The sequence below is a fragment of the Pseudomonas carassii genome, from assembly GCF_036324045.1.
Classification (GTDB): Bacteria; Pseudomonadota; Gammaproteobacteria; order Pseudomonadales; family Pseudomonadaceae; genus Aquipseudomonas; species Aquipseudomonas peradeniyensis.
In genome coordinates this window covers 1-56007 of the sequence record NZ_JAZDCT010000031.1, presented here as the reverse complement: position 1 = coordinate 56007, position 56007 = coordinate 1, and the positions used below count along the sequence as shown (strand labels likewise).

51 protein-coding genes (1 of these 51 only partly in view) are annotated in these 56007 nt (G+C 64.5%); 23 read left to right on the top strand and 28 right to left on the bottom strand.

All coding sequences use genetic code 11. From position 1 onward, the window contains the following. The 4 genes from V0R62_RS20670 to rpsU form a co-directional block, all read right to left on the bottom strand. Nucleotides 1–2153: the 5' portion of an EAL domain-containing protein gene (locus V0R62_RS20670; RefSeq protein ID WP_330105015.1), read on the bottom strand. Its footprint begins 1591 nt before the window's first position; only the first 2153 of its 3744 coding nucleotides appear in the window; its start codon is at nucleotides 2151–2153; the stop codon falls past the left edge of the window. A gap of 120 nt (nucleotides 2154–2273) precedes the next feature. Then, entirely contained in the window at nucleotides 2274–4124 is a 1851-nt protein-coding gene (gene rpoD, locus V0R62_RS20665; RefSeq protein WP_186712676.1) for an RNA polymerase sigma factor RpoD, read from the bottom strand. A gap of 67 nt (nucleotides 4125–4191) precedes the next feature. Continuing rightward, nucleotides 4192–6180 carry a DNA primase gene (gene dnaG / locus V0R62_RS20660; RefSeq protein ID WP_330105014.1) on the bottom strand — a complete coding sequence of 663 codons (1989 nt, stop codon included), beginning with the start codon at nucleotides 6178–6180 and terminating at the stop codon, nucleotides 4192–4194. 279 nt (nucleotides 6181–6459) lie between these two features. Continuing rightward, on the bottom strand, nucleotides 6460–6675 hold the full coding sequence (gene rpsU / locus V0R62_RS20655; RefSeq protein WP_003255575.1) for a 30S ribosomal protein S21: 216 nt from the start codon (nucleotides 6673–6675) through the stop codon (nucleotides 6460–6462). Between the two features lie 205 nt (nucleotides 6676–6880). On the opposite strand from rpsU, the gene tsaD reads away from it, so the two are divergent. After that, a complete protein-coding gene (tsaD, locus tag V0R62_RS20650; RefSeq protein ID WP_330105013.1) occupies nucleotides 6881–7906 on the top strand; it encodes a tRNA (adenosine(37)-N6)-threonylcarbamoyltransferase complex transferase subunit TsaD in 1026 nt (341 codons plus the stop codon). A 25-nt stretch (nucleotides 7907–7931) separates the two neighbouring features. Here the strand turns inward: tsaD and plsY are convergent, their stop codons facing one another. Further along, complete coding sequence (gene plsY, locus V0R62_RS20645; protein WP_050703505.1) at nucleotides 7932–8501, bottom strand: glycerol-3-phosphate 1-O-acyltransferase PlsY; 570 nt, start codon at nucleotides 8499–8501, stop codon at nucleotides 7932–7934. Between the two features lie 74 nt (nucleotides 8502–8575). Here plsY and folB point away from each other — a divergent pair, with 74 nt between their 5' ends. After that, nucleotides 8576–8932, top strand: coding sequence for a dihydroneopterin aldolase (gene folB / locus V0R62_RS20640; RefSeq protein ID WP_110734561.1), 357 nt, complete (start codon nucleotides 8576–8578; stop codon nucleotides 8930–8932). Further along, nucleotides 8923–9432 carry a 2-amino-4-hydroxy-6-hydroxymethyldihydropteridine diphosphokinase gene (gene folK / locus V0R62_RS20635; protein ID WP_330105012.1) on the top strand — a complete coding sequence of 170 codons (510 nt, stop codon included), beginning with the start codon at nucleotides 8923–8925 and terminating at the stop codon, nucleotides 9430–9432. Before folB ends, folK begins: the two co-directional genes overlap by 10 nt. Before the next feature lie 61 nt (nucleotides 9433–9493). On the opposite strand, the gene V0R62_RS20630 is transcribed toward folK, so the two are convergent. The 11 genes from V0R62_RS20630 to V0R62_RS20580 all read right to left on the bottom strand — a co-directional run bounded on the left by V0R62_RS20630 (nucleotide 9494) and on the right by V0R62_RS20580 (nucleotide 23432). Continuing rightward, entirely contained in the window at nucleotides 9494–10591 is a 1098-nt protein-coding gene (locus tag V0R62_RS20630) for a multifunctional CCA addition/repair protein (RefSeq protein ID WP_330105011.1), read from the bottom strand. A 60-nt stretch (nucleotides 10592–10651) separates the two neighbouring features. Further along, the gene (locus tag V0R62_RS20625; protein WP_186712681.1) at nucleotides 10652–12220 is read right to left on the bottom strand and encodes a SpoVR family protein; all 1569 of its coding nucleotides are present in this window, start codon (nucleotides 12218–12220) and stop codon (nucleotides 10652–10654) included. Then, complete coding sequence (locus tag V0R62_RS20620) at nucleotides 12217–13488, bottom strand: YeaH/YhbH family protein (RefSeq protein ID WP_050703510.1); 1272 nt, start codon at nucleotides 13486–13488, stop codon at nucleotides 12217–12219. Before V0R62_RS20620 ends, V0R62_RS20625 begins: the two co-directional genes overlap by 4 nt. A gap of 119 nt (nucleotides 13489–13607) precedes the next feature. Then, entirely contained in the window at nucleotides 13608–15530 is a 1923-nt protein-coding gene (locus V0R62_RS20615) for a PrkA family serine protein kinase (RefSeq protein ID WP_330105010.1), read from the bottom strand. Nucleotides 15531–15812: 282 nt separating this feature from the next. Further along, nucleotides 15813–16142 carry a thiosulfate sulfurtransferase GlpE gene (glpE, locus tag V0R62_RS20610; protein ID WP_330105009.1) on the bottom strand — a complete coding sequence of 110 codons (330 nt, stop codon included), beginning with the start codon at nucleotides 16140–16142 and terminating at the stop codon, nucleotides 15813–15815. Between the two features lie 13 nt (nucleotides 16143–16155). After that, nucleotides 16156–17013: a symmetrical bis(5'-nucleosyl)-tetraphosphatase gene (locus tag V0R62_RS20605; RefSeq protein WP_330105008.1), complete on the bottom strand. Its 858-nt coding sequence runs from the start codon at nucleotides 17011–17013 to the stop codon at nucleotides 16156–16158. Continuing rightward, complete coding sequence (gene apaG, locus V0R62_RS20600; RefSeq protein WP_186712684.1) at nucleotides 17013–17393, bottom strand: Co2+/Mg2+ efflux protein ApaG; 381 nt, start codon at nucleotides 17391–17393, stop codon at nucleotides 17013–17015. Before apaG ends, V0R62_RS20605 begins: the two co-directional genes overlap by 1 nt. Nucleotides 17394–17538: 145 nt before the next feature. Further along, nucleotides 17539–18339: a 16S rRNA (adenine(1518)-N(6)/adenine(1519)-N(6))-dimethyltransferase RsmA gene (rsmA, locus tag V0R62_RS20595; RefSeq protein WP_330105007.1), complete on the bottom strand. Its 801-nt coding sequence runs from the start codon at nucleotides 18337–18339 to the stop codon at nucleotides 17539–17541. Continuing rightward, the gene (pdxA, locus tag V0R62_RS20590) at nucleotides 18336–19325 is read right to left on the bottom strand and encodes a 4-hydroxythreonine-4-phosphate dehydrogenase PdxA (protein ID WP_330105006.1); all 990 of its coding nucleotides are present in this window, start codon (nucleotides 19323–19325) and stop codon (nucleotides 18336–18338) included. The genes rsmA and pdxA overlap by 4 nt, the downstream gene beginning before the upstream one ends. Beyond that, nucleotides 19322–20641 carry a peptidylprolyl isomerase gene (locus tag V0R62_RS20585; protein WP_330105005.1) on the bottom strand — a complete coding sequence of 440 codons (1320 nt, stop codon included), beginning with the start codon at nucleotides 20639–20641 and terminating at the stop codon, nucleotides 19322–19324. Before V0R62_RS20585 ends, pdxA begins: the two co-directional genes overlap by 4 nt. Then, entirely contained in the window at nucleotides 20622–23432 is a 2811-nt protein-coding gene (locus V0R62_RS20580; RefSeq protein ID WP_330105004.1) for an LPS-assembly protein LptD, read from the bottom strand. Before V0R62_RS20580 ends, V0R62_RS20585 begins: the two co-directional genes overlap by 20 nt. A gap of 132 nt (nucleotides 23433–23564) precedes the next feature. On the opposite strand from V0R62_RS20580, the gene V0R62_RS20575 reads away from it, so the two are divergent. Genes V0R62_RS20575 through V0R62_RS20565 form a run of 3 tightly spaced genes read left to right on the top strand, consistent with a single transcriptional unit; the run spans nucleotide 23565 to nucleotide 26018 of the window. Next, entirely contained in the window at nucleotides 23565–24584 is a 1020-nt protein-coding gene (locus V0R62_RS20575; RefSeq protein WP_330105003.1) for an aminoglycoside phosphotransferase family protein, read from the top strand. Then, a complete protein-coding gene (murU, locus tag V0R62_RS20570; protein ID WP_330105002.1) occupies nucleotides 24581–25252 on the top strand; it encodes an N-acetylmuramate alpha-1-phosphate uridylyltransferase MurU in 672 nt (223 codons plus the stop codon). Before V0R62_RS20575 ends, murU begins: the two co-directional genes overlap by 4 nt. A gap of 1 nt (nucleotide 25253) precedes the next feature. After that, nucleotides 25254–26018, top strand: coding sequence for a TerB family tellurite resistance protein (locus V0R62_RS20565; protein WP_050703521.1), 765 nt, complete (start codon nucleotides 25254–25256; stop codon nucleotides 26016–26018). A gap of 63 nt (nucleotides 26019–26081) precedes the next feature. Here the strand turns inward: V0R62_RS20565 and V0R62_RS20560 are convergent, their stop codons facing one another. Continuing rightward, the gene (locus V0R62_RS20560) at nucleotides 26082–27080 is read right to left on the bottom strand and encodes an alpha/beta hydrolase family protein (protein ID WP_330105001.1); all 999 of its coding nucleotides are present in this window, start codon (nucleotides 27078–27080) and stop codon (nucleotides 26082–26084) included. A 95-nt stretch (nucleotides 27081–27175) separates the two neighbouring features. Here V0R62_RS20560 and V0R62_RS20555 point away from each other — a divergent pair, with 95 nt between their 5' ends. The 9 genes from V0R62_RS20555 to trpE all read left to right on the top strand — a co-directional run bounded on the left by V0R62_RS20555 (nucleotide 27176) and on the right by trpE (nucleotide 38220). Next, the gene (locus V0R62_RS20555; protein ID WP_330105000.1) at nucleotides 27176–29563 is read left to right on the top strand and encodes a PAS domain-containing sensor histidine kinase; all 2388 of its coding nucleotides are present in this window, start codon (nucleotides 27176–27178) and stop codon (nucleotides 29561–29563) included. Nucleotides 29564–29572: 9 nt separating this feature from the next. Then, nucleotides 29573–30205: a response regulator gene (locus V0R62_RS20550; RefSeq protein WP_175406173.1), complete on the top strand. Its 633-nt coding sequence runs from the start codon at nucleotides 29573–29575 to the stop codon at nucleotides 30203–30205. A 309-nt stretch (nucleotides 30206–30514) separates the two neighbouring features. Beyond that, complete coding sequence (locus V0R62_RS20545) at nucleotides 30515–31627, top strand: ABC transporter ATP-binding protein (protein WP_186712693.1); 1113 nt, start codon at nucleotides 30515–30517, stop codon at nucleotides 31625–31627. Nucleotides 31628–31667: 40 nt separating this feature from the next. Next, on the top strand, nucleotides 31668–32702 hold the full coding sequence (locus V0R62_RS20540) for an ABC transporter substrate-binding protein (protein ID WP_330104999.1): 1035 nt from the start codon (nucleotides 31668–31670) through the stop codon (nucleotides 32700–32702). A gap of 212 nt (nucleotides 32703–32914) precedes the next feature. Then, on the top strand, nucleotides 32915–34162 hold the full coding sequence (locus V0R62_RS20535; protein WP_186731676.1) for an ABC transporter permease: 1248 nt from the start codon (nucleotides 32915–32917) through the stop codon (nucleotides 34160–34162). An 11-nt stretch (nucleotides 34163–34173) separates the two neighbouring features. Continuing rightward, nucleotides 34174–35001, top strand: coding sequence for an ABC transporter permease (locus tag V0R62_RS20530; RefSeq protein WP_028689019.1), 828 nt, complete (start codon nucleotides 34174–34176; stop codon nucleotides 34999–35001). 176 nt (nucleotides 35002–35177) lie between these two features. Beyond that, nucleotides 35178–35852, top strand: coding sequence for a ribulose-phosphate 3-epimerase (gene rpe / locus V0R62_RS20525; RefSeq protein WP_110734670.1), 675 nt, complete (start codon nucleotides 35178–35180; stop codon nucleotides 35850–35852). Further along, the gene (locus V0R62_RS20520; RefSeq protein ID WP_050703527.1) at nucleotides 35849–36667 is read left to right on the top strand and encodes a phosphoglycolate phosphatase; all 819 of its coding nucleotides are present in this window, start codon (nucleotides 35849–35851) and stop codon (nucleotides 36665–36667) included. Before rpe ends, V0R62_RS20520 begins: the two co-directional genes overlap by 4 nt. 71 nt (nucleotides 36668–36738) lie before the next feature. After that, nucleotides 36739–38220, top strand: coding sequence for an anthranilate synthase component I (trpE, locus tag V0R62_RS20515; protein ID WP_330104998.1), 1482 nt, complete (start codon nucleotides 36739–36741; stop codon nucleotides 38218–38220). Between the two features lie 111 nt (nucleotides 38221–38331). On the opposite strand, the gene estP is transcribed toward trpE, so the two are convergent. Next, nucleotides 38332–40236: an esterase EstP gene (gene estP / locus V0R62_RS20510; protein WP_330104997.1), complete on the bottom strand. Its 1905-nt coding sequence runs from the start codon at nucleotides 40234–40236 to the stop codon at nucleotides 38332–38334. Nucleotides 40237–40612: 376 nt separating this feature from the next. Here estP and V0R62_RS20505 point away from each other — a divergent pair, with 376 nt between their 5' ends. The 4 genes from V0R62_RS20505 (at nucleotide 40613) to V0R62_RS20490 (ending at nucleotide 43929) form a co-directional block, all read left to right on the top strand. After that, nucleotides 40613–41206, top strand: a complete 594-nt coding sequence (locus tag V0R62_RS20505; RefSeq protein WP_330104996.1) for an aminodeoxychorismate/anthranilate synthase component II — start codon at nucleotides 40613–40615, stop codon at nucleotides 41204–41206. A 9-nt stretch (nucleotides 41207–41215) separates the two neighbouring features. Then, the gene (trpD, locus tag V0R62_RS20500) at nucleotides 41216–42265 is read left to right on the top strand and encodes an anthranilate phosphoribosyltransferase (RefSeq protein WP_186731674.1); all 1050 of its coding nucleotides are present in this window, start codon (nucleotides 41216–41218) and stop codon (nucleotides 42263–42265) included. Continuing rightward, nucleotides 42262–43095 carry an indole-3-glycerol phosphate synthase TrpC gene (gene trpC / locus V0R62_RS20495; RefSeq protein ID WP_330104995.1) on the top strand — a complete coding sequence of 278 codons (834 nt, stop codon included), beginning with the start codon at nucleotides 42262–42264 and terminating at the stop codon, nucleotides 43093–43095. The genes trpD and trpC overlap by 4 nt, the downstream gene beginning before the upstream one ends. Before the next feature lie 129 nt (nucleotides 43096–43224). Next, nucleotides 43225–43929 (top strand): lipoate--protein ligase family protein, encoded by a 705-nt coding sequence (locus tag V0R62_RS20490; RefSeq protein WP_330104994.1) that lies wholly within the window; start codon nucleotides 43225–43227, stop codon nucleotides 43927–43929. Between the two features lie 152 nt (nucleotides 43930–44081). Here the strand turns inward: V0R62_RS20490 and crp are convergent, their stop codons facing one another. After that, nucleotides 44082–44726 (bottom strand): cAMP-activated global transcriptional regulator CRP, encoded by a 645-nt coding sequence (crp, locus tag V0R62_RS20485; RefSeq protein ID WP_050703538.1) that lies wholly within the window; start codon nucleotides 44724–44726, stop codon nucleotides 44082–44084. A gap of 189 nt (nucleotides 44727–44915) precedes the next feature. Here crp and V0R62_RS20480 point away from each other — a divergent pair, with 189 nt between their 5' ends. Beyond that, nucleotides 44916–45338: an OsmC family protein gene (locus tag V0R62_RS20480; protein WP_028689009.1), complete on the top strand. Its 423-nt coding sequence runs from the start codon at nucleotides 44916–44918 to the stop codon at nucleotides 45336–45338. 20 nt (nucleotides 45339–45358) lie between these two features. Here V0R62_RS20480 and V0R62_RS20475 read toward each other — a convergent pair whose 3' ends face one another. The 7 genes from V0R62_RS20475 to hemJ form a co-directional block, all read right to left on the bottom strand. Next, nucleotides 45359–45784: a hypothetical protein gene (locus V0R62_RS20475; RefSeq protein ID WP_330104993.1), complete on the bottom strand. Its 426-nt coding sequence runs from the start codon at nucleotides 45782–45784 to the stop codon at nucleotides 45359–45361. Between the two features lie 2 nt (nucleotides 45785–45786). Further along, a complete protein-coding gene (locus tag V0R62_RS20470) occupies nucleotides 45787–46824 on the bottom strand; it encodes a DUF2157 domain-containing protein (protein WP_094011453.1) in 1038 nt (345 codons plus the stop codon). A 10-nt stretch (nucleotides 46825–46834) separates the two neighbouring features. Next, nucleotides 46835–47482: a 2-polyprenyl-3-methyl-6-methoxy-1,4-benzoquinone monooxygenase gene (gene coq7, locus V0R62_RS20465; protein ID WP_330104992.1), complete on the bottom strand. Its 648-nt coding sequence runs from the start codon at nucleotides 47480–47482 to the stop codon at nucleotides 46835–46837. A 66-nt stretch (nucleotides 47483–47548) separates the two neighbouring features. Beyond that, nucleotides 47549–47887 carry a histidine triad nucleotide-binding protein gene (locus V0R62_RS20460; RefSeq protein WP_110734636.1) on the bottom strand — a complete coding sequence of 113 codons (339 nt, stop codon included), beginning with the start codon at nucleotides 47885–47887 and terminating at the stop codon, nucleotides 47549–47551. Nucleotides 47888–47951: 64 nt separating this feature from the next. After that, nucleotides 47952–48734 carry an SDR family NAD(P)-dependent oxidoreductase gene (locus V0R62_RS20455; protein WP_330104991.1) on the bottom strand — a complete coding sequence of 261 codons (783 nt, stop codon included), beginning with the start codon at nucleotides 48732–48734 and terminating at the stop codon, nucleotides 47952–47954. Nucleotides 48735–48785: 51 nt separating this feature from the next. Next, complete coding sequence (locus V0R62_RS20450; RefSeq protein WP_330104990.1) at nucleotides 48786–49742, bottom strand: NAD(P)H-dependent flavin oxidoreductase; 957 nt, start codon at nucleotides 49740–49742, stop codon at nucleotides 48786–48788. A gap of 30 nt (nucleotides 49743–49772) precedes the next feature. Further along, nucleotides 49773–50198 carry a protoporphyrinogen oxidase HemJ gene (gene hemJ, locus V0R62_RS20445; protein ID WP_050703542.1) on the bottom strand — a complete coding sequence of 142 codons (426 nt, stop codon included), beginning with the start codon at nucleotides 50196–50198 and terminating at the stop codon, nucleotides 49773–49775. Nucleotides 50199–50338: 140 nt separating this feature from the next. Here hemJ and argC point away from each other — a divergent pair, with 140 nt between their 5' ends. Further along, the gene (gene argC / locus V0R62_RS20440) at nucleotides 50339–51373 is read left to right on the top strand and encodes an N-acetyl-gamma-glutamyl-phosphate reductase (protein WP_186731668.1); all 1035 of its coding nucleotides are present in this window, start codon (nucleotides 50339–50341) and stop codon (nucleotides 51371–51373) included. 146 nt (nucleotides 51374–51519) lie between these two features. Beyond that, nucleotides 51520–51870 carry an iron-sulfur cluster insertion protein ErpA gene (gene erpA / locus V0R62_RS20435; protein ID WP_050703544.1) on the top strand — a complete coding sequence of 117 codons (351 nt, stop codon included), beginning with the start codon at nucleotides 51520–51522 and terminating at the stop codon, nucleotides 51868–51870. A gap of 60 nt (nucleotides 51871–51930) precedes the next feature. Here the strand turns inward: erpA and V0R62_RS20430 are convergent, their stop codons facing one another. Then, nucleotides 51931–53022 carry an anhydro-N-acetylmuramic acid kinase gene (locus V0R62_RS20430; RefSeq protein ID WP_330104989.1) on the bottom strand — a complete coding sequence of 364 codons (1092 nt, stop codon included), beginning with the start codon at nucleotides 53020–53022 and terminating at the stop codon, nucleotides 51931–51933. Nucleotide 53023: 1 nt separating this feature from the next. Then, nucleotides 53024–54439: a peptidoglycan DD-metalloendopeptidase family protein gene (locus V0R62_RS20425; RefSeq protein ID WP_330104988.1), complete on the bottom strand. Its 1416-nt coding sequence runs from the start codon at nucleotides 54437–54439 to the stop codon at nucleotides 53024–53026. 213 nt (nucleotides 54440–54652) lie between these two features. Here V0R62_RS20425 and tyrS point away from each other — a divergent pair, with 213 nt between their 5' ends. After that, nucleotides 54653–55852 (top strand): tyrosine--tRNA ligase, encoded by a 1200-nt coding sequence (tyrS, locus tag V0R62_RS20420; protein ID WP_050703547.1) that lies wholly within the window; start codon nucleotides 54653–54655, stop codon nucleotides 55850–55852. The last annotated feature ends 155 nt before the right edge of the window (nucleotides 55853–56007 follow it).

Here is a 56007-nt window from a genome sequence, read left to right as displayed (position 1 = left end):
CTGTAGCCGGTGATCTCGCTGAAGGCGCGGTTGACCGCGCTGATGCGCTGGTCGGTGTCGGTGATCAGCACGCCCTCGGCGGTGTTCTCGAACACCGTGGCGGCCAGCTGCAGCTTTTCCTGCATCAGGTGGCGCTCGGTGATGTCGCGGGCGATGGTCAGCATGCAGTCGACGCCGCCGATCGGCAGTGGCCGGGCGGACAGCTCGCAGAGACGGATCTGCCCGTCGCTGCGGCGGATATGGCAGCTGAAATCGCGCACGAAACCGTCGCGCTGCAGTTGATCGACCAGGCGCTGGCGCTCATTGAGGTCGACCCAGATGCCCAGGTCCAGCGAGGTCTGGTCGACCGTGGTGCTGATGTCGTAGCCGGTCAGGCGGCAGAAGCCTTCGTTGACTTCCAGCAGCAGGCCGTCGCTCTGGCGCGACAGCAGCAGGCCGTCGGGGGAGGCGTGGAAGGCCTTGGCGAACTTCTCCTCGGAGGTTTGCAGCTGCTGTTGGGTTTCCTTGAGTTGGCTGATGTCGCGGATCGCCACCACCAGTGCCGGCATGTTGTCCAGTTCGAAGGTTTCGGCCGAGGTCAGGCCGGTGAACAGTTCGCCGTTGCTACGGCGGAAGGTCATTTCCAGGTTGCGGATGCCGCCCCGGTGCAGGCGTTCGAGCAGCGCCGGGCCGGTGCCGGCCACACCCCATAGGCCGAGTTCGGTAGCGGTGCGGCCGATGACTTGCGCAGGATTGAGGCCGATCAGTTCTTCAAAGGCTTCGTTGACCTCCAGCAGGCAGCCGTCGCTGTGCCGGGCAATGACCAGGATGTCCGGGCATTGCTGGAACACCGAGGCGAACTTCTGCTCCGACAGGCGCAGGGCATCCTCGGTGTGCTTGGTTTCGCTGATGTCGATCATCAGCCCACGCATCAGCGGCTTGTGGCCGTGCTCGATCATGCTGACGATGTTGCGCACCCACAGGGTATGGCCGTCGGCGCGGATCACCCGGTAGTCGAGGCTGTGGTCGCGCCCGGCCGCTGTCTCGCTGTCGCAGTAAGCCTGCGCCCAGAGGGCGTCCTCCGGGTGCAGGATGCTGCGCCAGAAGCCGGGCTTGAGCCATTCCCCCGTGGGGTAGCCGAGCAGGTCTTCGGCATGGGGCGAGACATAGCTGTAGCTGAAGTCGTTGGCATCGGCTTCCCAGGCCACCGCCGACAGGCTCTCGATCAGGCCGCGATAGTGGTACTCGCTGCTGCGCAGTTCCTGCTCCAGGGCGATGCGCCGGGAAATCTCCGAGCTCAGGCGCCGGTTGATGCGGATCACCACCGCCAGGATGGCCATCAGCACCAGCACCGCCGGCAGGCCATAGAGCAGGACATCGTGCCAGAAGGTCCGCTGGTCGACGACGTTGCCCACCCAGCGTTGCTGGATGCGGCTGACTTCGCTGCTGCTCATGTCGGCCATTACCTTGTCGAGGATGCCGACCAGTACCTTCTGCTGCCGGGGCACGGCCATGGCCAGCTGGTAGCGGTAGGGCGTTTCGCCGCTGACGTACAGGCCGTCCAGCTTGAGCTGGCGCAGGCTCCAGATACTCGAGGCGAGGTCGCCGACCACCGCGTCCACCTCGTCGGTGGCCAGGGCCTGCAGGGTCGAGCTGACGTTGGGCATGGCCACCAGGTTGAGGTCGGGGTGGTGGGTACGCAGCAGTTCGTGGGGCGCGTAGTTTTCCACCACGGCGATCTTCAGGCCGTAGAGGTCCTTGAGATTGCGCGGTTGCGCGCCGCCGGAGTGGGCAAGGATGACGATCGGGAAGTCCAGGTAGGGACGGGTGAAGGCTAGGTAGTTCTGGCGCTCCGGGGTGGACATGATCCCGGGGAGCAGGTCGAGGCGGTTGCTGCGTGCCTGTGCGAGCACTTCGGTCCAGCTGCTGGGCTCGATCGGCTTGAGGGTGATCCCCAGGCGTTCCTGGATCAGGGCGATGTAATCGGCGGCCAATCCCTGGTAGCGACCTTCCTGGTCGCGAAATTCGAACGGCGGCCATGAAGCATCGACGCCCAGGCGCAGCTGCGGGTGGGCGCTGAGCCAGGCTTGTTCCTCGTCGGTCAGGGTCAGGGCGCCGGCCGTTGTGTTCCAGGCGAGCAGGAGCAGCAACAGGAAGGCCGGCATTATGGGCATAGCGGCCTCTCGATCAGGGGGACTGATTCGAGTGTAGACGGCCATCTCGCCCGCTGGGTAGACAGTGGCAACGACCTTCTGTCACATAAGAAAAACCCCGGCCTGGGCCGGGGTTCGTCTTTACTCGTCGAGGAAGGAGCGCAGGTGCTCGCTTCGCGTCGGGTGGCGCAGCTTGCGCAGCGCCTTGGCTTCGATCTGACGGATCCGCTCGCGGGTCACGTCGAACTGCTTGCCTACCTCTTCGAGGGTGTGGTCGGTGTTCATGTCGATGCCGAAACGCATGCGCAGCACCTTGGCTTCGCGCGCGGTCAGGCCAGAGAGCACGTCACGGGTCGCTTCCTTGAGGCTTTCGACCGTGGCCACGTCGATCGGGGACTGCATGGTCGAGTCCTCGATGAAGTCGCCCAGGTGCGAATCTTCGTCGTCACCGATCGGGGTCTCCATGGAGATCGGCTCCTTGGCGATCTTCAACACCTTGCGGATCTTGTCCTCAGGCATCTCCATGCGTTCGCCCAGCTCTTCCGGGGTCGGTTCGCGACCCATTTCCTGCAGCATCTGCCGGGAAATACGGTTGAGCTTGTTGATCGTCTCGATCATGTGCACCGGGATACGGATGGTGCGCGCCTGGTCGGCGATCGAGCGGGTGATCGCCTGGCGGATCCACCAGGTGGCGTAGGTCGAGAACTTGTAGCCGCGACGGTATTCGAACTTATCCACCGCCTTCATCAGGCCGATGTTGCCTTCCTGGATCAGGTCGAGGAACTGCAGGCCGCGGTTGGTGTACTTCTTGGCGATCGAGATCACCAGACGCAGGTTCGCCTCGACCATTTCCTTCTTGGCGCGGCGGGCCTTGGCTTCGCCGATGGACATGCGACGGTTGATGTCCTTGATCTCGGCGACGGTCAGGCCGGTCTCGGTCTCGAGGTCGATCAGTTTCTGCTGGCAAGCGACGATGGCGGCGTCCTTTTCACCCAGGGCGGCGGCCCACTTGGTGTTGCGCTTGGCCAGGTCACCGGACCAGGTCTGGTCGGTCTCGTTGCTCGGGAACAGGCGCAGGAAGTCGGCGCGCGGCATGCGGGCGTCACGCACGCACAGCTGCATGATGGCGCGTTCTTGCTGGCGCAGACGGTCAAGGGCGCCGCGTACACGCTCGACCAGTACGTCGAACTGTTTCGGTACCAGCTTGATCGGCATGAACAGGTCAGCCAGGGCCTGCATGGCGCCAATGCTTTCGGCGTGAGCGCGGCCGTGCTTCTTCAGCACCTTGAGGGTGATGACCAGCTGATCGTTGACGGCGCCGAAACGCTGGGCGGCGACGACCGGGTCCGGACCGCTTTCGGCCTCTTCCTCGTCATCGCTGCTTTCGGCGTTTTCGTCGTCTTCGTCTTCCTCTTCCTTCGCGGCAGCGGCCTTGGCACCTGGAATCGGTACTTCTTCGGTCGGCGCGGCGATGTTGTCGTCAGGGTCGATATAACCGCTGAGGACGTCGGACAGGCGGCCGCCTTCGGCGGTGACGCGATCGTATTCGCTGATGATGTAGTCGACGGTGCCCGGGAAGTGAGCGATGGCGCCCATGACTTCACGGATGCCTTCCTCGATACGCTTGGCGATTTCGATCTCGCCTTCGCGGGTCAGCAGCTCGACGGTACCCATTTCGCGCATGTACATGCGCACCGGGTCGGTCGTGCGGCCGATATCGGTCTCTACTGCCGCCAACGCTGCGGCGGCTTCTTCGGCTGCGGCTTCGTCGGTGTCGGCTTCCGCCAACAACAGGGCATCCGCATCCGGAGCACTCTCGAATACGTTGATCCCCATGTCGTTGATCATGCGGATGATGTCTTCCACCTGTTCCGGATCTGAAATATCCTCAGGCAGGTGGTCGTTGACCTCCGCGTAAGTCAGGTAGCCCTGCTCACGACCGCGGGTGATCAACTCTTTGATACGAGATTGCTGTTGCGCTTTTCCGGACATAACACCCTATCCACTGAAGGTCTTGGCGGGCAAAAAACAAGCCGAGGATTATACCCGAACCTGGACCTCACGCGCCAGATGAGGTCGGGTTTTGTGCGGGAACATTGCGGCTCAGCAGGGCGAGCAGCTGAGATTTCTCCTCTGTGCTCAGTTCACTTAGACGCGCTTTCCTGAGCAGATGTTCCAGGCTGCGCTCGCGTTGGCGAGCGGACAAACTAGTTATAGTGTCGAAAAACTGTTGTTCAAGGTTGTCGGCATCGATCAGCCATTCCTTTTCCGCCAGGGCGCGCAGCAGGCGGCCCTGTTCGGTGCCGTGCCAGCGTGCGATCAGCTGCATAGAGCTTAGCTTAGGATTCTTCTGCGCGGCCTCGATCAGCGCCACCAGCAGTTGGCTGTACAGTTGTTCTTCGTCGGCGAAGTGGCTGGCGTCCTCGACCTTGCCGGCCAGCAAGGGGTGATGCAGCAGGGTGCGCAGGGCCGACAGCGTCGGCGGTTCGACCGGTGCCGGCACCCGTGGCGGGGCTTCGCCGCGCTGGCCGTCGCGCTGCCAGGGTTTGCCGCCTTTCTTGTCCCACGGCTTGCCGTCCCATTGTTTCTTGCCGCCGCCCTTGTTCGGCGTCCAGGGGCGTTGCTCCTGGTGCTGCGGGGCATAGTCGGGCTGGTAGTGCATATCGCCGTGGTCCGGCGTGTAGCTGGCCATGGCGTCGTAGTCGTAGCCGGGGTCGTAATCCGGCACGCTGGGCGTCGGCGCGCTCTGCGCCAACTGCTCCATCTGCTGCGGGTCGAGCCCGGTGATGTCCTTCAGGCGGTTGCGCATCAGCTGGCGCAGGTTGGCGCCCGGCACTTTTTCGATCAGCGGCGCGGCCAGGGTGACCATGTGCGCCTTGCCTTCCAGCGAGCGCGGGTCGGCCTCGTTGCTCAACTGCTCGAAGAAGTAGTCGGCCAAAGGCTGGGCGTGCTGGTTGATGCGTGCCTGGAAGGCGTCGGTACCTTCGGCGCGCACCAGGCTGTCCGGGTCTTCACCCTCGGGCAGGAACAGGAAGCGAGCGCGGCGACCATCCTGCAGGCTCGACAGGGTCGCCTCCAGGGCGCGCCAGGCGGCCTTGCGCCCGGCCTGGTCGCCGTCGAAGCAGAACAGCACGCTGGGCACCACGCGGAACAGGCGCTTGAGGTGCTCCTCGCTGGTGGAGGTGCCGAGGGTGGCCACCGCGTTGCGCAGGCCCTGCTGGGCCAGGGCGATGACGTCCATGTAGCCCTCGACCACGATGATCTCGTCGAGGTTGCGGTTGTGCTTGCGCGCCTCGTACAGGCCGTACAGCTCCTGGCCCTTGTGGAACACCGGGGTTTCCGGAGAGTTCAGGTACTTGGGCTTGTCGTCGCCCAGCACCCGGCCACCGAAGGCGATGACCCGGCCACGGCTGTCGCGGATCGGGAACATCACCCGGTCGCGGAAGCGGTCGTAGCGCTTGCCGCTCTCGGCGTTCTCGATCAGCAGGCCTGCGTCGATCATCACCTTCTGCTGCAGCGAGTCGGCGCCCAGGTGCTTGAGCAGGTTGTCCCAGCCCGGCGGGGCGAAGCCCAGGCCGAAGTCGCGGGCGATCTCGCCGGACAGGCCGCGACCCTTGAGGTAGTCCACCGCCGCCTTGCGGGTGGCGTGGCCGCGCAGGGCCTGGCGGTAGAACTCGCTGGCCGCTTCCAGCAGCGGATACAGCGGTGAATCGGTTGGCTGGCGTGGCTTCTGTCCGCGACGGCCTTCTTCCCGGGGTACTTCCATGCCGGCCGCGCGGGCCAGTTCCTCGACCGCCTGGGGGAAGTCCAGGTTGTCGTGGTCCATGATGAAGCCAAGCGCGTTGCCGCCGGCGCCGCAGCCGAAGCAGTAGTAGAACTGCTTGTCGGGGCTGACAGTGAAGGAGGGGCTTTTCTCCTTGTGGAACGGGCAGCAGGCGGACAGGTTCTTGCCGGTCTTCTTCAGCTGGACGCGCGAACTCACCACGTCGACGATGTCGGTGCGGTTGAGAAGGTCATCGATGAAGCTCTGGGGAATCAGCCCGGCCATGGCAGTCTCGTCATCTGGCAACTGGCAAGTCTAAACGCTTGTGCGCGGGTTTGGCGTGGGGTATCGCAGGAAGAGGTGTGTGCTCGTCACCAGCCCGTGAAGGGCTCGTCAGAAAGGACGTGCACGCCTGGTCGAGGACCAGTTCTGACGCGTTGAGGCAGGTTGCCCATGGCTTTTGCCGGGGCACCCAAGGCGCATGGCCAAGGGTTTGAATCGACCGCTGCCATCAGCCCGGCACGAGGCCGGGCATGGCAGAAGCTTTGCGTAGAACGGCTGTACTTAGTACAGACGAACGGCGCGGCGCTGTTCGCGCTGAACCTTCTTGGCGTGACGCTTTACAGCGGCAGCGGCTTTGCGCTTGCGCTCGGCAGTCGGCTTCTCGTAAAACTCGCGGCTACGAACTTCAGCCAGTACACCGGCTTTTTCGCAGGAGCGCTTGAAACGACGCAGAGCTACGTCGAAGGGTTCGTTCTCTTTAACTTTGACGGCTGGCATCCAGGGCTACCTTAATTCATTACCGGGGTAGACGTGCTCCTGGCAAAACATAAGGTGTGCTGGAGAACGTCGGTTTTCAAGGGTTGCGGATGTTAACCCTTAGCTGGCCGGAATGCAAAGCCTCTGATCGAAAACCGCTGGTCGGCACCGGACACGGGGACTATCATGCGCGCCTTCGAATTCAGCCTCAACAAGGCACGGACCCATGCTAGTACTGGGATTGGAAACATCCTGCGACGAAACTGGCGTCGCATTATACGACAGTGAGCGCGGCCTGCTGGCCGATGCGCTGTTCAGCCAGATCGACCTGCACCGCGTCTATGGTGGCGTGGTGCCCGAGCTCGCTTCGCGCGACCACGTCAAGCGCATGCTGCCGCTGATTCGCCAGGTGCTGCAGGAAGCCGACTGCGTCGCCACCGAGATCGACGCCATCGCCTACACCGCGGGTCCTGGCCTGGTGGGCGCACTGCTGGTGGGTGCTTCCTGCGCCCAGGCGCTGGCGTTCGCCTGGGATATTCCGGCGATCGGCGTGCACCATATGGAAGGCCACCTGCTGGCGCCGATGCTCGAGGAGCAGCCGCCGGGGTTTCCGTTCGTCGCTTTGTTGGTGTCGGGCGGCCACACCCAACTGGTGCGGGTCGATGGTATCGGCCAGTACGCGCTGCTGGGCGAGAGCCTGGACGACGCCGCTGGCGAAGCTTTCGACAAGACCGCCAAGCTGATCGGCCTCAATTATCCGGGCGGCCCCGAGATCGCCCGTCTGGCCGAGCAAGGCACGCCCGGGCGTTTCGTGTTCCCGCGGCCGATGTGCGATCGGCCAGGCCTGCAGTTCAGTTTCAGCGGCCTCAAGACCTTCGCCCTGAACACCTGGCAGCAATGCCGCGACGCCGGGGACGACAACGAGCAAACCCGTTGCGACGTGTCACTGGCGTTCCAGCAGGCGGTGGTGGAGACTCTGACCATCAAGTGCAAGCGCGCGCTCAAGCAGACCGGCCTCAAGCGCCTGGTCATCGCCGGTGGCGTGAGCGCCAACAAAGCCTTGCGCGTTTCGCTGGAAGAGATGCTGGCCAGCATCAAGGGCAACGTCTATTACGCACGTCCACGGTTCTGCACCGACAACGGCGCGATGATCGCCTACGCCGGTTGCCAGCGCCTGTTGGCCGGGCAGCAGCAGGACCTGGCCATCAGCGTGCAGGCGCGCTGGCCGATGGAGCAGTTGCCGGCGGTGTGAGAGGCGCCGGGCTTATGCGCACGCCTCAGAAATGGCGTTCGCGCCCGGCGAACAGGTCGCGCAGGTTATTGCGGTGACGCCAGACGATCAGGATCGTCAACACCGTCATCGGCAGCAGCGCTTCGGGCTCGCGCCAGGCCAGCAATGGTAGCGTCAATGGCGTGGCGATCAGGGCCGCCAGCGAGCTGGTGCGGGTGAGGTAGAAGGTCAGCAGCCAGGCGCCGATCGCCAGTAGCGCGGCGGGAAAGTACAGCGCCATGAGCATGCCGGCGGCAGTGGCCACGCCCTTGCCGCCCTGGAAGCGGAAGTACACCGGGAACAGGTGGCCGAGCACCGCGCAGATGCCGACCCAGGCCTGTTCCTGCTGGTCGAGCCCGGCCAGGCGGGCCAGCAGTACTGGCAACATGCCCTTGCACAGGTCGCCCAGCAGCGTCAGGATCGCCAGTTTGCGGCCGGCCAGGCGTAGCATGTTGGTCGCGCCGGCATTGCCCGAGCCGCTGGAGCGCGGGTCGGGGCTGCCGCTGAGGCGGCTCAGGACGATGGCGAAGGACAGAGAGCCGAGCAGGTAGGCAAGCAGCGCCAGTGACCAAAACATGCTAACTATTCCGGGCGAGGACGCCCTGATTCTAACGGCGCCCGTCGCCCTTGTCGTGCTGTGGAGAGAAGTGCTTGGACAGAGTGTTCATCGAAGGCCTGGAAGTCGATACCGTCATCGGTGCCTATGACTGGGAGCGGGATATTCGCCAGTGCCTGCGCCTGGACCTGAGTTTCGCTTGGGACAACCGCCCGGCGGCGGCCGGTGACGACCTGTCGCTGGCACTGGACTATGCCAGTGTCTCGGCGCGGGTCCAGGCTTTTGCCGAGCAGGCGCGCTTCGAGCTGGTGGAGACCTTCGCCGAGCGTCTGGTGGCGGTGCTGATGGACGAGTTCAAGATCCCATGGGTGCGGCTGAAACTGACCAAGCCGGGTGCGGTGCCTGCGGCCCGTGGCGGCGTTGGCGTGGAGATCGAGCGCGGATGTCTCTGAGTACCGTATATCTCGGGCTGGGCAGCAACATTGACCGCGAGCGGCACCTGTGCGCCGGGCTCGATGCCCTGGCTGCGATACTCATCGACATGCGTTGCTCGCCGGCGTTCGAAAGCCAGGCAGTGGGTATCAAGAGCGGGCCATTCATCAACTTCGTGGTGACCGGCAAGACCGACCTGCCGCTGCTGGAGCTGGACCGCCGGCTGAAGTTCATCGAAGCCGACAATGGTCGCTACGCACCCGACCGCAAGGGCCTGCCGCTGGATATCGACGTGCTGCTGTACGACGACCTGCATGGCACCTTCAACGGTCTGGTGCTGCCGCGGGCGGAGATCCTGAAGAACGCGTTCGTGCTCTGGCCCTTGTCTTTGCTGGCGCCGCAGCGGGTGCACCCTGAGGTCGGCAAGCCCATGGCGCAGTTGTGGGAAGAGGCGAGCATCGATCAGGTACTGGCGCCGGTGTCGTTCGAGTGGCGTGGGTTGCAGCTCACGCAGTTCTGAGCCGCTGTTGCGATCGCGGGGCAAGCCCGCTCCCACCATCGGACTTGCTTCCCGCGTGGGTTCACTGCTGCGTGTAGGCCTTCAGCGCCTCAAGCCTTTGCGCCTTCAGCGCTTCCCCCAGGGCTTGGCCGGTCAGGCCCTGTTGCACAAGCGGCTTCACATCCACGGCCCGAGCCGCCGCAGCTGCATCGCGCAGATACCTGCCTTGTGGATAACTCGAGTCCACTGCCGCCATTTCACACGCGGCAATGAAGTCTTCGAAGCGCTGCGGCCGACGGTACACATCGAACTTCTGCAGCATTTCCAGCAGGCTTGTCGGCTCTAGTGCCAGAGCTTGATCGGCCTGTTCGGCGAACTCCCCCACCAGCACCGCCAGTTCCTGGCATTCGCGTGGGACCTTGAAGCGCTGGTTGAGTGCTTTGATCGCCGTTGGTTCCAATCCGCGTAGCAGGCACGCCCAGCGCACCGGCAGTGATTGCTGGTGCCTGGCCGCCTGGTGCAGCGCAGCCAGTGTATCGGCGCCGTGCTCCAGCTCTGGCATCAGCTCGTTCAGCGCGCCGCATCTGCGCAGCACCTCGATGAACACCTGGGGCTCGCTTTCCATCAATGCCCGTTCGATCTCCTTCCAGCTACGCTCGGCCGTCAGTGCCTGCAGCTCCCCCGACTCGGCGATCTGGCGCATGAGAGCCAGGGTTTCATCGGCAACCTTGAAACCCAGAGGTGCATAGCGCGCCGCAAAGCGGGCAACACGCAGCACTCGCAACGGATCTTCGGCGAACGCCGGGGAAACATGGCGCAGGAGCCGTTGTTCGAGATCGACCTTGCCGTGATAGGGATCGTGCAGCGCGCCGTGTTCGTCCTCGGCCATGGCATTGATGGTCAGGTCGCGACGCACCAGGTCTTCTTCGAGGGTGACCTCGGGGCTGGCGTGAAAGGTGAAACCGCCATAACCACGACCGCTCTTGCGCTCGGTACGGGCCAGGGCATATTCCTCACCGGTCTTTGGGTGCAGGAACACCGGGAAATCGGCCCCGACCGGACGGAATCCCTGGGCTTGCATCTGTTCGACGGTGGCGCCAACCACCAGCCAGTCGACGTCGCTGACCGGACGACCGAGCAGGCGGTCGCGCACGGCGCCGCCAACCTTGTAGATCTGCATGTGAAACCTCCATTTCTGCCGACAGGATACCTTGTCGGCAGCCATGGAGGTGGGTGATGGCTAGAGGTGGTGCACCACGGCCAGGTCCATGCGCCCGTAGTCGCCGGCCTCGCTGTGCTCGCTGCGCGGTGGCATGTGGTGGGTCTTCATCACCTGGTCGCCCTGCACGGTCTCCAGGTGGATGTCGAAGCCCCACAGGCGGTGCAGGTGCTTGAGCACCTCCTCGGTGGAATCGCCCAGGGGTTTGCGGTTGTGCTGCTGGTGGCGCAAGGTCAGCGAGCGGTCGCCACGCCGGTCGATGCTCCAGATCTGCACGTTGGGCTCGCGGTTGCCCAGGTTGTACTGCGCGGCCAGTTGCTCGCGGATGGTACGGTAGCCGTCCTCGTCATGAATCGCCGGCACCAGCAGGTCGTCGCGCTGGTCGTCGTCGAGGATGCTGAATAGCTTGAGATCACGCATCACCTTGGGTGACAGGTACTGCAGGATGAAGCTTTCATCCTTGAAGCTGCTCATGGCGAACTTGATCGTCGACAGCCAGTCGCTGCCAGCGATATCCGGGAACCAGCGGCGATCCTCCTCGGTAGGGTGTTCGCACATGCGGCGGATGTCGGTGTACATGGCAAAGCCCAGGGCATAGGGGTTGATGCCGCTGTAATACGGGCTGTCGAAGCCTGGCTGGAACACCACGCTGGTGTGCGACTGCAGGAACTCCATCATGAAGCCTTCGGTGATCAGCCCCTCGTCGTAGAGGTCGTTCATCAGGGTGTAGTGCCAGAACGTCGCCCAGCCTTCGTTCATCACCTGGGTCTGGCGCTGCGGGTAGAAATACTGAGCGATCTTGCGCACGATGCGCACCACTTCGCGCTGCCAGGGCTCCAGTAGCGGGGCGTGCTTCTCGATGAAGTAGAGGATGTTCTCCTGGGGTTCGGCCGGGAAGCGCGCGTCGTCTCTCTCGCCGCCTTTTTCGGCGCCCTTGGGGATGGTGCGCCAGAGGTCGTTGATCTGCCGTTGCAGGTGTTCCTCACGCTCCTTCTGCCGGCGCCGCTCTTCCTCGGCGGAGATGGGGTAGGGGCGCTTGTAGCGGTCCACGCCGTAGTTCATCAGGGCGTGGCAGGAGTCGATCAGGTCCTCGACGGCATCGATGCCGTGGCGCTCCTCGCATTGGGCGATGTACTGCTTGGCGAACACCAGGTAGTCGATGATCGAGCTGGCATCGGTCCAGGTGCGGAACAGGTAGTTGCCCTTGAAGAAGCTGTTGTGGCCGTAACAGGCGTGGGCGATCACCAGTGCCTGCATGCACATGGTGTTCTCTTCCATCAGGTAGGCGATGCACGGATCGGAGTTGATCACGATCTCGTAGGCCAGGCCCATCTGGCCACGGCTATAGGACTTCTCGGTACTGAGGAACTGCTTGCCGTAGGACCAGTGGTGATAGCCCAGCGGCATGCCCACCGAGGCGTAGGCGTCCATCATCTGCTCGGCGGTGATCACTTCGATCTGGTTGGGGTAGGTGTCCAGGGCGTAGCGGGCGGCTAGGCGACTGATCTCGCGGTCGTAGGTCTGGATCAGCTCGAACGTCCATTCGGAGCCGGTGGAAATGGGCTGGCGTCTCTGCTCTCTGGCGGTCATGTGGCTAACCTGCGCTGGAAGAGTTCACGAAAGACCGGGTAGATGTCGCCGGCCGATACCAACTGCTGCTGGGCGAAGGTGTCGGGGAACGCCTCGCCGATGCGCTCGTACTCGTACCACAGCGCCTGGTGTTCGCGTGGTGTGATCTCGACGTAAGTGTAGTACTGCACGTGCTGCATGATCTGGTTGGCGAGGATGTCGCGGCAGATCGGCGAGTCGTCGTTCCAGTTGTCGCCGTCCGAGGCCTGGGCGGCGTAGATGTTCCAGTCGCTGGCCGGGTAGCGCTCGGCCATGATCTCCTGCATCAGCTTGAGCGCGCTGGAGACGATGGTGCCGCCGGTCTCGCGGGAGTAGAAGAACTCTTCCTCGTCCACTTCGCGGGCGCTGGTGTGGTGGCGGATGAACACCACCTCGATGCGGTCGTAGTTCCGCTTGAGGAACAGGTACAGCAGGATGAAGAAGCGCTTGGCGATGTCCTTGGTAGCCTGGGTCATGGAGCCGGACACGTCCATCAGGCAGAACATCACCGCCTTGGAGCTGGGGTTGGGCTGCTTGACCAGCAGGTTGTACTTGAGGTCGAAGGTGTCGAGGAACGGCAGGCGGTTGATGCGCGCCTTGAGGCGTTCGATCTCGGTCTCGGTGTCCTGGATGTCGGTGAAGTTGTCCGGCTCCTCGACCTTGAGCCGGTCCAGTTCCTTTTGCGCCTCGCGCAACAGGGCGCGGCTGCTTCCGGTCAGGGCGATGCGCCGGGCATGGGCCGAGCGCAGGGTGCGGACGATGTTGATGCGCGACGGGTTGCCCTCGTTGGCAATGCCTGCGCGCACGGTCTTGAAGGTGTCGGCCCCGGTCAGGTGACGCTTGACCAGGTTGGGCAGCTCCAAGTCCTCGAACATGAATTCGAGGAATTCTTCCTGGGTGATCTGGAACACGAAGTCGTCCATGCCCTCGCCGGAGTTGCCGGCCTTGCCGCGGCCACCGCCACCGCCACCACCTTGTGGCCGGGCGATGTGTTCGCCGGCGGTGAACTCCTTGTTGCCGGGGTGGACGATGGTCTGCTTGCCGCCGCGACCGTGGTGCAGCACGGGTTCGTCGATGTCGCGACCCGGGATGCTGATCTGTTCGCCATGCTCCATGTCCATGATGGAGCGGCGACTCACGGCCTCTTCGACGGCCTTCTTGATGTGTTCACGGTAACGCCGCAGGAAGCGCTGGCGGTTGACCGTGCTCTTGTTCTTGCCGTTCAGGCGTCGGTCGATTACGTAGCTCATGGTCCCTCCGGTAGCTGGGAACAGCTGCACGCTTCAAGCTACGAGCTGCACGTAAAAGCAGCCGCCGCCGTCCGGGCCGGCAAGGCCAGCCTCGGACGCGCGGCGTGTAGCATGTCGCTTTATTGCGATTTCCTGACCCGCAGGTACCATTCCGACAGCAGTCGAACCTGCTTGTCGGTGTAGCCACGCTCCACCATCCGGGTGACGAAGTCGTTGTGCTTCTGTTGATCCTCCTTGCTGGCCTTGGCGTTGAAGCTGATGACCGGCAGCAGGTCCTCGGTGTTGGAGAACATTTTCTTCTCGATCACCACCCGCAGCTTCTCGTAGCTGAGCCAGCTAGGGTTCTTGCCGTTGTTGTTGGCCCGGGCGCGCAGCACGAAGTTGACGATCTCGTTGCGGAAGTCCTTCGGATTGCTGATACCGGCCGGTTTCTCGATCTTCTCCAGCTCCTCGTTGAGGGCGATGCGGTTGAGGATCTCGCCGGTTTCCGGGTCGCGGTATTCCTGGTCCTGGATCCAGAAGTCGGCGTACAGCACGTAGCGGTCGAAGATGTTCTGGCCGTATTCGCTGTAGGACTCCAGGTAGGCGGTCTGGATTTCCTTGCCGATGAACTCGATGTAGCGCGGCGCCAGGTATTCCTTCAGGTAGCGCAGGTAGCGCTCGCGCACCTCGGCCGGGAACTGCTCTTGCTCGATCTGCTGCTCCAGCACATACAACAGGTGCACCGGGTTGGCCGCCACTTCGTGAGGGTCGAAGTTGAACACCTTGGAGAGGATCTTGAAAGCGAAGCGGGTCGACAGGCCGTTCATGCCCTCGTCGACGCCCGCGGCGTCGCGGTACTCCTGGATCGACTTGGCTTTCGGGTCGGTATCCTTGAGGTTTTCGCCGTCGTACACGCGCATCTTCGAGTAGATGTTGGAGTTCTCGGGCTCTTTAAGGCGCGAGAGCACGGTGAACTGGGCCAGCATCTTCAGTGTGTCAGGCGCGCAGTGCGCCTTGGCCAGGGAGCTGTTGATCAGCAGCTTGTCGTAGATCTTGATCTCGTCGCTGACGCGCAGGCAGTACGGCACCTTGACGATGTAGATCCGGTCGATGAAGGCCTCGTTGTTCTTGTTGTTGCGGAAGGTGTGCCACTCCGATTCGTTGGAGTGGGCCAGCAGGATCCCGGAGTAGGGGATCGCGCCCAGCCCCTCGGTGCTGTTGTAGTTGCCTTCCTGGGTCGCGGTGAGCAAGGGGTGCAGGACCTTGATCGGCGCCTTGAACATCTCGACGAATTCCATCAGGCCCTGGTTGGCCCGGCACAGCGCGCCCGAATAACTGTAGGCGTCGGCGTCGTTCTGCGGGAATTCCTCGAGCTTGCGGATATCCACCTTGCCCACCAGGGCCGAGATGTCCTGGTTGTTCTCATCGCCCGGCTCGGTCTTGGCGATGGCGATCTGGTTGAGGATGGACGGGTAGAGCTTGACCACCCTGAACTTGCTGATGTCGCCGCCGAACTCCTGCAGGCGCTTGGTGGCCCAGGGCGACATGATGGTGTTGAGGTAGCGGCGCGAGATGCCGTATTCCTCTTCGAGGATCTGGCCGTCCTCTGCGGCATTGAACAGGCCCAGGGGCGATTCGAACACCGGCGAGCCCTTGATGGCGTAGAACGGGACCTTTTCCATCAGCTGCTTGAGTTTCTCGGCCAGCGACGATTTACCGCCGCCCACCGGGCCCAGCAGGTAGAGGATCTGTTTCTTCTCTTCCAGGCCTTGGGCGGCGTGGCGGAAGTAGGAGACGATCTGGTCGATGCACTCTTCCATGCCATGGAAGTCGGCAAAGGCCGGATAGCGGCGGATCACCTTATTGGAGAAGATCCGCGACAGCCTGGAGTTGCTTGAGGTGTCGATCAGCTCTGGTTCGCCGATGGCCAGCAACAGCCGCTCGGCCGCCGAGGCATAGGCGCTGCGATCCCCCTTGCACAGCTCGAGGTACTCCTGCAGCGAAAGTTCTTCCTGGCGGGTGGACTCGAAACGTTGTTGGAAGTGGCTAAAAATGCTCATGACGTCACCTCGCTCGATACATGGAGACGACGCCGGATCAGTCAGCTGATGCTGGCATGCAACCGGGCTCGCCGATTGCTGTATACCCCCCAGAACACCTTGGAACGCTACCGATGACCCGCACGCCGGTGTACCGGCTCTCCCCTTTTTTGGATGGCCTGGGCTTAAGGATAGTTGGTTATACGCAAGGTCAAGGGCGGGGAGCCGAGAAGACGCCTGCGACCGTTCGTCAGGTCGGGCGCAAGCCCGCGCCAAGCGCGGGCTGGAGGAAAAATGAAAAAATTATTCGGCGCTGCCCTGGGCGGTTTCCGCCGGGTAGGTGTTGCGCCACAGCTCGAAGCCACCATCGATGCTGTAGACGTTGGAGAAGCCCTGGCCGACCAGGTAGGCGGCGGCGCTCTGGCTGGAATTGCCGTGGTAGCAGACAACCAGTGTAGGCGCGTCCAGGTCGGCGTTGCGGATGAAATCGGCAACCGAGTGATTATCCAGATGAGTGGCGCCGGCGATGTGCCCGGCGGCAAAGGCCTGCGGGTCGCGAATGTCGACCACGACCGCGCCTTGCGCACGCAGGGCGAGGGCTTGCTCGGGGGTAATGCGCTTGAATTCGCTCATGGGTGCGGTTCCTTCAGGGGTGTTCGTTGAGTGGAGCCGGCGGGCGCGGGGTGCCCTCGCGGGTGCAGTCGCAGCGGTGGAATTCGCCACTGTCGACATTGTACAGGGTCATCGCGCCACCCCAGACGCAGCCGGTGTCCAGGGCGATCACGCCGGGCGCATCAACGCGACCTTCGAGGGCGGCCCAGTGGCCGAAGATGATCTTTACATGGCGGGAGCGGCGGTCCGGGTGGGCAAACCACGGCTTGTAGCCCTTGGGAGCGCTGTCGGCGCCTTCCTTGGTCTTGAGGTCGAGCTTGCCGGCGGCGGTGCAGAAGCGCATGCGGGTGAAGTAGTTGGTGATCACCCGCAGGCGCTCGACGCCGGCCAGGTCCTTGCTCCACTTGTTCGGCTCGTTGCCGTACATGCCGTCCAGGTACAGCTTCAGACGACCGTCGTCGCGCAGCACTTCCTCGACCTCGGCCGCCAGCTCCAGCGCCTTGCCCAGGGTCCATTGCGGCGGGATGCCGGCATGGACCATGACGATGCCGCGGGTCTCGTCGTAGTGCAGCAGCTTCTGCTGGCGCAGCCAGTCGAACAGCTGGTCGGCGTCCGGGGCTTCGATGATTTCGCGCAGGGTGTCGCTTTTCTTCAGGCGCTCGACGTTGTGCCAGGCCGCCAGCAGGTGCAGGTCGTGATTGCCCAGCACGCAGACCAGCGCATGGCGGATCGAATACAGGTAACGCAGGGTCTCGAGGGACTCGGGGCCGCGGTTGACCAGGTCGCCCACCAGCCACAGGCGGTCGACTGCCGGGTTGAAGCGCACGCGTTCGAGCAGGCACTTGAGCGGTTGCAGGCAGCCTTGCAGGTCGCCGACCGCGTAGGTGGCCATCAGTGCAGGGCCCCGGGCACGGCCAGGCGGAACGGAGCGATCGTGGCGTCGAAGCGTTTGCCGTCTTCGGCGAACATCTGGTAGCTGCCCTGCATGGTGCCGACGCGGGTACTGATGACCGCGCCGCTGCTGTAGGTATGGCTCTGGCCGGGCTCGATCAGCGGCTGTTGGCCGATCACGCCGGCGCCGCGCACTTCTTCGACCTCGCCGTCACCGTTGGTGATCAGCCAGTGGCGGGACATCAGCTTGGCCGTGACCGTGCCGTTGTTCTGCACGGTAATGGTGTAGGCGAAGGCGAAACGGCTGCTTTCGGGGTCGGATTGGTCTTTGAGGTAGCGGGTCACGACGCTGACGTCGATCTGATAGCGGGGGTCGGACATGCAAGGGCCTTGGGCGAACTGACGCAATAACGCAGTCTAGGCCATTGAGAGGGGGGAGGGCCAGCGGTGTGGGGTCTTGGGAATTTGATCAGCCAATGCCGGCTTCTTCGCGGGCTTGCCCGCGAAGAGGTCAGTACAGGCGGAATCAGGCTTGCTGATCAGCCAACTGGTCAGCCAGCCGCACGAAGGCGGCCAGGTCCAGCTGCTCGGGACGCAGGCTGCCATCGACACCGGCGGCTTCGATGGCCGCGCTGTCGAGTAGCCCCTTCATGGTATTGCGCAGGGTCTTGCGGCGCTGGTTGAACGCCTCGCGTACCACCTGCTCCAGCAGTCGCGCATCCTTGGCCGGGTGTGGCAGCACTTCGTGCGGCACCAGCCGGACGATGGCCGAGTCCACTTTCGGCGGCGGGTTGAAGGCGCCGGGGCCAACGTTGAACAGGTGTTCGACCCGGCAGTGGTACTGCACCATGATCGACAGGCGCCCCCAGTCACCGCCACCCGGGCCGGCCGCCATGCGCTCGACCACTTCCTTTTGCAACATGAAGTGCATGTCGCGGATCAACCCGGCATGGCTGAGCAGGTGGAAGATCAGTGGGGTGGAGATGTTGTAGGGCAGGTTGCCGACCACCTTGAGGCTGCGCGCGGGCACGCCCAGCTGGTTGAAGTCGAACTTCAGGGCATCGCCCTGGTGCAGGCGGAAGTTGTCGCGCCCGGCGAACTTGTGTTGCAGGATCGGCACCAGGTCCTTGTCCAGCTCCACCACGTCCAGCTGTGCGCCGCTGCCCAGCAGGCCCTCGGTCAGGGCGCCCTGGCCCGGGCCGATCTCCAGCAGGTGTTCGCCGGCCTTGGCGTTGATCGCCCGCAGGATGCGGTCAATGATTCCGGCGTCGTGCAGGAAGTTCTGGCCGAAGCGCTTGCGCGCCCGGTGTTGGTAATGCTCGGTCATGGTCGGTTCTCGGCCATCTGGTAGGCGGTTTCCAGGGCGACGCGCAGGCTGCCGGTGTCGATCCGGCCGGTGCCGGCCAGGTCCAGGGCGGTGCCGTGGTCGACCGAGGTACGGATGATCGGCAGGCCCAGCGTCACGTTGACCGCGGCGCCGAAGCCCTTGTACTTGAGTACGGGCAGGCCTTGGTCGTGGTACATCGCCAGCACCGCGTCGCAGTGCTCCAGATATTTGGGGGTAAACAGGGTGTCGGCCGGCAGCGGACCGTGCAGGTCCATGCCTTCGGCGCGCAGGCGCTGTAGCGCCGGCTCGATGATGTCGATTTCTTCGCGGCCCAGGTGGCCGCCTTCTCCGGCATGCGGGTTGAGTCCGCAGACCAGGATGCGTGGGTTGGCGATGCCGAACTTGTCGCGCATGTCCGCATGCAGGATGCGGGTGACGCGCTCCAGGCGTTCGCCGGTAATGGCGTCGGCAATATCGCGCAGGGGCAGGTGGGTGGTCACCAGGGCCACGCGTAATCCTCGGGTGGCCAGCATCATCACCACTTGCGCGGTGTGGGTGAGGTCGGCGAGGAATTCGGTGTGCCCGGAGAAGGCGATCCCGCTCTCGTTGATCACACCCTTGTGCACGGGGGCGGTGATCATCCCGGCGAACTGCCCGTCGAGGCAGCCCTGGCCGGCCCGGGTCAGCGTCTCCAGGACGAAGGCGGCGTTGGCCTTGTCCAGCTGTCCGGCCACCACCGGGTTGGCCAGCGGCGTGTCCCAGACGTACAGGCTGCCGGCGGGCGCTGGCAGGCTGGGGAAACTGTCGGGGGTGACGGGCACCAGGCTGACGGCCAGCCCCAGCTGCGCGGCCCGCTCGGCGAGCAGGTCACGGCTGGTGATGGCAATCAGGGGGTGGGGCTGGGCCTCGGCGGCGAGCAGCAGGCACAGGTCGGGACCTATGCCGGCCGGCTCACCGGGCGTGACGGCGAAGCGCTGGGGCTTCACTGCGCGGCCTGGTCGGCGCCAGGCAGCTTGATTTCAACGTAGGCTTCGTCGCGGATCTGGCGCAGCCAGTTCTGCAGCTCTTCGTCGTACTTGCGGTTGCGCAGGACGTTCATGGCCTGCTGCTCGCGCGCCTGCTCGGTGCTGTCGGTGGCGCGGCGGCCCAGGACTTCCAGCACATGCCAGCCATACTGGGTCTTGAACGGCTTGGTCACCACGCCTTGCTGAGCGCTGGCCATCTGCTCGCGGAACTCTGGTACCAGGCTGTTCGGGTCGACCCAGTTGAGGTCGCCGCCGTTGAGCGCGGAGCCCGGGTCTTCCGAGAAGCTTTTCGCCAGTTCGGCGAAGTCTTCACCGTTCTGGATCCGGTCGTACAGACGCTCGGCCAGCTGCTCGGTGGCGGCTTCGCTGCGGATCTCGCTCGGCTTGATCAGGATGTGGCGCACGTGTACTTCGTCGCGCAGGATGCTCTCGCTGCCGCCACGCTTCTCCTCGAGCTTGAGGATGATGAAGCCGTTGGGGATGCGGATCGGCTGGGTGATATCGCCAATGGCCATGCTGCTGAGCATCTTGGCGAAGTCAGGTGGCAGCTGGCCGGCCTTGCGCCAGCCCATCTCGCCGCCTTCCAGGGCGTTCTCGCTGGCGGAGCGTTCAATGGCCATCTGGCCGAAGTCCTTGCCCTGCCGGAGTTGCTGGTAGACATCGCCGACCTGGCGGGCGGCGGCCTGGATGGCTTCCGAGTTGGCGCCTTCCGGCGTCGGGATGAGGATGTTGGCCAGGCGGTACTCTTCCGACATCTGCATCTTGCCCAGGTCCGAGTTGAGGAAGTTCTTCACTTCCTGCTCGGACACCTGGATACGCTCGGCCACGCGACGCTGGCGCACGCGGCTGATGACCATCTCGCGCTTGATCTGCTCGCGGGCATCGTCGTACGACAGGCCGTCGTGGGCCAGGGCGGCGCGGAACTGCTCCAGCGACATGCCATTGCGCTGGGCAATGGTGCCGACGGCCTGGTTCAGCTCTTCGTCGGTGATGCGGATGCCCGAGCGCTCGCCGATCTGCAGTTGCAGGTTTTCGACGATCAGACGCTCCAGTACCTGCTGCTGCAGGGCGGCGGCAGGCGGCACGCCACCGCCACGCTTGGCGATGGTCTGCTGCACTTCGCGCACGCGCTGGTCCAGCTGGCTCTGCATGACCACGTCGTTGTCGACGGTGGCCACGATGCGGTCGATGGGTTGTACCGCGGCATGCACCGCGCCACTCAGCATTGCGGCGCCCAGCATCAGCGGGCGCAGACGATCAATAAGCTTGCTCTTCACGTGTACGGTAACCTTGAATGCCTTGGTCCAGGAACGATTCGACCTTGTTGCCGACTACACCACCGAGCCCTTTGAGCACGATCTGCAGGAAGATGCCGTGGTCGCCCTTCTCGTTGTTCGGGACGGCTTGGCTGAAGTCGTCGTAGTCGATCCAGTAGCGGTTGATCAGACGCAGTTTCCAGCAGCAGTTGTCGTATTCGAAACCACCCATCGCTTCCAGGGTACGGTTGCGGTTGTAGTCATGCTGCCAGCGACCGATCACGCTCCACTGCGGCACGATCGGCCAGATGACCGAGAAATCGTGCTGCTGGATCTTGTAGTAGTCCTTGATGTAGTTCGGATCGCCCGGGGTGCCATAGTCACCACCACCGACTTTCCAGAGGCCAGTCGCCGAATCGTAGGTGATCAGGTCGTTGCGATAGCGATAGCCAAGGTTGACGACCTTGTTCGGATTGTCTTCAGGCTGGTAGTGGAACATCGCGCTGCCCGAGCGGGTGCTGCGGCTGTCCGGATCCCAGTTGAAGTCCGAGTTGAAGCGCCAGTCGCGGTTGAAGGCGTACTCGTACTCCAGTGCGTACGGCGAGACATCCGATTTGCTGTCCGCGCGGGTGCGATAGTCGATGCCAGGAAGCTGGACCTTGCGATCCTTGAAGTAGAACGCCTGACCGATGCTGAAACGCTGGCGCTGGAAGCCGTTGTCCTCGATCCAGCGGTTGGTCACGCCCAGCGACATCTTGTTCTCGTCGCCGATGCGGTCGGTGCCACTGAAGCGATTGTCGCGGAACAGCGAGGCATAGTTGAACGTGTTCTCGCCCGTGTCGAACAGTGGAATGTCTTTCTGATCCTTGTACGGAACATAGAGGTAGAACAGTCGCGGTTCGAGGGTCTGGCGGTAGTTTGTACCGAACAGCTGGGTTTTGCGGTCGAAGTACAGGCCGCTGTCGACACTGAAGACCGGAATGTCGCGGTTCAACGAGCTGCTGTAGCTGCCGTAGGCGGGTTTCGCCGACTGCGCGATAGCCTGAGCCTTGCCTTGGCTATCCAGGTCCAGGTCGTAGTTGGTGTAGACGTACTTCAACTTCGGCGTGACGAAGCCATAGCTGGCTTGCATCGGCAGGCTGATCGCCGGGGCGAAGTTGAGGCGGGTGCCGTTGGCGCGAGCGATACCGGAAACGTTGTCGTCCAGGCGACGGCCAGGAATACCACCTGCGGAAGTGTCCGGATTGCCGTCCTTGTCCCGTACGAAATCGTTCTTCAGGTCACGGTCGAAGCGCACGGCCTCGGTCTCGTAGCTCAGATCGAAGCCGCCCGGGTGGAACGGCAGCATGCCATTGAAGGTGACCTGCGGCAGCTTGTCGTACGGGGTGATCTGCGAGATGGTCGCCATCTCGTAGGCATGCACGTTCAGGCGTGCGGTATAGCTGTCGCCCCGGTAGGTCAGTGTGCCGCGCTGGTTCAGGATGTCCCGGCTCTGGACGCCGATCTGGTCGGTTTCCAGGTCCTGGAAGTAGAACGGATCGCTGATGTCGGTGTAGTCCACCTCGGTCATCACGCGCTCGTCCAGGCCACCCTTGTGCTGCCAGTTGACCATCCAGCGGTCTTTCTTGTAGTCCGTCTGCTTCTCGCGGTCGTCGTCCTGATCGCTCAGGAAACCGCCGCCGAACTGGCCTTCGCTGGACTTGGTCAGGTAGCGGAACTCGCCTTCCATCAGCATGCCGCGCTTGGCCATGTAGCGCGGGTACAACGTGGCGTCGTAGTTAGGCGCCAGGTTGAAGTAGTACGGCGTGACCAGCATGAAGCCGGTGTCGCTGCTGGAGCTGAACGACGGCGGCAGGAAGCCGGACTGGCGACGGTCGTCGATCGGGAAGTAGATGTACGGTGTGTAGAACACCGGGAAATCCTTGACCCGCAGCGTCACGTTGGTCGCGGTGCCGAAGCCGGTGGCCGGGTTAAGGGTGATGTTGTTGCCCTTGAGCTGCCACGCGTTGCTGCCCGGCTCACAGGTGGTATAGGTACCGTCCTTGAGGCGGATGATGGCGTTCTCGGCGCGCTTGGCGTACAGCGCGTTGCCGCGGATGTGCGACTTGTGCATCACGTATTCGGCGTTGTCGACCCGGGCTTCGCCGGTGTCGAGCTGGATCTGCGCCTCGTCGCCGACCACCAGCGAGCCGTTGTCGCGGATCTTGACGTTGCCCTTGAGCTCGCCACGGTTCTCGGCCTGGTACAGGTTGGCTTCGTCGGCCTCCGCCTGCATGCTGCCCTGGCGCATGACCACGTCACCGGCGAGGGTGGCGATCTGCTGCTCCTGCTGGTACTTGGAGACCTTGGCGTTGATGTAGGTGGGCGACTCGTCCTTGGGCGTGGAGTCGTTCATGCCCGGGCGGGTCGGCTCGATGTAGGCGCCGCCGCAATACGGGCCGGTCTCGGCCAGCTGCGCAGCGGTGAGCTTCTCGCGCGGGACCCAGTCCAGGTGGCTGTAGTCTTCGCTGCGCGATTTCAAGCCGCGGCCCTTGGCCTCGGTGACCAGCATCGGCTTCTCGGCCTCGGTCGCGGCGGCTTCGCCAGGCGCTTCGGCACCCGAGCTGGCAGCGGCAGCACCCGGATGAACCGGGCGCGGAGGCAGGTTGGCGGAGGTCTTGGGCTTGCAGTCCCAGCCACCGGCGGCGGACACTTGGCAGTCGAACTGCTCGGCCGCCACCACGTACGACGTGGCCAGGGGTTGCAGGGCCAGCAGACCGCCAGTCACCAACAACGGAAACTTCCTACGAAACGCGGGGGATTTCAATGCCATCTTATTAGTCCGGGCTTCCTGCGTGCCATCTGCCCGCGTGTGGGGGCCGCACGCCTCTCGATGGTCTGAAAAAGATGCTGGATAATAAAGCATGACCCGCTTGACGGCTAGGGCCGTCGGAGAACCCTCGTAATGCCCGATCACGATGTACGCCTGCAACAACTGACCGCCTGGCTCGCCGGGCAACTGGAGAGCCTGTTCCGTAGCAACGCCTGGGGCGAAGTGCCCACCGGCAGTCTGACCGCCGCCAGCAGCGATGCGAGTTTCCGCCGTTATTTCCGCTGGGAGGGCGCCGGCCACAGCTTCGTGATCATGGATGCGCCGCCGCCGCAGGAGAACTGCCGTCCGTTCGTCGAAATCGACCACCTGCTGGCCACGGCGGGCGTGCACGTGCCGGTCATTCATGCCCAGGACCTGGAGCGTGGTTTCCTGCTGCTGGGCGATCTGGGTCGCCAGACATACCTGGACATCATTGATTCGGATAACGCCGACGCACTGTTCGCCGATGCCATCGATGCGCTGCTGGCGTTCCAGCGCCTGCCGATGGACGCGCCGCTGCCCAGCTACGACGTTGCCCTGTTGCGCCGCGAGGTGGAGCTGTTCCCCGAGTGGTACGTGGGCCGCGAGCTTGGTCTGAACTTCAGCGAAGCGCAGCAGGCCGCCTGGCAACGGGTCAGCCAGGTGCTGATCAACAGTGCCCTGGCCCAGCCCAAGGTGCTGGTGCACCGCGACTACATGCCGCGCAACCTGATGCAGAGTGCCCCCAATCCAGGCGTGCTGGACTTCCAGGATGCCGTCTACGGTCCGGTCACCTACGACATCACCTGCCTGTTCAAGGACGCCTTCCTCAGCTGGCCGCAGCCGCGCGTGGAAGGCTGGCTGCGTGGTTATTGGGAAAAGGCCCGCGCCGCCGGTATCCCGGTACAGCCTGAGTTCGAGGCGTTCCAGCGTGCCAGCGACCTGATGGGCGTGCAGCGTCACCTCAAGGTCATCGGTATCTTCGCCCGCATCTGCCACCGTGACGGCAAGCCGCGCTATCTCACCGATGTGCCGCGCTTCTTCGCCTATATAGATGAGGTGATCGCCCGCCGTCCCGAACTGGTCGAGCTGGGGCAACTGATTGCCGAGCTCAAGGGTGAGGCGCGTCCATGAAGGCGATGATCCTGGCGGCAGGCAAGGGCGAGCGCATGCGCCCGCTGACCCTGCATACGCCCAAACCGCTGGTGCCCGCCGCCGGCAAGCCGCTGATCGAATACCACCTCGAGGCGCTGGTCCGCGCCGGTATCCGCGAAGTGGTCATCAATCACGCCTGGCTCGGCCAGCAGATCGAGGACCACCTGGGCGATGGTAGCCGCTTCGGCCTGCGCATCCGCTACTCGCCGGAGGGCGAGCCACTGGAAACCGGTGGCGGGATCTTCAAGGCGTTGCCGTTGCTGGGGGATGCGCCATTCCTGCTGGTCAACGGTGACGTCTGGACCGACTACGACTTCGCTGGCCTGAATGCTCCCATGCAAGGGCTTGCGCACCTGGTGCTGGTGGACAATCCCGGTCATCACGGCCGTGGCGACTTCCGCCTGGTGGATGGCCAGGTGAGCGATGGTGACGAAGCAGCGGGAACGCTGACTTTCAGCGGCATCTCGGTGCTGGATCCGGCGCTGTTCGAAGGCTGCCAGCCCGGCGCGTTCAAGTTGGCGCCCCTGCTGCGCAAGGCCATGGCCGAAGGGCGGGTGAGTGGTGAGCACTATCGTGGCTACTGGATCGATGTCGGCACCCTCGAGCGCCTGGCCGATGTCGAGCGCCTGATCGGAGGGCGTACCTGACATGTGGTGGCCGAGCACAGTGATTGGTGCTGGTGCCGGTTTCGCCGTGGCCAGCATTCCGGGTGCATTGCTGGGGGCGTTGCTGGGACAGGCCATGGATCGGCGCCTGCGACTGCAGGGTTGGGAGGATGTGCGCGAGCGCCTGGGCGGGCGGCCGGCGCTGCGTGACGAGGAACTGTTGTTCGTCCTGCTCGGACGCCTGGCCAAGAGCGACGGCCGGGTGGTCGAGGGGCATATTCAGCAGGCGCGTCAGGAAATGTCGCGTCTGGACCTGGCGGAGCCCGCGCGTATGCGGGCGATTGCCGCGTTCAATCGCGGCAAGTCGGGCAAGGGCCGGCTGGGGCACTACCTGCGGCGGATCAAGCTGCAGCCTCACGGTGCCGAGGGCACCCTGCGTGCCTGTTGGCGGATGGTCTGGGCCGATGGCAAGGCTGGTCGCCAGGAGCGTGACCTGTTGCTGGGCTGGGGGCAGCAACTGGGGCTCAGTCGCAACCAGGTGCAGGCCATGTCGCTGGAATATGAACCACGCAAATCGGCGATCGAAGGCGGGGCCATGACCTATGCGGCGGCGTTGAGGCTGCTGGGGGTGGAGCCGGATACCGAAGCGGACAAGGTCAAGCAGGCCTACCGGCGGTTACTCAGCCGACACCACCCGGACAAGCTGGTGGGCAGCGGTGCCAGTGAGGCCAAGGTGCGCGAGGCGACCGAGCATACCCGCGAGTTGCATCAGGCCTATGCCATGATTCGCAAGCGGCGCGGGCTTTAGGTTTGCCATCGCGGGGCAAGTCCGCTCCCACGTTGTTGGAGTTGGCTTGTCCCGCGATACGCCTCACTCTTCCTTGGGCTTCAGCCAGCCGCGCACCCGGCGCAGCAATTGCTCCTGCTCGGCGGCCTTGTTGCCCGGCACGACCATCAGCGACAGCTGTCGGTACTGGCTGTTTTTCTCTCGCTTGCTGGCTTGCAGGCGCTGTTGGGCGGCCAGCCGATCCTGGGTTCGGGTTGTGTAGTACAGGTCCACCGTCGGCACTTTCAGGGTCGGCGTCAGGCTCAGCAGGTCGTGCTCCACCCGCGCCGGCGTCTGTGCGGCGACCATCACCAGCTTCTGTACCTGGGGAGGCTGTTTCTCGCTGAGGTAGCGTGCGGCCCAGTACGCGCCACTGCCGTTGCCCAGCAGCACGATGCTGCGCGCTTTCTGCTGCTGGGCATAGGCCACGGCGGCGTCGAGGCGGGCGAAGATGCGTTCGGCATCCTCCTCGCTGGTATGTTCGTCAGCCTCTACCGCGTCGGTGCTGTCGGCCGCGTCCACCTCGGGGGCGGTGGCCTGGGCCACGTTGGCGTTGGCATCGGCTGGCGTGTCCTTGGCCGGAGCCGACTCGCCTTCTTCCTTTTTCGGTTCGACCACCGGCTTGGCTTCAACCCGGGCCTGCGGGCGCTCTGCCAGCAGGTCGGGCAGGCTGAGGCTCAGGGTGCTCCAGCCGACATCGGGGAAACCACGGCGCAGCGGGCCGACGGTGGTTGGCCAGTCGGCACTTTCGCCGGCACCGGGAACGATGATCACCGCGCCTTGCGGATCGCTGTCGTTGGCCGGTTTCCACAGCGCCAGGAAGTTCTCGCCATTGGCCTGCAAGGTCTGTTGCTCGGCCTTGGGCACCTGGCGCTCGAGGGCCAGGGCATCGTCCTGGCTACGTTCGAGCAGCGGTGGTCGGGGAGCGGGGGCGGCCGCTTCGGCGGCGGCCTGCGGTGCTTCGGCGTCGGCGGCCTGAGCGCCGAGCGGCAGGAGCGAAGCCAGGCAGAACATTGCCAGCGTCGTGCGATAAAGTGTGAACATCGATCAATCCAAGGCCAGAATCATACCGGCAGCCTAATGGTATTTGCCCGCGACGGCCACGCCAGGCGGCCGTCATTGCCAAGACGAGCGTAGAGATGAAGCGAGTGCGTTGCCTGTGGGTTATCGGCTGGTTGTGTCTACCCTTGATCGCCCTGGCAAAGCCGGAGGCGCCGCCACCCGTGGTGCTGGAACCGGCCCAGCAGCAGTGGCTGGACGAACACCGCGGCCTGCGCGTCGGCCTCGTGTTGCAGGCGCCCTATGCTCAGTTCGACCGTCGTCTGCAGCAATTCTACGGGGCCAACGTCGAACTGGTCGGCGCCTTGTCCCAGGCATTACGGTTGGACCTGACCTGGCGCGGCTTCCCGGATCAGGCCGCGCTGGAGCACGCGTTGCAGGCGGGCGAGATCGATTTTGCCCCGGGTCTGACCCAGACCCCCGCCAGCCTGCGGCTGTGGCTGTTCAGCGACCCTTACATGCGTGTGCCGCAACTGATGGTGGGGATGCGCAGCGGCGCGGTGGCCGTGGATCTGGAGAAGCTGACCGCCAACGAGCGGGTGGCGGTGCGTATGCCTGGTGCCCTGGCGGACTACCTGCGGAGCAATTACGGCAATCTCAACCTGCAGGGCGTGCCCAACGAGCGGGAGGCGCTGCAACTGGTGCTGGGCGGTCAGGCCAGCTTCGCCGTGCTGGATGAGGCGCAACTTAGCCGGCTTTCCCGTGAAGGGGAGTTCGCCGACCTGGCGGTGGTGGGCGATATCGGCTTGCCGCAGTTGCTGCGAGTTGGCTCGCGGCGAGACTGGCCCGTGCTCGCCGATATCCTCGAACGCGCCTTGCAGGCCCTGCCGGCCAAGACCTTGGAGCAAATGCACCAGCGCTGGCTGCAGCCCAAGTACCCACGCTTTTCCGAGTCCGCCGGCTTCTGGCAGAACCTCGCCTTGCTGTTCGGCCTGCTGCTGCTGTGTGCCCTGGCTACCCTGGTCTGGCAGCGTCGCCAGCAGCGCGGCCTGGAACGGGGCTTGCTGGCTGCCCGCGAGAGCCTGGTGGAGCGTCAGGTGCGCGAGGAGGCGTTGCGCCTGAGCCAGTTCTCCATCGACCAGAGCACGGTGGGCATCCTCTGGGTCAACTGGGACAGCCATGTGCGCTACGCCAACCATGCCGCCGAACGCATGCTGGGCTATTCCGAGGGGGCGTTGCTGGAGCGGCCGTTGGTCGATATCGAACCGAACCTGAAGATGGATCGTTGGCTGGAGCTGTGGAAGCGCGCCCGTACCGGAGATGGCGGCGAGCAGCAGTTCGAAAGTCAGTGTCGACGCGCCGACGGCAGTCTGTTCCCGGTCGAGTTGTCGTTGTCGTTCCTGCGTTTTCGCGATGCGGAGTACCTGGTGGTGTTCCTCGCCGATGTCACCGAGCGCCAGCACGACCTGGCCGCGTTGCGCGAAAGCGAGGCGCGGCTCAAGGGCATTGCCGGCAACGTGCCGGGGCTGGTGTTCCGCCTGGAACGCGACCCGGCCGAAGGCGATCCGGAGTTCCCCTATATCAGCGAGGGCAGCGAGGCGCTGGTCGGCTATACCCCGGCGGCGATCCAGCACCCGCAGATGGGGCTGCGCAACCTGGTCCACCCCCAGGACCGCCCCGATTATCACCGGGTCCAGGACCTGGCCCTGGCCAGCGACCGGGACTGGTCGTGGCAAGGCCGCATCCTCACCCGCCAGGGCGAACAGCGCTGGGCCGACATCAAGGCGACCACGCGGCGCCTGGCCGATGGGCGCATGGTGTGGGATGGTGTGGTCTGGGACATCACCCAGGGCAAACAGGCCGAGCTGGCCCTGGCCGCCTCCCAGGAGCAGTTGCGAGAGTTGTCGGCGCATCTGGAAAGCGTGCGCGAGGAGGAAAAGGCCCGCATCGCCCGTGAGGTGCACGACGAACTCGGGCAGATGCTCACGGTGCTCAAACTGGAAGTGTCGATGTGCGAGCTGGCCTATGCCGAGCTGGATGCCGGGCTGCATGAGCGCCTGGCCAGCATGAAGCGCCTGATCGCCCAGTTGTTCCAGCTGGTGCGTGATGTGGCCACCGCGTTGCGTCCACCGATTCTCGATGCCGGGATCGCCTCGGCCATCGAGTGGCAGGCACGGCGTTTCGAGGCCCGCACGCAGATCCCCTGCCTGGTCGAGGTCCCGGAGCAGCTGCCGCCCTTGAGCGATGCCAAGGCCATCGGCCTGTTCCGCATCCTTCAGGAGGCGCTGACCAACGTCATGCGCCATGCTCGGGCGCATACCGTGCAGATCGCCCTGGTCGAGGAGGGCGGGCAGTTGCGCATGACGGTCATCGACGATGGCGTGGGGTTCGCCGTCGATGCGGCCCGGCCGACCTCGTTCGGCCTGGTGGGGGTGCGTGAGCGCGTGCTGATGCTGGGCGGCGACATGGCCCTGGAAAGCGAGCCCGGCGAAGGCACCAGCCTGAGCGTGGCGATTCCTTTGGCGTAGGAGAGAACGATCGTGATTCGAGTGCTGGTGGCGGAAGACCACACCATCGTCCGTGAGGGCATCAAGCAGTTGATTGGCCTGGCCAAAGACATGCAGGTCGCCGGCGAGGCGGGCAACGGCGAGCAGTTGCTGGAGACCCTGCGCCATACTCCCTGCGAGGTGGTGCTGCTGGATATCTCCATGCCGGGGGTGAACGGCCTGGAGGCCATCCCGCGGATCCTGGCATTGAACAACCCACCGGCGATCCTGATGCTGTCTATGCACGACGAGGCGCAGATGGCCGCGCGGGCGCTGAAGGCCGGGGCGGCGGGCTATGCCACCAAGGACAGCGACCCGGCCCTGTTGCTCACCGCGATACGCCGGGTTGCCGGGGGCGGGCGCTATATCGACCCGAGCCTGGCCGACCGCATGGTCTTCGAGGTGGGGCTGACCGAAACCCGACCGCTGCATACGCTGCTGTCCGAGCGTGAGTTCTCGGTGTTCGAGCGCCTGGCCCAGGGGGCCAACGTCAACGACATCGCTCAGCAGTTGGCGCTGTCGAACAAGACCATCAGCACGCACAAGGCGCGGTTGATGCAAAAGCTCAAGGTCAACTCGCTGGCGGAGTTGGTGAAGTACGCGATGGAGCACAAGCTGGTCTGATTGCGACATGTACTCAGCTTGCACGTTTCGGCTGTAGGAGCGGCCTTGCCGAGGCGTCGGACCGGCCGGAAAGGGCTGCAGAGCAGCCCCAGCAAGCTGAAGCCCGGGGCTGCTTCGCAGCCCTTTCGCGGCGCAAGGCCGCTCCTACATGGGAATGTGTCTGTCCTGAAAGCGTCATTAATGTAGGGCAATCCTTACAGCAAGTCTTCCATCCGGATGATGGCAATCTCTCAGCCCCCCCGATTTCCGGGCGCTTGCGCCTCTTCTACGCTGTGCCCACGCAGTCATTCCAACAAGAAGGTGCAGGGCATGAGCGAGGCGAATTCGAACGAGACGCTGGTCAGCTTCCGAGGTGTGCAGAAGAGCTACGACGGCGAATCGCTGATCGTCAAGGACCTCAACCTGGACATCCGCAAGGGCGAGTTCCTGACCCTGCTCGGCCCGTCCGGCTCGGGCAAGACCACCAGCCTGATGATGCTGGCCGGCTTCGAGACCCCCACCGCCGGTGAGATCCAGCTGGCCGGACGCTCGATCAACAATGTGCCGCCGCACAAGCGTGACATCGGCATGGTGTTCCAGAATTACGCGCTGTTCCCGCACATGACCGTGGCCGAGAACCTGGCCTTCCCGCTGACCGTGCGCAACCTGAGCAAGACCGACATCAGCGAACGGGTCAAGCGCGTGCTTGGCATGGTCCAGCTCGACGCCTTCGCCAAGCGCTACCCAGGCCAGCTCTCCGGGGGCCAGCAGCAGCGCGTGGCCCTGGCCCGTGCCCTGGTGTTCGAGCCGCAGCTGGTGCTGATGGACGAACCGCTCGGCGCCCTGGACAAGCAACTGCGCGAACACATGCAGATGGAGATCAAGCATATCCACCAGCGCCTGGGCGTGACCGTGGTCTACGTGACCCACGACCAGGGCGAGGCGCTGACCATGTCCGACCGGGTGGCGGTGTTCCACCAGGGCGAGATCCAGCAGATCGCCGACCCGCGTACCCTCTACGAAGAGCCGCGCAACACCTTCGTCGCCAACTTCATCGGTGAGAACAACCGCCTCAACGGCACCCTGCTGGCCAGTGACGGTAATCGTTGCCAGGTGCAGCTGGCCCGGGGCGAGCGGGTCGAGGCGCTGGCGGTGAACGTAGGCCAGGCCGGCGAGCCAGTGACCCTGTCGATCCGCCCGGAGCGCGTGCGCCTGAACGGCCACAGCGAACGCTGCGTGAACCGATTCTCCGGCCGGGTGGCCGAGTTCATCTATCTGGGCGACCACGTGCGGGTGCGCCTGGAGGTCTGCGGCAAGGCTGATTTCTTCGTCAAGCAGCCGATCGCCGAGCTCGATCCGGCCCTGGCCGTGGGCGATGTGGTCCCGCTGGGCTGGGAGGTGGAGCACGCTCGCGCGCTCGATCCGATTGCCGAAGCCCATTGATGGTTTGCTTCACCAACCCTGAACTGTGGAGAGAATAATAATGCGCAAGCAGTTGAAACTGACCGCCCTGGCCCTGGGGCTGTTCGCCGCCGGCCAGGCCCTGGCGGCCGACCTGACCGTGATCTCCTTTGGCGGCGCCAACAAGGCGGCCCAGACCAAGGCGTTCTACGAGCCGTGGGAGAAGGCTGGCAAGGGCAAGATCGTCGCCGGTGAGTACAACGGCGAGATGGCCAAGGTGAAGGCCATGGTCGACACCAAGAGCGTGTCCTGGAACCTTGTGGAGGTCGAATCGCCAGAGCTGGCCCGTGGATGCGACGAAGGCATGTTCGAGGAACTCGATCCGGCCCTGTTCGGTGACGAGGGCGACTATGTACCAGGCGCCATCCAGCCATGCGGCGTCGGTTTCTTCGTGTGGTCCACGGTGATGGCCTACAACGCTGACAAACTTAAGACCGCTCCGACCAGCTGGGCTGACTTCTGGGACACCAAGAAATTCCCGGGCAAGCGCGGCCTGCGCAAGGGCGCCAAGTACACCCTCGAGTTCGCCCTGATGGCCGACGGCGTCGCGCCGAAAGAGGTGTACAAGGTGCTCGGCACCAAGGAAGGCCAGGACCGCGCCTTCAAGAAGCTCGACGAACTCAAGCCGAGCATCCAGTGGTGGGAAGCCGGTGCCCAGCCACCACAGTATCTGGCCTCGGGTGACGTGGTCATGAGTTCGGCCTACAACGGCCGTATCGCCGCGGTGCAGAAAGAAAGCAACCTCAAGGTGGTGTGGAACGGCGGCATCTATGACTTCGACGCCTGGGCCATCCCGAAAGGCGCCAAGGATGTGGACGCGGCGAAGAAATTCATCGCCTACACCGTCCAGCCCGAACAGCAGAAGACCTACTCCGAGAACATCGCCTACGGCCCGGCCAATTCCAAGGCCGTCCCGCTGCTGGCCGATGCGGTGAAGAAGGACATGCCGACCACGCCGGAGAACATCGCCAACCAGGTGCAGATCGACGTGGCCTTCTGGGCCGACAACAGCGAACAGCTGGAGCAACGCTTCAACGCCTGGGCGGCGAAGAAGTAGGGGCTCGATCCCTGAGGCCTGTAGGAGCGGTCTTGTGCCGCGAAAGGGCTGCGAAGCGGCCCCAGGACTCAGCCGTGATGCACAAGATGCTGGGGCTGCGTTGCAGCCCTTTCGCGGCACAAGGCCGCTCCTACAGTTAGCGCGTCAAGCCTGAGATCACCGCTGTCCTTTTGAAGCGGCCTCAATGTTTCCCTGATTTCCCGGAGTTCGCCATGGCCATTGCAGTGCCCCTCAACGAAGGCGCGGGTAAAAGCCTCAAGCAGCGCCTCAAGCATGCCGAGCGGGTCAACCGCTGGAAGGCCCAGGCGTTGATCGCGCCGCTGGCGCTGTTCCTCCTGCTGGTGTTCCTGGTGCCAATCGCGGCGCTGCTGTACAAGAGCGTCGGCAACCCCGAGGTGGTCGCTGGCCTGCCGCGCACCGTCGAGGCGGTGGCGCAGTGGGACGGCAAGAGCCTGCCCGGCGAGGAGGTCTACAAAGCCCTCAGCCAGGACCTGGCCGAGTCGCGCAAGAACCAGACCCTGGGCGACCTTTCCAAGCGCCTGAACATGGAGCTGGCCGGCTACCGCAGCCTGCTGGCCAAGACCGCGCGTGCGCTGCCGTTCAAGGCCGAGCCCGCGTCCTATAAAGATGCCCTGCAAGCGCTGGACGAGCGTTGGGGTGACCCGGCCTACTGGCAGGCGATCCGCCGCAACACCAGCACGGTCACCTCTTTCTACCTGCTGGCCTCCGTCGATCACCGCATCGACGACCTCGGCGAACTGGCCAAGGCCACGCCGGACCAGGCCATCTACCTGGATATCTTTGCCCGCACCCTGTGGATGGGCGTGGTTATCACCGCCATCTGCCTGGTGCTGGCCTACCCGTTGGCGTACCTGCTGGCCAACCTGCCGACCCGGCAAAGCAACCTGCTGATGATCCTGGTGCTGCTGCCGTTCTGGACCTCGATCCTGGTGCGGGTGGCGGCGTGGATCGTGCTGTTGCAGTCGGGCGGGCTGATCAACAGCGCGCTGATGGCCATCGGCATCATCGACCAACCGCTGGAACTGGTGTTCAACCGTACCGGCGTGTACATCTCGATGGTGCACATCCTGCTGCCGTTCATGATCCTGCCGCTGTACAGCGTGATGAAGGGTATTTCGCCCAGTTACATGCGCGCGGCGATTTCCCTGGGTTGCCATCCGTTCGCCAGTTTCTGGCGGGTTTACTTCCCGCAGACCTATGCCGGTGTTGGCGCAGGCTGCCTGTTGGTTTTCATCCTGGCCATCGGCTACTACATCACCCCGGCGCTGCTGGGCAGCCCGAACGACCAGATGGTCAGCTACTTCGTCGCCTTCTACACCAACACCAGCATCAACTGGGGCATGGCCACCGCCCTGGGCGGGCTGTTGCTGCTGGCGACCGTGCTGCTGTACCTGATCTATAGCTGGCTGGTCGGCGCCAGCCGCTTGCGCCTGAGTTGAGGAGCCTTGTCATGCTGAGCCCCTACATGTCGCCCGTGGAACGGGTGTGGTTCTACAGCCTGCGCATCCTGTGCGGTCTGATCCTGCTGTTCCTGGTGCTGCCGGTGCTGGTGATCATCCCGCTGTCGTTCAACAGCGGGAGCTTCCTGGTGTACCCGCTGCAAGGTTTCTCGCTGCACTGGTACCAGGACTTCTTCGCTTCCGCCGAATGGATGCGCGCCCTGAAGAACAGCATCATCGTCGCCCCGGCGGCCACGGTGCTGGCCATGGTGTTCGGCACCCTGGCGGCCATCGGCCTGACTCGCGGTGACTTTCCCGGCAAGTCGCTGGTGATGGCGCTGGTGATCTCGCCGATGGTGGTGCCGGTGGTGATCATCGGCGTGGCCAGCTACCTGTTCTTCGCCCCGCTGGGCATGGGCAACAGCTTCACCTCGCTGATCCTGGTGCACGCGGTGCTGGGCGTGCCGTTCGTGATCATCACCGTGTCGGCTACGCTGCAGGGCTTCAACTACAACCTGGTGCGCGCGGCGGCCAGCCTGGGGGCCTCGCCATTGCTGGCCTTCCGTCGGGTGACCTTGCCGTTGATCGCCCCCGGGGTGATCTCCGGGGCGCTGTTTGCCTTCGCCACGTCGTTCGATGAGGTGGTAGTGACCCTGTTCCTCGCAGGGCCCGAGCAGGCGACCCTGCCACGGCAGATGTTCAGCGGCATTCGCGAGAACCTGAGCCCGACCATCGCGGCGGCGGCCACCTTGCTGATCGCCTTCTCGGTGATCCTGCTGCTGACCCTGGAGTGGCTGCGCGGGCGCAGCGAGAAGCTGAGGACCCAGCAGCCGGCCTGACTGTGGGGAGGGCTTTGCCCTCCTTTCGCGGCGCAAGGCCGCTCCTACAAGGGATCGCGGTCTCCTGCAGGAGCGGCCTTGTGCCGCGAAAGGGGGGGCAATTGATACCAATCAGCCCTCATCCGCTTCCCTGAGTTACAATGCGCGCCACCGTGATTCTGCCCAACAGGTGCGCCATGCAGCCCTACGCTATTGCCCCCTCCATTCTGTCCGCCGATTTCGCCCGCCTGGGCGAGGACGTCGACAAGGTCCTGGCCGCCGGGGCCGACATCGTCCACTTCGATGTCATGGACAACCACTACGTGCCCAACCTGACCATCGGCCCGATGGTCTGCAGCGCCCTGCGCAAGTACGGCGTGACCGCGCCGATCGACGTGCACCTGATGGTCAGCCCGGTCGACCGCATCATCGGCGACTTCATCGAGGCCGGCGCCACCTACATCACCTTCCACCCGGAAGCCTCCCAGCACGTCGACCGCTCGCTGCAACTGATCCGCGACGGCGGCTGCAAGGCCGGCCTGGTGTTCAACCCGGCCACCGGCCTGGATGCGCTGAAGTACGTGATGGACAAGGTCGACATGGTCCTGCTGATGAGCGTCAACCCAGGCTTCGGCGGGCAGAAGTTCATCCCCGGCACCCTCGACAAGCTGCGCGAGGCCCGCGCCCTGATCGATGCCAGCGGCCGTGACATCCGCCTGGAGATCGACGGCGGCGTCAACGTAGGCAACATCCGCGAGATCACCGCCGCCGGCGCTGACACCTTCGTGGCCGGCTCGGCGATCTTCAACGCCCCGGACTACAAGGAAGTCATCGACAAGATGCGTGCCGAAATGGCGCTGGCACGCGCATGAGCGGCTTCGAGCAGCTGTTCCCGGGGACACTGCCCAGGCTGGTGATGTTCGATCTGGATGGCACCCTGATCGATTCGGTACCCGACCTGGCCGCAGCCGTCGACCGCACGCTGCTCGAACTCGGGCGCCCGCCCGCAGGCCTGGAGGCGGTGCGCCACTGGGTCGGCAACGGCGCCCAGGTGCTGGTGCGCCGGGCCCTGGCCGGCGATATCGATCACGCCGCGGTGGACGACGAGCTGGCCGAGCGCGCGCTGGCGCTGTTCATGGAAGCCTATGCCGACAACCATGAACTCACCGTGGTCTACCCCGGCGTGCGCGATACCCTACGCTGGCTGCGCAAGCAGGGCGTGGAGATGGCGCTGATCACCAACAAGCCCGAACGCTTCGTCGCCCCCTTGCTCGACCAGATGAAGATCGGTCGCTATTTCCGCTGGATCATCGGCGGCGACACCCTGCCACAGAAGAAGCCCGACCCGGCGGCGCTGCTGTTCGTCATGAAGATGGCCGGCGTCAGTGCCGAACAATCGCTGTTCGTCGGCGATTCGCGCAGCGACGTGCTGGCCGCCAAGGCCGCCGGCGTCCAGTGCGTCGGCCTGAGCTACGGCTACAACCATGGCCGGCCGATCGACGACGAGTCGCCCAGCCTGGTCATCGACGACCTGCGCCTGCTGCTGCCCGGTTGCTTAGTCACCGACACTGGGATAACGTTGGCGGACCTTCAAGCCCCGCAAAGCAGAGACAACAACGTGGTGGTTACCGGCAAATTCTGGATGAAAGTCATCAAGGCCCTGGCCCGCTGGCGCTGGCGCGCCTGACGCCTGCCCACCGGCGCCTGCCGGTACATCCGTTTGCCCGCTCCCCATTGCTGCTTGCCCCGAGGCTACACATGACCCGCGAAGAATTCCTGCGCCTGGCCGCTGCCGGCTACAACCGCATTCCCCTGGCCTGCGAAACCCTGGCCGACTTCGACACGCCGCTGTCGATCTACCTGAAGCTGGCCGACCAACCCAACTCCTACCTGCTCGAGTCCGTGCAGGGCGGCGAGAAGTGGGGCCGCTATTCGATGATCGGCCTGCCGTCGCGCACCGTGCTGCGCGTGCACGGTTACCACGTCAGCATCCTGCAGGATGGCGTCGAGGTGGAAAGCCACGACGTCGAGGATCCGCTGGCCTTCGTCGAGGCGTTCAAGGATCGCTACAAGGTCGCCGACATTCCTGGCTTGCCACGTTTCAACGGTGGCCTGGTGGGCTATTTCGGCTACGACTGCGTGCGCTATGTGGAAAAACGCCTGGGTGCCAGCCCCAACCCGGATCCGCTGGGGGTGCCGGATATCCTGCTGATGGTCTCCGATGCCGTGGTGGTGTTCGACAACCTGGCGGGCAAGATGCACGCCATCGTGCTGGTCGACCCGGCCGAGACGCAGGCCTTCGAGCAAGGGCAGGCCCGCCTGCAGGGGCTTCTGGAGACCCTGCGCCAGCCGATCACCCCGCGCCGTGGCCTGGACCTGAGCGGGCCGATGGCCGCCGAGCCGGCGTTCCGCTCCAGCTACACACAAGCCGACTACGAAAGCGCCGTGGGCCGCATCAAGGAGTACATCCTGGCCGGCGACTGCATGCAGGTGGTGCCGTCCCAGCGCATGTCCATCGACTTCAAGGCTGCGCCCATCGACCTGTACCGGGCGCTGCGCTGCTTCAACCCGACGCCGTACATGTACTTCTTCAACTTCGGCGACTTCCATGTGGTCGGCAGTTCGCCGGAAGTGCTGGTGCGGGTCGAGGATAACCTGGTCACCGTGCGGCCGATCGCCGGCACCCGTCCGCGGGGCGCCACCGAAGAAGCCGACCGGGCGCTGGAAGACGACCTGCTGTCGGACGACAAGGAAATCGCCGAGCACCTGATGCTCATCGACCTGGGCCGCAACGATGTGGGCCGCGTGTCGGCCACCGGCAGCGTGCGTCTGACCGAAAAAATGGTGATCGAGCGATACTCGAACGTCATGCATATCGTGTCCAACGTCACCGGCCAGCTGAATGAGGGGCTGACGGCCATGGACGCGCTGCGGGCGATCCTGCCGGCCGGTACCCTCTCCGGCGCACCGAAGATCCGCGCCATGGAGATCATCGACGAGCTGGAGCCGGTCAAGCGCGGTGTCTACGGTGGCGCGGTGGGCTACTTTGCCTGGAACGGCAACATGGATACCGCCATCGCCATCCGTACCGCGGTGATCAAGGACGGCGAACTGCATGTGCAGGCCGGTGGCGGCATCGTCGCCGACTCGGTGCCGGCGCTGGAGTGGGAAGAAACCATCAACAAGCGGCGGGCGATGTTCCGCGCGGTGGCGCTGGCCGAGCAGACCACCGCCAAGTAGATCGATTGGGGCTGCTTTGCAGCCCATTCGCGGCTAAAGCCCTAACAGGTTGGCGTAGTACCTGTAGGAGCGGCTTTAGCCGCGAATGGGCCGCAGAGCGGCCCCAAAGATCTAGAAGTCGACGCTGACCCCCAGGCTCACCCCTTGCTGGGTCAATTCATCACTCTTGCGCCAGTTGTAGTTACCTCGCAGGTTCACCCCCGGCACCAGCTCATGGGTCAGCCCCAGGCTGGCGCGGGTCAGGTTGCTGTGCGGCGTATAGCCGGTCAAGGTGAAGTCGTTCGCCGGCAGGCTGGTCAGGTGCATGCGCAGGTCCTGCTGGTCATCCTCGAACTCGTGCTCCCGGGCGACCTCGGCGAACAGCTTCGTGCCCTGCAGCACCTGCACACTGCCAAGAACTCCCACGCCAAGGCGCCGCGACGTGCGCTCCTGGTCATCGAAGCCAAGCGCGGTCGAGCGCCCGCTTTTCTCGTCATACCCATCGACCTTGACCCGCGCATAATCGGCGCTGATGAACGGCGCCAGTTGCCAGCGGCTGCTCTCGGCCGCCAGGTTGTAGCCCACCCGGCCGGTGACGGCCCAGGCCTCGCCATCGCTGTCGCCTTTCTCGCTGCGCTCTCCAATCCCCAGGGCGAAGGTGCGCTTGAGGTCGCGGTAGTCCAGGTGCCCGGCGGTCAGTGCCGCGTCGGCCCACCAGCGATCCTGACGGAACTGGGCGAAGGCGCTGGCCAGGTAGCTGTCGAGCTTGTAGTCGGAATCTTCCTGGCCGGCCTCGAGCTTTTGCCGGTACACGCCCGCCGCCAGCCCCACGCGCCAGGCGTCATCCAGCCGATAGCTGCCGCCGAGGGTCAGGTTGTAGCCGCGCCCGTCGCCACTGGCGGCGCTGCGCTGGCTGCCGAAGTCCAGGTCCTGGCCGCCGGTGGCGACGAACGCCTGCCATTGACCGACCGCCTGCCAGGGCGTTTGCCACTGGTTGCGCAGTTCATCCTGGTGGGCGCGGAGGCTGGCGTGGGCGATTTCCGGCAGCAGGGTCAGTTCCCAGGGCGCGGCGAGGATCGAATAGGCATAGTCGGCAATCAGTTGCTGTCCGGCGATGGTCGGGTGCACCGAGTCGTTGAACAGCAGCCGAGTCGGGTCCGGCGTCGTGCCGTTCGCCCCGTAGACCGGGTTGCCCACGCAGCCGTCGCCGCTGTAGCAGGTGCCGACCAGGTTCTGCTCGGCGGCCAGGCCGAACTGGGCAGGGCTGGCCAGGGCCTCGCGCAGCAGTGCCGGGACATTCAGCGGGATGATCTCGGCGTCGACCTGCCCGAGCTGGTTGACCAGCGACTGGTTGAACACGCCGGACAGCTGCGACAGCGGCCCTTGCTGGGGTGTGCCGCTGAAGTTCGGTGTCTGCCCCAGGTCCGGCAGCAGCCAGACCATGATGTAGCGCGCGCCGCCCTGTTGCAGCGCCTGGGCGCTGGCCGCCAGGCGGGCACCAGCGGCGGCCGCGCCGGCGGGGCTGTTGACCAGGCCCTGGAGGAAGTCGTTGCCGCCACCGGTCAGGTAGTACAGGGCATTGGGATCGGCCCGCAGGCCGTTGGCCAGGTAGCCGTCACGCTCGCGCAGTACCGTGCCGGCGCCGGGGCGCCCAGGTGGGATGACGGCTTGCGAGGTGTCGGTGATCGAGTCGAGGATCTGCTGCGTGGTGTAGCCGCCCACGGCCCAGTTGTTGCCGTCCGGCGTGCCTTGCAGCTGGTTGGTCAGCGACGTCGAGGGGCCCAGGCTGGTTCCGGAAAAGCCCAGCCTGCCACCCAGGATCATCGGCGACACCGGCGCGTAGTTGCCATTGGCATCGCGGTTGGTGAAGCGCATGCCTGGCGTGCCGCCGGTCAGGTCGGGGAACTGCCCGGCGTCGCTGAGGCTGTCACCGAAGACAATGAGTGAGGAGTAGGGGGAGGGCGCGGCCATGATGGCCTGGCTGCAGGCGAGGGCGAGCATGCCGACGGTGGCGTGCAGGAAGGGGGTCTTGCGCATGCATGAATATCCTTTTCGTTGTTTTTATGAAGGCAAGCCGCATGAACATAGCAAATCGCCGGTCTTTGCCCAGCATGGCAATGTTTTTCCTGTGTTTAGGGGCATATTGCACCCGCCGTCCCGGTAGGTTACTGTCCCGGAACGTATGAACGAGACCTACCCTGTGTTGATCGTCAGCAAACTCTTGATGCGCGTTATCAAGGCCGTCGCCCGTTGGCGTTGGCGCGCCTGACTTTTTCTCCTGCCGGTTCGCCCGGCCCGTCCCCGTTTGCCTTCCCCACTTGTTCCGTCAACCGCCCCGTGCGGGTTCGGCCGCATTCATGAGCGGCAGCGGAAGGCTCGAATCAAAAGTCAGTATTCAAGAGGTTCGTTGCAGATGTTACTGATGATCGACAACTACGACTCCTTCACCTACAACGTCGTGCAGTACCTTGGCGAGCTGGGTGCCGAGGTCAAGGTCATTCGCAATGACGAAATGACCATCGCCCAGATCGAAGACCTGAACCCCGAGCGCATCGTCGTCTCCCCGGGCCCGTGCACGCCGAGCGAAGCCGGGGTCTCCATCGAGGCCATCCTGCATTTTGCCGGCAAACTGCCGATCCTGGGCGTTTGCCTGGGCCACCAGTCCATCGGCCAGGCCTTCGGCGGCGACGTGGTGCGCGCCCGCCAGGTGATGCATGGCAAGACCAGCCCGGTGCTGCACCGTGACCTGGGCGTATTCGCCGGCCTGAACAACCCGCTTACCGTGACCCGCTACCACTCGCTGGTGGTCAAGCGCGAAACCCTGCCCGACTGCCTGGAAGTGACCGCCTGGACCGCCCACGAAGACGGTACTGTCGACGAAATCATGGGCCTGCGTCATAAAACCCTGAACGTCGAAGGGGTACAGTTCCACCCCGAATCCATCCTCACCGAGCAGGGCCACGAGCTGTTCGCCAATTTCCTCAAACAGACCGGCGGACGCCGTTAAGGACCGATCATGGATATCAAGACCGCTTTGAGCCGTATCGTCGGCCACCTGGATTTGTCCACCGAGGAAATGCGCGACGTCATGCGCCAGATCATGACCGGCCAGTGCAGCGAGGCGCAGATCGGCGCTTTCCTCATGGGCATGCGCATGAAGAGCGAGAGCATCGACGAGATCGTCGGCGCGGTGTCGGTGATGCGTGAGCTGGCCGACAAGGTCGAGCTGAAGACCCTCGACGGCGTGGTCGACATCGTCGGCACCGGTGGCGATGGCGCCAATATCTTCAATGTGTCGACTGCTTCGGCCTTTGTCCTGGCGGCCGCCGGCTGCACCGTGGCCAAGCATGGCAACCGTGCCGTCTCCGGCAAGAGCGGCAGTGCCGACCTTCTGGAAGCCGCCGGTATCTACCTGAACCTGACCCCGGTGCAGGTCGCCCGCTGCATCGACAGCCTCGGCATCGGCTTCATGTTCGCCCAGACCCATCACAGTGCCATGAAGCACGCCGCCGGCCCTCGTCGCGATCTGGGGCTGCGTACCCTGTTCAACATGCTCGGCCCGCTTACGAATCCGGCCGGCGTGAAACACCAGGTGGTCGGGGTCTTCACCCAGGCCCTGTGCCGCCCGTTGGCCGAGGTGCTGCAGCGCCTGGGCAGCAAGCATGTGCTGGTGGTGCATTCGAAGGACGGCCTGGACGAGTTCAGCCTGGCCGCGCCGACCTTTGTCGCCGAACTGAAGAATGACCAGATCACCGAGTACTGGGTCGAGCCGGAAGACCTCGGCATGAAGAGCCAGAGCCTGCATGGCCTGGCGGTCGAGGGGCCGCAGGCTTCGCTGGAGCTGATCCGTGACGCCCTGGGCCGACGCAAGACCGAGAACGGCCAGAAGGCCGCCGAGATGATTGTTCTTAACGCTGGCGCAGCGCTGTACGCCGCCGACCACGCGATGACCCTGGCCCAGGGTGTCGAACTGGCCCACGATGTGCTGCACACCGGCCTGGCCTGGGAGAAACTGCAGGAGCTGGGCGCCTTTACCGCGGTATTCAAGGTGGAGAACGAAGCATGAGCGTACCGACGGTGCTGGAAAGAATCATCGCCCGCAAATTCCAGGAAGTGGCCGAGCGCAGCGCGCGGGTCAGCCTGGGGGAGCTCGAGCGCCTGGCCAAGGTGGCCGATGCGCCCCGTGGCTTTGCCAAGGCATTGATCGAACAGGCTGCGCGCAAGCAGCCGGCGGTGATCGCCGAGATCAAGAAGGCCTCGCCAAGCAAGGGCGTGATCCGCGAAAACTTCGTGCCGGCGGAGATTGCCGTCAGCTACGAGAAGGGTGGGGCGACCTGCCTGTCGGTGCTGACCGACGTGGACTACTTCCAGGGCGCCGACGTTTACCTGCAGCAGGCGCGTGCCGCCGTTTCGCTGCCGGTGATCCGTAAGGACTTCATGGTCGATCCGTACCAGATCGTCGAAGCCCGTGCCCTGGGCGCCGACTGCGTGCTGTTGATCGTCTCGGCGCTGGACGACGTGAAGATGGCCGAGCTGGCCGCCACCGCCAAGGACGTCGGCCTCGACGTGCTGGTCGAAGTGCATGACGGCGATGAGCTGGAGCGTGCGTTGAAGACCCTCGACACACCGTTGGTCGGGGTCAACAACCGCAACCTGCATACCTTCGAAGTCAGCCTGGAGACTACCCTCGACCTGCTGCCGCGCATCCCCCGCGATCGCCTGGCCATCACCGAGAGCGGCATCCTCAACCGTGCCGATGTCGAGCTGATGGAAATCAACGAGGTGTATTCGTTCCTGGTCGGCGAGGCGTTCATGCGCGCCGAGCAGCCAGGGTTGGAGCTGCAGCGGTTGTTCTTCCCCGAACAGGTGAAGAAGACCGTTCAGCAACTGGACTGATCGAACAGAGAGCCGGCATCGTTTGCCGGCTTTTTTGTATTCGAGAGCTTCATTGCGGGGCACCGTCCCAACGTGGGAGCGGGCTTGCCCCGCGATGAAGCCGGTGAACATCACATCAAAGGTGGATCAATGACCGATCAACCCCTGGCCCTTACCGTCGAACAAGGCCTGCACGCCGAACAGGACCTGCTGGCCGCCGTCTGCCGCGGCGAGCGCGAATCCGGCGTGCTGTTCTGGCGCCCGACCGACCATGCCTTGGTCATGCCCCGGCGCATGAGTCGCCTGGACAACTTCGAGGCCGCCTGCGCCGAGCTGGCCATCGCCGGCTGGCCGGTGCTGCTGCGCGAAACCGGTGGCGAGCCGGTGCCGCAATCCCATGCGACCGTCAACGTGGCACTGGTCTATGTGGCCCCGCGTAGCGAGGGTGACCAGGGCCGCATTGAGAATGCCTACGAGCGTCTGTGCCTGCCGCTGTGCGATGTCCTGCGCGAGTGGGGTGGTGTTGCCTCGGTGGGGGAGATTGACGGCGCCTTTTGCGATGGCCGCTACAACGTCAACCTCAATGGCCGCAAGCTGGTCGGCACGGCCCAGCGCTGGCGCCAGGGGCTGGGGGGCAAGCGCCCGGTGGTGCTGGTGCATGGCGCGCTGTTGCTGGACAACGAACGCGAATCGATGGTCGCGGCGGTCAACCGCTTCAATGAGTGTTGCGAACTGGAGCAGCGCTGCCGTGCCGACAGCCATATCGCCCTGCACGAGGTGGCGCCTGCGGCTCCCTGGTTCGAGCGCTTGAGCCAGGCATACAAGCAAGTGCTGGCGGAGCTGCCGAAGGATTAGGGTCTGTACGAAATGTGTCTGCGCGAAGGCCAGACAAGGCGAAACGGGGGGAGGAACGGCCGGGGTCGCGCCCGACTGTACTGGAGTACATGAGCATTCCGAGCCCCGTTTCAACGCAGTATGGGCGAGTGCAGATACATTTCGTACAGAGCCTAACGGGTGCCGTAGACCACCATGGTTTTACCCTTGACCTGCACCAGGCTGCGCTCCTCGAGGTCCTTGAGGACGCGGCCGACCATCTCCCGTGAACAACCGACGATACGACCGATCTCCTGGCGGGTGATCTTGATCTGCATGCCGTCGGGGTGGGTCATGGCGTCGGGTTGCTTGCACAGGTCGAGCAGGCAGCGGGCGACCCGCCCGGTGACATCGAAGAACGCCAGGTCGCCGACCTTGCGGGTGGTGTTGCGCAGGCGCTGGGCCATCTGGCTGCCCAGGGCATAGAGGATTTCCGGCTCCAGGCGTACCAGCTCACGGAATTTGTCGTAGCCGATCTCGGCCACTTCGCACTCGGTCTTGGCACGCACCCAGGCGCTGCGCTGATGTTCCTGGCCGGCCGGCTCGAACAGCCCCAGCTCGCCGAAGAAATCACCGCTGTTGAGGTAGGCGATGATCATCTCGTGGCCGTCGTCGTCCTCGATCAGGATGGTCACCGAGCCCTTGATGATGAACGACAAGGTCTCGGCCCGGTCACCGGCACAGATGATGTTGCTCTTGGCGGCGTAGCGACGGCGCTGGCAGTGGGCCAGCAGCTTGTCGATGTTCTTGATCTTGGGTGGCAGGGCTGAGGAGACCATCACGAAATCCTGTTCGATGCGACGCATTGGCTTTTTATAGAGGCGCCTGGCAGCATGCGCCAGTCATTTGGCGCCAGCTTATCAGACACTTCAACTTGAATCGGCACAAAAGCGACGCGGCTTGAGCTTTTCCGACAGCCTCGCAAGGTCTAAGCTGACACCCTTTTACGAAATCGGGAGTCCGGATAGATGAAGGCACGCATCCAGTGGGCCGGTGAAGCGATGTTCCTCGGCGAGTCGGGGAGCGGCCATGTCGTGGTCATGGATGGCCCACCCGAAGCCGGAGGTCGCAACCTGGGCGTGCGCCCGATGGAGATGCTCCTGCTCGGCCTGGGTGGCTGCAGCAGTTTCGACGTGGTCAGCATCCTCAAGAAGTCGCGCCAGGCCGTGGAAAGCTGCGAGGCCTTCCTGGAAGCCGAACGCGCCAGTGAAGACCCGAAGGTGTTCACCAAGATCCACCTCAACTTCGTGGTCAAGGGCCGCGGCTTGAAGGAGGCGCAGGTCAAGCGTGCGGTCGAGTTGTCGGCGGAGAAGTACTGCTCGGCCTCGATCATGCTGGATCGCGCGGGCGTCGAGATCACGCACGGTTACGAGATCGTCGAACTCGGTTGATCGAAGGCAGCGCCTGCCGGTCAGGCGCTTTGCTTGTGCAGGCGTTCGACACCTAGCAGCAACGCGAGCCCCGGGATCAGCGCAAGCACCAGCCAGGGCGTATTCACCCCGAGCAGGATGAGGATTTCGCTGCTGCTCCAAGTGGTGCCGAAGTGTTCGGCAAACACTTGGCACTGCAGCCACGCAGCCAACGTGCCAGCGAGCACGAACGTGCCGACCAGCAGTTGGCGGCTGGCTAAAAACACGCTGAGCAGCAGGAACAGCAGCTGCGCGGGCAGTGTGCCGAGCATCAGCTCGGCGGTGCTGTTGCTGTCAGGGTCGGTAAGTGTCGGCAGTTCCAGGCTGAAAGTGCTTTGCCCGACATCTGCGACCATCAGGCAAACGAACAGATAGGCGACCGGGATCAGGCCAAGGCCCTGCAGCAGCCGGGTGAGCGATCGTCCCATGTTCAGCGACGCAATGCCGGCAGCAGTTGCAACAGGCGTTCGGGTAGCTGTGCCCGAAGCTGCTCGCTCAATGCCTCACGTCGCTTCTGGTACAGCACGCCGAGACCGATCACGCCGAGGCCGATCAAGGTCAGTATGACCGGGAACAACAGGGAATCGGCGAACACCTCGTAGGACAGATAGCCCAGATAGGCCGCCACCCCCATCGCCCCGAACACCATGAACACGGGGCGGCGCAGCAGGACGGCCAGGCCCATCAGCCCCAGGTTGATCAGGCAGTACAGCGCCTTGCCCCACTCGCTGCCGCTGTCCATCAGCGTCAGCCCGCCCCAGAACGCCGCAAGGCCGGCGAGATAGCCCCAGAAGGCGTAGTCCCGACGGGTGCGTCCGTCGATCACCAGGAATACCAGCAGCAGGCCAAGGCCGAACCACAGCGAGACCGTGCGCCGTTGCTCCCAGCTGAACAGGTCGCCATGGAACCACTCGCTCAGGTCCATGGACATGAACCACAGGGCCACCGCGATCGGCATGACGATGAAAGGGAAGGGAATCAGGCGCAGCATCAGCAGCCCAGCCAGTACCGTCGCTGCCTCCATCGCCAACCAGCCACCCTGCACGTAGGTGTAGTACTGGTGGTAGTCGCCCTGGGCGTCGTCCAGCGGCCACCAGCCTGCCAGGCGCTCGATGGCGAACACCGCCAGCGGCACGATGCTGACCGCCACGGCGGCCAGCACGCCAGCGGCGACAGGCTGGTTGCGTCGCTGCAGCGACAGGGCGAACAGGGTGATCCCGGCGATATAGAGCAGGGCGATGGCCAGCAGTGCACCGTCGCCTATGCGCATCCAGGCCTCGGTGAGCAGCCAGCCCATGGCACCCATGATCAGCAGTGCGCCGAAGTAGAACGCCACATGGGCCAGCTGGAAGCTGGCGCGGCTTTCCGGCTGCTGGCGCAGGAAGGCCAGCAAGGCCTGGTCCTGCCCCGGGTGCAGCACGCCGGCGCTCACGGCGCGTGCCAGGTCCCTGGCGTCGAAACGTTCCATGGTGCGCGTCTCAGATTCGGTAGGTGCTCTTGGTCATGACCTTGGCCAGCAGGCTCATGCCGAAGCGCACGGGGGCCGGGAAACGGTAGCCGCCGGCTTCCAGCGCGGACTCGGCGTGGTGTTCCTCGTCGACACGCATCTGTTCGAGGATGGCGCGGGACTTGCCGTCGTTCTCGGGGATCTGCTCCAGATGTTCGTCCAGGTGCTTGCACACCTGATGCTCGGTGGCGGCGACGAAGCCCAGGCTGACCTTGTCGCTGACCAGGCCGGCGAGGGCGCCGATGCCGAACGACAGGCCGTAGAACACCGGGTTGAGCACGCTGGGGTGGCTGTTGAGCTGGCGAATGCGTTGTTCGCACCACGCCAGGTGGTCGATTTCTTCTTCCGCCGCATGCTCCATGGCCTTGCGCACCTGGGGCAGCTTGGCGGTCAGGGCCTGGCCCTGGTACAGCGCCTGGGCGCAGACTTCGCCGGTGTGGTTGATGCGCATCAGGCCGGCGATATGGCGGGTCTGCTGCTCGTCGAGTTCGGCGTCCGGCTGGACGATCGCCGGGGATGGGCGGGCGGGTTGGCCGCTGAAGGGCAGCAAGGTGCGCATGGCGGTATCGGCCTGCAGCAACAAGCGGTCGAGCGGCGAGTAGTGACGTTCGGTAGCCATCGGGCACCTCCGCTGAAGTGATGCCCGACAGTCTACCTCAATACCCCTGGACAGGCTTGCCTTGGATCAGCCCGGCGGCCAGTGCATCTGGCGCTGGCCAAGCACGTGCATGTGGATGTGGTAGACGGTCTGGCCGCCCTGCTCGTTGCAGTTCATCACCACGCGGAAGCCCTCTTCGCAGCCGAGTTCCCGGGCCAGGCGCTGGGCGGTGAACAGGATGTGGCCGGCCAGGCCTTTGTCCTCTTCGGTCAGGTCGTTGAGGGTGCGGATGTGTTTCTTCGGGATGACCAGGAAATGGACCGGGGCCTGGGGGGCGATATCGTGGAAGGCCAGGACCTGGTCGTCTTCGTAGATGATCTTCGCCGGGATCTCCCGGTTGATGATTCTGAGGAATAAATCGTCCACAGCACGTGCTCCATGGTGAGTGTCGGGGCTGAGTGTACTGAGCCCGCCGCCGCTCGCCCAGTGGCTATTCCATGCCGATCGGGCAATAGCGGCGATGGATCAGCCCGGCCAGCTTGCGCGTCAGCCAGCGCGGCAGCAGGCGCGGGGCGAAGGCCAGCCAGCGGTTGCGCCGGCCGGGCAGGATCAGCGCGCGGTTCTTGTCCAGGGCGCGGACGGTGTACAGGGCGATTTCCTCGGGGCTCAGGCAGCGGCTGTTACCGTCGAGCCGTGGGATGCGGCGCCTGGCCGAGCGCACCGGCCCCGGGCACAGCACCGAGACCTTGATCCCGGTGCGCCGCAGCTCCTCGCGCAGGGCCTCGGAAAAACTCAGTACATAGGCCTTGCTCGCCGCGTAGGCGGCCATCCACGGGCCCGGTGCGACCCCGGTCAACCCCGCGACGTTGAGGATCTGCCCGCCGCCCTGGATCGCCATCAGGTTGCCAATGGCGTGGCACAGGCGGCTGAGGGCAAGGATGTTGACCTCCAGCAGATCCTGTTCATCGGCCCATTCATGGGCCAGGAACGGCCCATAGGTGCGCTGCCCCGCGCAGTTCACCAGCAGGTCGATGCGCCGCTCGCCTTCCTCCAGCTCGAGGACGAAGCCCGACAGGCGCAGAGGCTGGCTGAGATCGCAGGCACGGAACAGCACTTCCACGCCAAAGCGTTGGGTGAGTTCTATGGCCACCGGCTCCAGCGTCTCGCGCTGGCGCGCCACCAGGATCAGGTTGCGCCCGCGCCGTGCCAGGGCTTCCGCCAGGGCCAGGCCCAGGCCGCTGGAAGCTCCGGTGATCATGGCGTAACGGGTCATGCAAGGCTCCTGGGGCGTAAGGGGCGCCTAGTGTACAGCCTGGCCGATTTGCTACAAGGCGTTGCTGCGCAGCTGCTGGCTGCGCGCCAGGGCGGCCCGGTACTCGTCCTGCAGGCGCCCGATCAGCTCGCCGGCGCTGGGCAGGTCATGGATCTCGCCGACACCCTGGCCGGCCGACCAGACTGTCTTCCAGGCCTTGGCCTCGTCATCCAGTGGCTTGAGCTTGCCGGCGTCATGGCCGCTCTTCAGCGCCGCCAGGTCGTAGCCGGCCTGTTCCAGGCTCTGGCGCAGGAAGCTGGCGGGGATGCCGGACACCACCGGGGTATGCACGATATCGGCGGCCCCGGCGCCCAGGATCATCTGCTTGTAGGCATCCTGGGCCTGGCTCTCGCGGGTGGCGATGAAGCGGGTGCCCATGTAGCCGAGGTCGGCCCCCAGCAATTGCGCGGCCAGCAGTTCATGGCCATGGTTCAGGCAGCCGGCCAGCAGCAGGGTCTTGTCGAAGAACTGGCGGATCTCCGCGACCAGGGCGAACGGGCTCCAGGTTCCGGCATGTCCGCCGGCGCCGGCGGCCACGGCGATCAACCCGTCGACGCCGGCCTCGGCGGCCTTCTCGGCGTGGCGACGGGTGGTCACGTCATGGAACACCAGGCCACCATAGCCGTGCACCGCGTCGACCACCTCCTTCACCGCGCCGAGGCTGGTGATGACGATGGGCACGCGATGTTCGACGCACAGTGCCAGGTCGGCCTGCAGGCGCGGATTGGTCGGGTGCACGATCAGGTTGACCGCATAGGGCGCAGGCGCCTGCAGCTCGGCCAGCCCGGCCTCGATCTCCTCCAGCCAGGCCTTGAACCCTGCGCTGTCACGCTGGTTCAGGGCAGGGAAGCTGCCCACCACGCCATTGGCGCAGCAGGCGAGCACCAGCTGGGGATTGGAGATCAGGAACATCGGCGCCGCCACCAGGGGCAGGCGCAGGCGTTGTTCGAGCGAGGCGGGCAGGGACATGGCGAAACTCCTGTAGGCGGGTGGATATCGTCAGAACGGTTTGACCACCACGAGAATTACGACGCCCAGCAGCATCAGCACCGGTGCCTCGTTGAACCAGCGGTAGTACACATGGCTGCGGGTGTTGGTGCCGGCGGCGAAGCGTTTGCGCTGGGCGCCGCACATGTGATGGTAGACGGTGAGCAGGGCCACCAGGGTGAGCTTGGCGTGGAGCCAGCCCTGGCTCAGCCAGCCGGGGTTCAGGTATAGCATCCAGCCGCCGAACACGTAGGTGGCGATCATCGCCGGATTCATGATGCCCCGGTACAGCTTGCGCTCCATGGTGGTGAAGCGCTCGAGGCTGATGCTGTCCTGGCTCTGGGCGTGATAGACGAACAGGCGTGGCAGGTAGAACAGGCCGGCGAACCAGCAGACCACGCTGACGATATGCAGCGCCTTGATCCATAGATAGAGCATGGGGAGTTCCTTCAGGTTTTCACGGTCGTCAGATAGTAGAGGCCAAGGGCCCGAAGGGTCATCCCAAGAGTTGTTACAGACGCCCTTGGCCCCTATTATCGTGCGCTTTCCAGTGGTCTCGTTGATAAGGGGCAAGCGTCATGATCAAGGTCGGTATCGTTGGCGGCACGGGTTACACCGGTGTCGAACTGCTGCGTCTGCTGGCGCAGCACCCACAGGCCGAAGTGGCGGTCATCACTTCGCGATCCGAAGCGGGCGTGGCGGTTGCCGACATGTACCCGAACCTGCGCGGCCACTACGACGGCCTGGCGTTCAGCGTGCCGGACAGCAAGACCCTGGCGGCCTGCGACGTGGTGTTCTTCGCCACCCCCCACGGTGTTGCCCATGCCCTGGCGGGCGAACTGCTGGCGGCCGGCACCAAGGTCATCGACCTCTCCGCCGACTTCCGCCTGCAGGACGCCGCCGAATGGGGCAAGTGGTACGGTCAGCCCCATGGCGCGCCAGAGCTGCTCAAGGATGCCGTCTACGGCCTGCCCGAGGTGAACCGCGAGAAGATCCGCCAGGCACGCCTGATCGCCGTACCGGGTTGCTACCCGACCGCCACCCAGCTGGGTTTGCTGCCGCTGCTGGAGGCCGGTCTGGCCGACCCATCGCGGCTGATCGCCGACTGCAAGTCGGGCGTCAGTGGCGCCGGTCGTGGCGCCGCTGTAGGTTCGCTGTTCTGCGAGGCTGGGGAGAGCATGAAGGCCTACGCGGTCAAGGGCCACCGTCACCTGCCGGAGATCAGCCAGGGCTTGCGCCAGGCTGCGGGCAAGGACATCGGCCTGACCTTCGTGCCGCACCTGACACCGATGATCCGTGGCATCCATGCCACCCTGTACGCGACGGTCGCCGATACCTCGGTCGACCTGCAGGCGCTGTTCGAGAAACGCTACGCCAATGAACCGTTCGTCGACGTGATGCCAGCCGGCAGCCATCCGGAAACCCGCAGCGTGCGCGGTGCCAACGTCTGCCGTATCGCCGTGCACCGGCCTCAGGGCGGTGACCTGGTGGTGGTGCTGTCGGTGATCGACAACCTGGTCAAGGGCGCGTCGGGCCAGGCGGTGCAGAACCTCAACATCCTGTTCGGCCTCGACGAGCGCATGGGTCTGTCCCACGCCGGGCTGCTGCCGTAAGCCGCCGGTCGTTGCCAGGGCCCGCCTCGCGCGGGCCTTTTTCATGGGGGGCGACTAAAGCCGCACAATTCTTGACCGATTTTCTCGGACAAGCGGATAATACCCGCCATCGAGTTTTATGGCGGCACTGCGCCGGGAGAATCAACATGAGCGTCGAAACCTTCACCCCCACGGCTTTGGAGTTCACTCCCGGGGCTGCGCACAAGGTGAAAACCCTGGTCAGCGAAGAGGGCAACGAGCGGCTGAAGCTGCGTGTGTTCGTGACCGGCGGCGGCTGCTCGGGCTTCCAGTACGGTTTCACCTTTGATGAAGACGTGGCCGACGACGACACCATCGTCGAGCGCGAAGGTGTTGCGCTGGTCGTCGACCCGATGAGCTACCAGTACCTGGCGGGCGCCGAAGTCGACTACCAGGAAGGCCTGGAAGGCTCGCGCTTCGTGATCAAGAACCCGAACGCAACCACTACCTGCGGTTGCGGTTCGTCGTTCTCGATCTGATCCGGACCCTGCTGTGAAAACGCCGCGCAATTGCGCGGCGTTTTGCATTCTGGCGGATGTTCAGGCGGGGTAGATTGCGCCGAGGATGCGCAGGCCGCGGGCGGCGGTCACGCTTGGGCGGTTGGCCGGGATGCCCTCCAGGCAGCAATGGGCCAGCCAGGCGAAGGCCATGGCCTCGACCCAATCCGGGTCCACGCCATGTGCGGCGGTGCTTGCAACTTTGGCAGCCGGCAGCAGGGCCGCCAGGCGCGCCATCAATGCACCGTTGCGCGCACCTCCGCCACAGACCAGCAGGGCCTCGGTGCCGTCCTGGGCCTGGCGCAGCGAGTCGATGATGCTGCGCGCCGTCAGCTCCAGCAGGGTGGCCTGGACATCTTCGTCACGGTACGCCGGCAGGCGCGCCAGATGGGCGTCCAGCCAGGGCAGGTTGAAGACTTCGCGGCCAGTGCTCTTCGGGCCGCTGCCGGCGAAGAACGGATCGCTCAGCAGGGCGCTCAGCAGGTCCTGCCGGACGCTGCCGCTGGCCGCCCAGGCGCCGTCGGCATCGAAAGCCTGGCCTTGCTTGCGTTCGATCCAGGCATCCAGCAGCACATTGCCCGGGCCGCAGTCGAAGCCATGCACCGGCTGCTCGCGTTCGATCAGGCTCAGGTTGCTGAAGCCACCCACGTTGAGGATCGCCAGGCGCTGGCCGAGATGACCGAACAGGGCCTCGTGAAACGCCGGTACCAGGGGCGCCCCCTGGCCGCCCGCCGCCACGTCGCGACGACGGAAGTCGCCCACCACGCAGATGCCGGTGAGTTCGGCCAGCAGGGCCGGGTTGCCGATCTGCACGGTGAAGCCACGGGCCGGCTCATGGCGAACCGTCTGGCCGTGGCTGCCGATGGCGCGGATGGCGTCGGGCGCCAGGCCCTGAGTGGACAGCAGGTGATTGATGCCCTGGGCCGCCAGGGTGGCCCAGCGGTTTTCCGCCAGGGCCGCACGGGCGATCTCGTCGGGGCCGCTGGCGCAGAGGCCGAGCAGGTCCTGGCGCAGGTCGACGGGCATGGGGATGTAATGGGTGGCGAGCAGCCGCAGCTGCTCGTCTTGCTCGATCAGGGCGATGTCCAGGCCATCGAGGCTGGTGCCGGACATCACCCCCAGGTAGAGCGCCATGTCAGCGCTTGTTGGCGGCGAGCAGGGTGGCCTTTTCCTGATCCATGCGGGCGATCAGGGGCTGGCTCTGCTGGTTGAAGCGCTGGCGCTCGGCCTTGGCGATCGGGTCGGCCATCGGCACCTTCTGGCTCAACGGGTCGACGTGGACACCGTTGACCTGGAACTCGTAGTGCAGGTGCGGGCCGGTCGACAGGCCGGTGGTGCCGATGTAGCCGATGATCTGCCCCTGCTTGACGCTGGAACCGGTCTTGATGCCCTTGGCGAAGCCCTGCATGTGGCCGTAGAGGGTCTTGTACGAATTGCCATGGGCGATGATCACGGTGTTGCCGTAGCCGCCGCGGCGGCCGGCCAGTTCGATGCGACCGTCGCCGGCGGCCTTGATCGGCGTGCCGCGCGGCGCGGCGTAGTCGACGCCCTTGTGCGCACGGATCTTGTTGAGGATCGGGTGCTTGCGCCCGGCCGAGAAGCGCGAGCTGATGCGGGCGAAGTCCACCGGGGTGCGGATGAACGCCTTGCGCAGGCTGTTGCCGTCGGCGGTGTAGTAGTTGGTGTTGCCCTGCTTGTTGGTGTAGCGCACGGCGGTGTAGGTCTTGCCGCGGTTGGTGAAGCGGGCGGAGAGGATGTTACCGGTACCGACCACCTTGCCGTCCATCATCTTCTGCTCGTAGACCACGTCGAATTCGTCGCCAGGGCGGATGTCCTGGGCGAAGTCGATGTCGTAGCCGAGGATGCGCGCCATGTCCATGGTCATGCTGTGGGACAGGCCGGCGCGCTGGGCGGAGGCGGACAGCGAGCTCTTGATCACGCCATGGGCGTAGGCGGTGCGGACCACCGGCTTGCTGACCTCGCGCTCGAAGGCGAAGCCCTTGTCGGTCCTGTTCAGGCGGATGGTCTCGAGGTTGCTGACCTTGCTGTGCAGGCTGGTCAGCTGGCCGTCCTTGTCCAGTTCGAACTGCAGCACCTGGCCGTGCTTGAGCTGGCTGAACTGCTTGGCCTGCTTGTTGCTCGCCAGCACGTCGTGGACGGCGTTGGCCGGCAGGCCGACCTTGTTGAACAGGGTGGAAAGCGTATCGCCGCGGCTGACCACCACTTCGCGGTGGCCCGGGGCCTTTTCTTCCGACTTGGCGGCGGGGGCTGGCGCCGGTTCTGCCTTGGCGGTTTCGGGCTCGGCGCCGTCGATCTGTGCGAATGGCGAGTCGCTGCTCTGCCCGGCCTCTACCAGGGGGGCGCTGCGGGACTCGTCCTTGAGCTGTTCTGCCGGGCTCTCGAGCTCCAGGCTGAGGGTGGTTTTCTTGGCTTCCACTTCGCTGGAAGGGAAGACCAGCAAGGCCAGGCTGAGGAGGGCGGCAATGCCGCTTGCGGCCAACAGATGGCTTTTCGGATAAAGCGGGGGCGCTTTAGGCGTTTCGTTGGTCATAGGTGAGGTGACTTTGAAAAAGGTGAAATGGAAAAGATGAATGACATGATGAAGATGAAATAACTGTATAAAATATAACCAAATCCATTGTCACGCAAGGGCGCGTAGACGTTGCGGTGCGCCGTTCGGGTCACAAACCTTTGCGAAACTTGTATTTGATGGCCGATCTTGTATGGTTGGCTCCCCTTGAATCCTAGCGTTGCGGGTCTGTCTATGAAGTCGGTTGAAGAGCAGCTGGCGCTTATCAAGCGCGGTGCGGAAGAGGTACTGGTCGAATCGGAACTGGTGGAGAAGCTCAAGCGTGGCCAACCGCTGCGCATCAAGGCGGGCTTCGATCCAACCGCGCCCGACCTGCACCTGGGGCACACGGTGCTGATCAACAAGCTGCGCCAGTTCCAGGAACTGGGGCATCAGGTCATCTTCCTGATCGGCGACTTCACCGGCATGATCGGCGACCCGAGCGGCAAGAGCGCCACCCGTCCGCCGCTGACCCGCGAGCAGGTGCTGGACAACGCTGAGACCTACAAGCAGCAAGTGTTCAAGATCCTCGACCCGGCCAAGACCGAGGTGGCGTTCAACTCCACCTGGATGGACAAGCTCACGCCTGCCGACTTCATTCGCCTGGCCTCGCAGTACACTGTGGCGCGCATGCTCGAGCGCGACGACTTCGACAAGCGCTACACCACCAACCAGCCGATCGCGATCCATGAGTTCCTCTATCCGCTGGTGCAGGGTTACGACTCCGTCGCCTTGAAGGCCGATGTCGAGCTGGGTGGCACCGACCAGAAGTTCAACCTGCTGATGGGGCGCGAGCTGCAACGCGCCTACGGTCAGGAGGCGCAGAATATCGTCACCATGCCGCTGCTCGAAGGGCTGGATGGCGTGAAGAAGATGTCCAAGTCGCTGGGCAATTATGTTGGCATCCAGGAAGCGCCCGGGGTGATGTACAGCAAGCTTGTGTCGATTCCCGATACCTTGATGTGGCGTTACTTCGAACTGCTGAGCTTCCGTTCGATGGAAGAGATCGATCAGTTCCGGGCGGACGTCGAGAACGGCGCCAACCCGCGCGACATCAAGATCAAGCTGGCTGAGGAGATCGTGGCTCGCTTCCATGGTGAAGAAGCTGCGGCCAATGCGCACCGTGCCGCGGGCAACCGCATGAAGGAAGGCGAATTGCCGGAGGATCTGCCGGAGATCGAAGTGGCTGCCGCTGAAGATCTGCCGATCGCCGCCGTGTTGAACCGGGCTGGCCTGGTGAAGAACTCGGCGCAGGCGCGGGATCTGCTCGGCGCTGGTGCGGTCAAGGTGGATGGCGCGGTGGTCGACCGTGACTTCATGTTCGTGATTGGCGCGACCCATGTGTGCCAGGCGGGCAAGAAGGCGTTTGCCCGGGTCAGCCTCAAGGCGGAGTGATCGCCTGGTGGTTTAGCTATATAGAAGCGGGGAGGCCGGTAGGCCTCCCCGCTTTTGTTTTGGGGCTTCTTAATATAGGTGCCAGGGTGGCAAGGCGTCGGCGAGCATCTGAAGCGATCTTTTTGATTTTTATGAAATTAACGGTTGACGCCTTC

Bases quoted from the DNA above. Each gene is read 5' to 3' on its own strand.
- rpoD (WP_186712676.1), bottom strand. From the start codon at position 4,124: ATGTCCGGAAAAGCGCAACAGCAATCTCGTATCAAAGAGTTGATCACC.
- dnaG (WP_330105014.1), bottom strand. From the start codon at position 6,180: ATGGCCGGGCTGATTCCCCAGAGCTTCATCGATGACCTTCTCAACCGC.
- rpsU (WP_003255575.1), bottom strand. From the start codon at position 6,675: ATGCCAGCCGTCAAAGTTAAAGAGAACGAACCCTTCGACGTAGCTCTG.
- tsaD (WP_330105013.1), top strand. From the start codon at position 6,881: ATGCTAGTACTGGGATTGGAAACATCCTGCGACGAAACTGGCGTCGCA.
- plsY (WP_050703505.1), bottom strand. From the start codon at position 8,501: ATGTTTTGGTCACTGGCGCTGCTTGCCTACCTGCTCGGCTCTCTGTCC.
- folK (WP_330105012.1), top strand. From the start codon at position 8,923: ATGTCTCTGAGTACCGTATATCTCGGGCTGGGCAGCAACATTGACCGC.
- V0R62_RS20630 (WP_330105011.1), bottom strand. From the start codon at position 10,591: ATGCAGATCTACAAGGTTGGCGGCGCCGTGCGCGACCGCCTGCTCGGT.
- V0R62_RS20625 (WP_186712681.1), bottom strand. From the start codon at position 12,220: ATGACCGCCAGAGAGCAGAGACGCCAGCCCATTTCCACCGGCTCCGAA.
- V0R62_RS20620 (WP_050703510.1), bottom strand. From the start codon at position 13,488: ATGAGCTACGTAATCGACCGACGCCTGAACGGCAAGAACAAGAGCACG.
- V0R62_RS20615 (WP_330105010.1), bottom strand. From the start codon at position 15,530: ATGAGCATTTTTAGCCACTTCCAACAACGTTTCGAGTCCACCCGCCAG.
- glpE (WP_330105009.1), bottom strand. From the start codon at position 16,142: ATGAGCGAATTCAAGCGCATTACCCCCGAGCAAGCCCTCGCCCTGCGT.
- V0R62_RS20605 (WP_330105008.1), bottom strand. From the start codon at position 17,013: ATGGCCACCTACGCGGTCGGCGACCTGCAAGGCTGCCTGCAACCGCTC.
- apaG (WP_186712684.1), bottom strand. From the start codon at position 17,393: ATGTCCGACCCCCGCTATCAGATCGACGTCAGCGTCGTGACCCGCTAC.
- rsmA (WP_330105007.1), bottom strand. From the start codon at position 18,339: ATGACCGAGCATTACCAACACCGGGCGCGCAAGCGCTTCGGCCAGAAC.
- V0R62_RS20580 (WP_330105004.1), bottom strand. From the start codon at position 23,432: ATGGCATTGAAATCCCCCGCGTTTCGTAGGAAGTTTCCGTTGTTGGTG.
- V0R62_RS20575 (WP_330105003.1), top strand. From the start codon at position 23,565: ATGCCCGATCACGATGTACGCCTGCAACAACTGACCGCCTGGCTCGCC.
- murU (WP_330105002.1), top strand. From the start codon at position 24,581: ATGAAGGCGATGATCCTGGCGGCAGGCAAGGGCGAGCGCATGCGCCCG.
- V0R62_RS20565 (WP_050703521.1), top strand. From the start codon at position 25,254: ATGTGGTGGCCGAGCACAGTGATTGGTGCTGGTGCCGGTTTCGCCGTG.
- V0R62_RS20560 (WP_330105001.1), bottom strand. From the start codon at position 27,080: ATGTTCACACTTTATCGCACGACGCTGGCAATGTTCTGCCTGGCTTCG.
- V0R62_RS20555 (WP_330105000.1), top strand. From the start codon at position 27,176: ATGAAGCGAGTGCGTTGCCTGTGGGTTATCGGCTGGTTGTGTCTACCC.
- V0R62_RS20545 (WP_186712693.1), top strand. From the start codon at position 30,515: ATGAGCGAGGCGAATTCGAACGAGACGCTGGTCAGCTTCCGAGGTGTG.
- V0R62_RS20540 (WP_330104999.1), top strand. From the start codon at position 31,668: ATGCGCAAGCAGTTGAAACTGACCGCCCTGGCCCTGGGGCTGTTCGCC.
- V0R62_RS20535 (WP_186731676.1), top strand. From the start codon at position 32,915: ATGGCCATTGCAGTGCCCCTCAACGAAGGCGCGGGTAAAAGCCTCAAG.
- V0R62_RS20530 (WP_028689019.1), top strand. From the start codon at position 34,174: ATGCTGAGCCCCTACATGTCGCCCGTGGAACGGGTGTGGTTCTACAGC.
- rpe (WP_110734670.1), top strand. From the start codon at position 35,178: ATGCAGCCCTACGCTATTGCCCCCTCCATTCTGTCCGCCGATTTCGCC.
- V0R62_RS20520 (WP_050703527.1), top strand. From the start codon at position 35,849: ATGAGCGGCTTCGAGCAGCTGTTCCCGGGGACACTGCCCAGGCTGGTG.
- trpE (WP_330104998.1), top strand. From the start codon at position 36,739: ATGACCCGCGAAGAATTCCTGCGCCTGGCCGCTGCCGGCTACAACCGC.
- estP (WP_330104997.1), bottom strand. From the start codon at position 40,236: ATGCGCAAGACCCCCTTCCTGCACGCCACCGTCGGCATGCTCGCCCTC.
- V0R62_RS20505 (WP_330104996.1), top strand. From the start codon at position 40,613: ATGTTACTGATGATCGACAACTACGACTCCTTCACCTACAACGTCGTG.
- trpD (WP_186731674.1), top strand. From the start codon at position 41,216: ATGGATATCAAGACCGCTTTGAGCCGTATCGTCGGCCACCTGGATTTG.
- trpC (WP_330104995.1), top strand. From the start codon at position 42,262: ATGAGCGTACCGACGGTGCTGGAAAGAATCATCGCCCGCAAATTCCAG.
- V0R62_RS20490 (WP_330104994.1), top strand. From the start codon at position 43,225: ATGACCGATCAACCCCTGGCCCTTACCGTCGAACAAGGCCTGCACGCC.
- crp (WP_050703538.1), bottom strand. From the start codon at position 44,726: ATGGTCTCCTCAGCCCTGCCACCCAAGATCAAGAACATCGACAAGCTG.
- V0R62_RS20480 (WP_028689009.1), top strand. From the start codon at position 44,916: ATGAAGGCACGCATCCAGTGGGCCGGTGAAGCGATGTTCCTCGGCGAG.
- V0R62_RS20475 (WP_330104993.1), bottom strand. From the start codon at position 45,784: ATGGGACGATCGCTCACCCGGCTGCTGCAGGGCCTTGGCCTGATCCCG.
- V0R62_RS20470 (WP_094011453.1), bottom strand. From the start codon at position 46,824: ATGGAACGTTTCGACGCCAGGGACCTGGCACGCGCCGTGAGCGCCGGC.
- coq7 (WP_330104992.1), bottom strand. From the start codon at position 47,482: ATGGCTACCGAACGTCACTACTCGCCGCTCGACCGCTTGTTGCTGCAG.
- V0R62_RS20455 (WP_330104991.1), bottom strand. From the start codon at position 48,734: ATGACCCGTTACGCCATGATCACCGGAGCTTCCAGCGGCCTGGGCCTG.
- V0R62_RS20450 (WP_330104990.1), bottom strand. From the start codon at position 49,742: ATGTCCCTGCCCGCCTCGCTCGAACAACGCCTGCGCCTGCCCCTGGTG.
- hemJ (WP_050703542.1), bottom strand. From the start codon at position 50,198: ATGCTCTATCTATGGATCAAGGCGCTGCATATCGTCAGCGTGGTCTGC.
- argC (WP_186731668.1), top strand. From the start codon at position 50,339: ATGATCAAGGTCGGTATCGTTGGCGGCACGGGTTACACCGGTGTCGAA.
- erpA (WP_050703544.1), top strand. From the start codon at position 51,520: ATGAGCGTCGAAACCTTCACCCCCACGGCTTTGGAGTTCACTCCCGGG.
- V0R62_RS20430 (WP_330104989.1), bottom strand. From the start codon at position 53,022: ATGGCGCTCTACCTGGGGGTGATGTCCGGCACCAGCCTCGATGGCCTG.
- V0R62_RS20425 (WP_330104988.1), bottom strand. From the start codon at position 54,439: ATGACCAACGAAACGCCTAAAGCGCCCCCGCTTTATCCGAAAAGCCAT.
- tyrS (WP_050703547.1), top strand. From the start codon at position 54,653: ATGAAGTCGGTTGAAGAGCAGCTGGCGCTTATCAAGCGCGGTGCGGAA.